The organism is Microvirga sp. RSM25 (assembly GCF_044784385.1).
Lineage (GTDB): Bacteria > Pseudomonadota > Alphaproteobacteria > Rhizobiales > Beijerinckiaceae > Microvirga > Microvirga tunisiensis.
Map to the genome: position 1 here is coordinate 514372 of NZ_CP173040.1, position 55155 is coordinate 569526.

Genomic DNA, 55155 nt, shown 5'->3' on the forward strand with positions numbered 1-55155 from the left:
CCTGGTGATCGAGCACCTGTGCCGCACGGCAACCACGGCAAAGGAATTCTGCGCCGTCTACGTCGCGCCGACGCGGGCGCTGCTGTCGGAGGTCTACGCCACGATCAAGGGCAGGACGGAGGACGTCCAGGGCCTGCGCGTCTCCACCGTGCCAGGGCCTGACAGCGAGCAGTCGCCGCGGCAGATCTTCGTCCTGACGCAGGAGCGCCTCCAAGTGCTTCTCACCGTGTCCGATCTGGCGTTCAACATGATTGTCGTCGACGAGGCGCAGAACCTGTCCGACGGGTCCCGCGGCATGATCCTGCAGGAATGCCTCGAGCAGGCGCTCGATCGCAATCCCCAAACACGCCTCGTCCTGCTCGCCCCTGGGGCGGAAGGTTTCGACGACGTCGAGAAGGCCGTCGGCCTCAAGCGTCTGGAGCCGTCGGTCTCCCTGTTGCCGTCCGTCGTCCAGAACCGCATCCTGGTCAACAAAGTGCCGGGCAAGAACGCGCTCAACCTCAGCCTCCTGACCGCCCGCGGCACCCAGCCGGTCGGGGTCCTGGCGAGCCAGCGCGGCTTCGACCTGCCCGCCACCCGGCTGGCGGCCGTGGCACTCGAGCTGGGCCAGAGCGGCGGGTCCCTGGTCTATGCGACCGGGCCGAGCGACGCGGAGAAGGTCGCAGGCCAGATCGCGCATGACATCCCGCACGAGCAGAACGAGGCCCTTGAGGAGCTTGCCAAGTTCATCGAGAAACACATCCATCGCCGTTATGGCCTGGCCGACTTCGTCCGCAAGGGCGTTGCGTTCCATTACGGGAAGATGCCGACGCTGCTGCGAGAGGCGCTCGAAGCCTCCTTCAAGACAGGAGCCCTGCGCTACCTCGCCTGCACGACCACGCTGTTTCAGGGAGTGAACCTGCCGGCGAGGAACGTGTTCATCGACACGCCAACCCGCGGCACGAACTCGAAGCTCGACGCGGCCTCCCTCTGGAACTTCGCCGGGCGCGCCGGGCGCATGAAGGCCGACATTGTCGGCAACGTGTTCCTGGTGGACTACGACGACTGGACGGAAAAACTGATGGATCGTTTCGTCGGCTTCAAGATCGAGCCTGCCTTCGGGAAGACGATCGCTGAGCACGTGCCCGCCGTGCTGGCCGCCGTCGGAGGGGCCATGCCGCGCGTCGCCCTGCGCGACGAGGTTCCGGGCCGCGTCCGGGCGGCGGCCGGGCTCCTGATCTCGCGGGCGGCCAAGGGAGACGTCCGGCTTTTCGTGGATCGCTCACTTACGGGCCTACCCGATGAGGTACGCGAGAGCCTCGTGGCCGCGTCGGAGAGCGCCAAGGACGCCATCGGACTGCCCGCGACGCTGCTCGCAACCAACTGGACCGTCGATCCGTTCGGCCTGAGACGCCTCTACGACCGCATGGTCAAGAAGATTGGGGACGGGGAAATCGACGGGCTGATCCCTATCAATCCGCACGACGGAAAGGCCGACGACAATTACGCCTCGATCTTCATGCGGATGCAACGCGAGGTGAACGGGGACACGAGCCGCTTTGCCGCCGCCGTGGCCGGCACCGCCGTGAGGTGGATGAGGGGCATGCCTTATCCTATGCTCCTATCGAGGGCGATCCGCAGAAAAGAAAGAGAGATCGAGGAAAAGAAGGCCGACTATGAACGGGCGAAGGCGGAGAACCCCGCCACGCGCAAGCGTCCGCCGAAGCCGCTGGACGTGAACGGGGTGATCCGGAACACCTTCGAGCTGATCGAGGATGTCATCCGATTCCAATACGTCCAGCTCGGCAAGGCCTACGTGGAGGTCCTGGACCTGGCCCTGCGCCACACCGGCCATGAGGAACGGGTCAAGGACATCTTCAACTTCCCGCTCGCCTTGGAGCTGGGCGTCGCCACGCGGTCGGGCTGGTCCTTCATGGAGCTCGGGCTCTCAAGGATCGCGGCCTCGGCGCTGCAGCCGCACTTTCCTGACAGCAATCTCTCCGTCCCACGCGCGCGCAAATGGCTCAGGAACCTCGATCTGGAGTCACTCCGGCTGAGCGGCGTCATCGTCGACGAGCTGCGCCGGCTGAAGCTGGTGCGGGAAACGGCCTGACGGCTATGAGGTGAAAGAGCGGGCGCTGTCCGCCCGCTCATCGCGCCTACGCGCCGAAACGATCCGCCTCGACGTTCTTCAGGAACCGCAGGAACGCGCCGATCGCATCGAAGATGAAACAGGCCAGCGTACGGCCTGGTACGCGAGCGTCCATGGAATGGTAAGGCACGGGATCCTGGCGCGGACCGTCGGCGGCAGCTTGGGCTATACGTGGATCTGCCGCGCGTCACTCAAGGCTTTCGAAGGGAGATGGGCCACCACGGGGATGGTCGCAGCCCGGTATGGAGTCGCGGCGTCGCACATGCGCATGGTGTTGGAGGCACTGGGCATAAGAGCCGTCCGGCTCGCCGACACGGAGATGATCCCGGCCGTCTACGCTAGCGACGACGTCAACGCCGTCACGGCACCGGAGATGGAGCGGGCGTTCAAGAGCGTCTGGCACCGAACCAAGGAGGGCCGGGGCGCAGGGAATAGGGCACGAAAAAATGCACGAAGGCTGCGCGACGAGCCATTCGCCGTAGCTTGCCGAGCGGGCTTGCATTTGCCCCGCCCTGATTTGACCGGAAGAGTCACTAGATTTTGAGAATGGACATGATATGTATGTCACAGGGCTGTCTCGCCTGACCTGTCGCCGGGTCAAAGCTGGCTTTAATCATGACTGAAACATCGACCTTCCTTTAGATCGATGCGTAATCGGCGAACATCGATGATGGAGGTTACGATGGTTCACGTCGTTCAACTTAATGATACTTCTCTGCGCGATCTGAAGCGCAAACTGCAGAATCAGCTGGAATCCGGTTCTGCGCATCTTAGCGAAGCGATTGCCAAGGCTCTCGGGTTCAACACCCACGCCGCGCTTAAGGCCGGGCTCAGCAACGGCCATGCCGGTCGCTATGTCCGGTTCGACGAGGAATCCTTTCGCGAAAGATTGGCAGCGCTCAGCGGCGAGCAAGCGCCAACATCACTCTCGGTGCCGTCCCTAGGGCACCATGCGCGTTACATCCAAGGTTTCTTCAACAACCCCGACTTGGAGATCGTCGAGATGCGCCCCGAACGCGCTCGTTTCCGGCTGGCGGAGATCCCGACCGGGATTGAGATCCGGTTGGAGCGGATGGAGCGCGGATTCCGCTTCATCCGATCGCATGCGATCAAGACGCCGACCCAGATAGGGCCTTACTACCCCGGTCGGGACTTCGACGATGATCCGGCCTACGCGATGAACCGCTCGATCGAAAGCATCGCCTCTTACTACCGCCAAGCAGTGGAGGCCGGCCATAAGCCTGATCGATCCTGGCTGGTTTGAAAGAAGGCGGCCGCAGACGCGGCCGCCTTCTTCTACGCGTGCTGCCGAGCGAGGCTCATTGAATTCGTCTCTGCTGAAGCGAATTGTGACAGCGGGCCAGCCGCGCACGAGGGAGGGGTACGGGGGTAAATCGGTCCGTCGCCACGTGGGGGTACCTTTCACATGGACGACGCCAAAATTATAGTCGGGGCTAGGCATTAGGGCGCTTTTGCGCAAGCATCACGAGCGCCTGTCAGTTATACGCATATAGATTCCGAACGAGTGTGAAGGTATGCCGCCCAAAATTCCGAGAGTTGCCGAGTACCAGTTTGCGCAAATGTGCGCGGAGTTTGGAGCAACAAGCAACAAGTCACAGGAAGACGAGACAGGCTGGGACTACATTGTTGAGTTTCCACCTACAGAAGCAGTGGGGCTGCCTGCCGACATGCGACCGGCATCGCGCAGTTGCCTAGTGCAGATTAAGTCGACAACTACGGGACAATTTAGCTGTCGATTGAAGTTGTCTAACGCCTTACGTTTTGCAAAGGCGTCCCTGCCCTGCTTTGTCGTCCTTTTCCGTTTCGATAAAGCTGGCAAGGAGCCCCCGCGAGTATACGCCGCTCATTTCTGGGAGGAACTGATTGCCCGGACATTCAAGACAGCACGGCAGCTTGAAGCGGAAGGAAAGGCAGATTTTCACCGGCATTACATCACGGTTCCATTCGAGCGGGACAGCAGTGTTGACAGCAAGCTCATGTCTCAAATGCTGCGTGAGATCGAATCGCTTGGCGACAGATACTTGGAGCAGAAGCGAGGAATCGCAAACAGAGTCGGATTTGATGATGGGTTCGGTTACGGGAGTGTCGCCTTCGCCGAAGGGGTGTCCCTAGAACAAGTCATTGATGCGCAGTTAGGTTTGGTAGAAAGCCTTCAATTTTCACGTCTCGTGCTCAAGTCCGTTCGCTTTGGTGTGGAGACGCCGACGCCCCTGCTTGAGCTTATTGAAGGCGGCACATTCGAAACTGAAGCATCATCCACTCGGCCATGCACTGTTGTATTGGCATCGAGTAAGGGAGGAGCGGAAGTCGCTATTGGTGGCGAGATTGTCAGCCCTGGAATACCGGACCTACCCGAGGAGTATCAAAAACTTCGTGTGCGCACTCCACTGTTTGACCTCGTATTCAAGCCCTTCACGAGTGAGACTAGTTTCAGGATGCACGTTGACTACTCTAAGGCGCTTCCCCTTCCAACTTTGATAAAGTTCTTCAAGCTCCGGCATATGGCTTGTACGGGTTCGATTGACTGCCAAATGTGGATGGTTCTTGAGCGTTCCTATAACAAACTTTCAGAGGAAGAAAAGAAACGCATTAAGGTTGAAGCCGAGCCCTTCGGCGGTGATGTGCGATTTGGAGGCTTCGATGCCAACAACGAACGCCACTTTGGTGTTGCACAGTACCTCATCCAACACCTCAATCGGTTTGATGACTTCAAGGATCGCTACCTTAATTCTCACTCCCAAGTGGTCGACGTCTATAAACGGATGAACCACGTCTTTGAGCCCATCGTTCAAGGCTTGCACGGCAAGAACTTGGATGCTGATCAAATCATCCAGGTCTTGAAAGCAAGCCGCTACCCAGAGTGAAATCTTCCCGGGATAACGGGTCGGAATTTGGGCTCGTCGTCCCCTTCATCCTCACTTCGGTAGAGCGCAACCCAACTTGTGGCGAATGAGCCTCATGGCCGACTAACTTCGCTTCAAGTTGTGGTTAGTCTAGAGCTAAAAAGGCTTCCCATCCTCTCCTTTACGCCGGGGAGAATTCGGTGAGCAGGAGGCCGGCGTTGCTCATGACATCCACAACAAACTGCGGTTCGTTGTGGAGTAGGACAACTTCCGCAAAGGCAATGCCCTGACACCGCCCCCCTTCGTGAATTTCGCTGCTGGCTGTGTTGCTCATAGGGTGCTCCACTTATGGTCGGTTGCGGGGCTTATGGGGCTGCCGGGGCTCGTTCTCACGGTGCTGCTGCTCCTGGCGCTGATCTTCGGCGCGATCGCGCGCTTGCGCATGATCCTGCCTCTGGTCGGGCTTAGAGGTTTCCGGCTCGGCGGCTTGCGCGTCCGGCTTCGTCGGCTGCTCCTGCTGCACTTGGCGCACAACCTCTGTCCGCCACACACCGCGCTCAACGGACTTCTCCTCCCGGTGGGTGACTTCGCCGGTCCTTTCATCCTTCACAGGAACCGGCTTCGTGACATGCTCAATGCCAAGATACTGCGCTTTGATAGTATCGCCCGGTTGGGCGTCGGCGGCTTTCAGATCCTTGGCAACCTGAACGCTCCAGATCCGATGAACGCAGCCGTCCTCGGTTCGAAGATCGACATATGGTGAAACATCGTTCTTCGGATCGTCCTTGTAACGGCCCTCCCCGACCGACACCAGGACTCCAACCATAGGCGGACGCGCGGCGCTGTCCATCTCGGGCTTGGCGATCGGGCCGCCTTCTACCTTCGACGCAGGGACCTCCGACTTGCCTGCGGTTTTGATCTTCGGTTCGTCTACTGCGCTCAAGAGCGGATTTGGCGCCGAGGAGGCCTGCGCCTTCTCGAGCTTCGGTGCCGCCTCGCGAACCTCCGCGGTTTCCTTCACGGCGTCCTGCTTGCCAAGGCGCTGCCGCTCGGCAGCGATCCGCTCTTGCAGTTCGGGGTTTGTGATCTTGAAGCCGTGTTCGGCGGCAAGGCTCACAACCATGCTCTTGTACTCGTCATTGCCCTTGATCGTCAGACCATCCCACTTCTCGGATGACAGTTGCAGAGCGGAGCGAACCGTCTCCCGGTCCTTCCAATCGTGGATCTTCACCTGCTTGCCGTTATCAACAAAAGCCAGCTTTTCGCCGCTCAGTGTCTCGCGAAAATAGTGAACCTCCGATCCCTTGGCCTTCGAGCGGAAGCCCTCAATGCTGTTCGGCCTGGGCTCAACATACCGGTCGCCCTCGATGTCAGGACGGCGGCTCTCGGCCTGCTTGCGCTTCTCGGCAACGGCGCTTTCAAGATCCTGAATGGCCTCTTTCGCCGTCTCTGCTAGGGCTGGACGCGCCTCCTCGGGGGCGGCTTCGATCAAGGCGGCAATCTTCGTCTTCATGGAGTCAACCGTGCTCTCCATCCGCTCAAGCGTCGGCATGGTGGGCTTTCCTTTCTGCTCGGTTTGGATTTCGGGTTGCCGCTCGGCAAGCGCGATGGCCGTGCGGGTGCGTTCTTGAAGCTCCAGCACCCTCCGCTCCGGCGCGGGGGTCAACGGCTGCTGTCGTGCGGCCAGATCGCGGCTGACCGTGACATAAGCCTCGGGGTTGGTGCGTGATGGTATGATTTCGGACAGACGCGACCGGGGCACGTCCACGTAGGAGATGCTGCCTTTGAAAGAGGCCGCCAATGTCTCGGCGGTGGCGCGGTCGCGGGCGAACAGGGGCGCGCTCGACTCATGCGCTCCCAGAGCGTCCGGTGCGACCGGCCTCTCGGCGCGGTAAAGCCGGATGCTATCGGGCGCCTGGGTCGGCTCGGGACCAGATGGCCGGGCAATCGCCACAGCCTGCCACCCGCGCGCAACCTCGTTGGCGCGCTTGCGGCCTTCCTCGCGGGTCGGAATGTGAATGGCGCGGGTCTGTGCTGCCTCGACACGACGACGGGCGCTTTCGGGGGCGGTGCCACGCTCGACGCGGCGAATGTCCTTGAGCTTGTAGCCGGGAACATGGGCCTGCTCGAACCGGCTCACAGCCTCCATAGGGATATTCCGCTGCCGGGCTTCCTGAGCCAGTGTCTCGCGCCAACGCTGGAGGTCGTGAACGCCAGGGTGCATGTAGCGTCCGCGGTTGTCCTGCATCCTTACGGCGGCGTGAACGTGGATGTGCTTCCGGTTCGTATGGAGGGCGAACGCGTATTCCCGGCCCGCAAATTCGCTCTCCAAGGTTGCACGAACGGCGCTCACAAATGCCTCTTTGTCAGTGCCGGGTTTGGCTGAAAAAGATGATGTGCGCAACCTCGCGCTGGCTGGTCGAACGCAGCTCACGCCGCCAGGACTTCGCTTCTGACCGGGCGGCCTCCTCTCCAGTCAGAACCTTGCCCTTGCTGGTGATGACGGTCTGCTTGCCCTTTCCTGACAGACGCAGGAGGCGAACGGATGCGCCCTCGACCCCATGCAGGAACCCATGGCTCTGGAAGGTGGCTCCCTCAAAGGAATCCGACAGGCGGCTCTCAAGGGCGCCAAGGGATTTCTTGTTGTCATAGATCCGCCCTGCCCTGCCCTGCTCGTCCCGCTGCGAGCTGGCGGCCGACATCACCACATGAAGCCGGGAGGAAGCGCCCTCCTCCTCGATGCGGAAGGCATAGCGATGACCGGCAAGCGCCTCCGCAAGAGCCGCCTGGGCGTCCTTTTGTGAAACCTCGCCGTCGATCGTCAGGGTGAAGCTGAGAACGTCTTTCGACGGCTCGCGGGTGGGGGCGTCTTCCTGCCAACGGGCCACAAGCGCCTGAATGGCTTCCCTGCCCTGCACATAAGAGCCGTCCTGACGCTCAAGCGCCTCTTCGCCGTCGTGGCTCTGGTAGGTCAGGAGCGCCGAGACTCGGGCGCGGCCATTCGCAAAGCTGGCGAGTTTCACGACGGCGGCTTGTGAACCCATAGCAAGGGCGGCGCGCTTCACTTCGACCGAACGAACCTCAGCTGCGTAAGCCTCCTGCACGGCTCCAACCGATTGCAGGGCGAGAACCGGACGCGCGGCGACGATCCCTGCTCCTGCGGGCGCAACCGGACGGCGGCGCCGGCGCTCCTCCTCTTCGGGCGTGACGACGATCCGCGAACCGGACGCGGGGAGGTAGCTTGCTAATCGGGGTGCGGTGGATGCTGCCGGCACGCCACGGCTCGGGCTCTGCGGCTTGGTCGAGGACCTGGCCGAAGCCTCATCATAGAGACCGGCCGCAACCTCGTTGGCCTCACGGAATGCCTCACGGCGGGCGAGCAAGCGAAAGCTGCGAGCGGCAAAGTCGAGACCGTCAAAGACACCTGCGGCGATCATGCCTGCTCGTCCTTGATGGCTTTAACGGCCAACTTCCGCGACCGCGCGCACATGGAAACAAACAGATCGTCGTAACCGTCGATGGTCTCTGCGATGTCTTCCAGAACCTTGCGCAAGGTCGCATCAGCCGGAACAAGGCCCTGGTTCATGGCTCGCGCAATCTGATTGAGGTTCACACCTACGGCGCGGGTCTGCGCGGAAAGCTCCTCGATGGCGGCCTTCGCCTCGCTGTCAAAGGTCGGGCCAAGCCCGCCTGCGGCGCGTGCCAGTCGGCGGAAACCCTCGCTCATCGTCACGCCATGCGCTTCGCAGACGGCGGAGAAATGAGCCTTCTCGGACGGTTGCAGCCGTACCGCTACAAGGTCTTTCCGGGTCTCTTTCGCCGCCAAAATCTCTGGTCCTTTGTGAAGTCTGGAGGCTCCGGTTGCCGCCTAGTGGCAACTGCCGGAGCCTCGAAACCCGCCCGGTTAGGGCACATGCCAGATTGTGTATAACAATATGTGCTATCCTGCCATTCGAAGTAAAAGATCGAATTCATTTTATGCAGAACACGCGCGACCCACACAGCACATGCTCCACGCCTCACACATGCTGCACGCACCGCACACGGAACACGCGCGCTATGTGGAGAACGCACGGCCCGCGCCCCAAGTGCGATCTGCGGAGTACGTGGGGCGCGCAAAAAGTGGGGAGAACACTAACGCATAGAACACATATGTTGCGCTATTCACGCTCTATACTCATAGTCCGTGCAATGCGTTTTGCACGTGGCGGGCGCACAACACATGAGGCGCACGGCCCATGTGGAACGCACAAAACGCGTGTCACTCCTATTGGACGTGAACCACGCACGACACGCGCCACACGTGTTGAACGTAGGGACTGAACCAACCGGCTTTTTGGCTGCCGGGGATGGAGGGTGAGGGGAATGTCGCAGGTGCCGATTATCGCGTTCGGAACCACTAAAGGCGGATCAGGCAAATCGACGGTCTGCATCCTCGTGGCCGGGGAAATCGCTGACCGGGGCGAGAACGTATTGATCCTCGATACAGACCCGCAGCAATCGACTGTCAAATGGTTCGAACGTTGCAAGGCGGCGGGACAGCCCCCCGAGCGGATTCAAGTGGTCCCTTGCCTGGGCGAAAAGACGTTGGGCGATCAGCTTAAGGCGTTGCCTGAGAACGGCGTGGTTCTGATCGACACACAAGGGGCGCTCACCCCTGCCCTGGCGATCATTGCCTCCAAGGCTGACCTCATCGTGGTGCCAAGCCGCGCCACCAAAATGGATGTGGTCGAAGCCGCTGCTTTTGTGAAATACACCGAGCATTTCCGCCAGGATGGGGTTCGCCTTTTCATCAACAGCGTGGACGCTATCGCGATGAAAACGGCGGTCTTCAAAGAGGCCATCAACTATATGGCGGAAGAGCAGATCCCGTACTTCACGACGATGCTCTACCAACGCCCGATCTATAGCGACGTGAGCGACGACAAGGGCACGCTGGCAACGATTAAGAGGGCTGATCCTGAGTCCGTGCGCAAAGCTCGCGCCAATGTCGCTGCTCTCCTGACCGAAATTCTAGAGGAATTGTCCGATGCCGGATCTGCCCCTGCCGAAGTTCACGAGACAGAGGCGGCCTGAACTGTCGCTTGATGAAGTCCTCGCGAAAGGCCGCGAAGCGGCCGCCGCTGAGGGCCTAATTATAACCGGCGACACTCCTCCTCCCCCGGTGGAGCAACCGGCTCCTGAGCCGGAACCGCCTGCTCCCGCTCCTGCTGCTCCCGCGACCTCCAGGCCGAGCCGCCAACCGGCGAAGTCGAAGGCTAAAGCCGGAGACAAGCCGGAGCGGCAACGGTGGGGAACGGAAATCAATCCGGCGCTCCTCCTGGGGCTGCGCAAGCTCGCCCTTGAGCGTGGCGCGTCGCCCTATGACGTTCTTGAAGACGCGGTGTCCGCTTACCTGCGGGACCAGTCCAAGCGGTAGGGCGGCTATCCGTGAATGAGATTTTCCTGACCCGGCGCGATCCTGGGCGCAACATAGCTCGGCTCTCAGTGATGCGGCTTGAACCCGACTTGTTCGGATCAATCGTGCTGGTACGGGAATGGGGCCGGATCGGCGGCGCAAGCCGCGCTTTGCGGCGGCCTTACGCTACTGCGGAAGCCGCCGGCAAAGCCTGCGCCGTTGTACGGCGCGGCAAGATCCGGCGTGGCTATCAGGAGGCCGGATCTTGCTCATGACGGGCACATTAAGCCAAATCAGTGTGCGGGAAGTCATTGCCCTTATACAGCAAGGGAATGCTGTAGTTCTTCGCGCAGGCATAGGCGAACGTGTCGCCCATATTCAATTGGGCGCGATGGGGCTTGCCATACTGAACACGCGCACGGATCGCGCGCTTTCCGATCTCTGGCGTGATGCTGACGTTGCGAACCTTCAAGACGGTCATGAAGTCCGTAACAAGCTCCTCGGCCTCGTCAATGGTGATCTTTTTCGCTTTGCTGACAGCAAGAACGCTCTCCATCATGGCAACGGGCGATGTCGTGAGCGGGGTTGTGGCAGCATCCAGCCTGGCGAGCAGCATGTCTTTGTCCTCTTCGTTCGCCAGAATGCCGCACACGGCGGACGCATCCATAAACATTACTCTTCTCCCCACTCCTCGTCAGAGGCGCGCTTGTGCTCTTCCCAGGTCATCGTGCTGCTGGTGCCAATTCGCGCCGCCTTTTCGAGAACAGGGGCAAGCAACTCCCGAACACTCTTCTTGCTGTTTTCCTTTTCCATTGCTTGGCTCAGTGCGTCCCTGATCACATCCATTTTCTTAACCCGGCGCAGCCGCGCCAAGTGCTCGATCTGACTAAGCATTTCCTCATCTTTGATGTTCAACGCCATTTTGGTACCCTTTCTAGGGTATATAGGTACCACATGTAAGGTACCTTTTCAACCGAAAGGTAATGTTTTTGGTTCCCTTAAGCCGCGCGGCTAGTGATACTGGGGCCTCGTTCATGCGCCGGAGCCACTGCCCGAGCTGGCCGCGCTACTCTCCGATTCCGCCCTGTACCTCTGCGAGGTCTGCACCTGGCGCAATCAATCCGTCTACCTTCATGGCCTCGATCAACCAATGGAAGAAACGGCGATAGTCGCCGGCGCCTGCCATGATGATCCGTGAAAACGGCTCCTCGCGGGTGCGGCCGATGTCGGCGCGGATCGTCGGGCCGATAACAAGGCCGTGCCGGTCGGCCGGTAGGCCGTCCAGTCCGCGCGCAATGATCGCGTCCACCCTCGAGCGGCTGATCTTCTCCTCATAGGGATAGGGCCACGAAAAGAGACCTGCACTTGTGAAACCGTACTTGCCTGACAGGACAAAGACGTTGCTCCAGGCGATAGCTCCTCGATGGAGCCGGAGCGTCTACTACAAGGGGCCGTTGTAGAGCCGGTGGAGCGGAACGCTGCTCGTCGTCTCGATCTTCGTCGCAGAGCAAGCCATGAGAACAAGCACATGGGCGAGAGGGTCAACGGTCTTCGGGGCGTTAGCGGCGGCATATGTGAAAAGCTGCATGGCAAGGGCTCGCGGTTAGATCGTGATGGAGCCTGCCTTTGCGGCGGCTGCGTAGAGTTCCGAGAGGGGGCGCTGAGGCCGGAACCGGAAGCGGAAATTGAGGTCTTGGTAGACCGGGAGAAGCGGGTTGCTGGTGATCTCCGACAGGCGGAAATAACCCACGACCGGGAAGCCCTGCCCGTTGTCGAACAGACCCATGGCGGTGTCGCCGTCTTCGGGGTGGATCTCGGCCACAAGCCAAACGTGATCGGCGTAAGGGGTGAAGAGTTTCACGACCGGAACGGGGTCGGTGTGTTCGCGATTGGCAAGCTCGCCGTTCTTGAGCAACTGGCTCCACTCGTCCTCATAGAAGAGACTGGCAATCTGAAGATTAGGGGCTGTGATCGTTTCCATTCTGGCTCTCTCCTTCCTTCTCGGGCGCAAGCGCCTGCGCCCCTGCCACGTGGCGAACAGCGGGGAGAGAGAGGGCAATCCTGAGTGCCGGAGGGGGATCACCCACGCGGAAGGCGTTCACGCCTGGAGCGCCGCCGTAGAGCGGCCATGCAGGGTTGGCAGGCTGTCGGCCTGACAAACCGAAGGATGGGGAGACCGGCGCGACGGGTTGCGAGGGGAGAGAGGAGCCGCGCGCCTCTCTCCCCCACGATCTGCAATCGACTAAGAAGACAATCGCCGCCGTGATCGGCGGCGGCTTTGTGAAGCCGAGGGTTTGCCCTCTGCCGTTCGGGGGCACAGGTCCGGAGGCGGGAGAGAACGCCTCCCGACACTGGCTCGCGCGGCTCGGCTGTCTGTCTAACAGGCCGCGTAGATGAATGGCGCTGGCGGAGTCTTACCTGGTCTTTGTGAAAGATGCCCGATCGGGCCTTGAGTCTCACAAGAGATCCAGCTGCACATTGCGGGGCTGCGTGGTCGAGGCGACGGCGCGGCCCTCGCACCGGAGCCTCGCGGCCTCGCGTTTGAGCTCCTCGTCGCTCAAGTGCTGCCAACGGTCGGCGGCCTCCTGCGCTCGAGCGCGGTTTATGTATCGTCCAAGGTTCTGCGCTAGATCCGGGTTTGTTGCGGCTTGACGGATCAAGGTGGCGCCTACGGCGTCGCCGTCGTAATTTTCAAAGCAAGAGTCGAAGGCGCGGCAAGGCCGCGCGCCGCTGGCGATCAGGTCCGCTGCGTAGCGGACCCTCCCATTAAAGGATCGTGGCTTGAAGCTCATGGGCCGCCCTCCCCTCACGCCGCTTGCGGCGTGAGGTCGGCAAGGGCAAGGCTGCGCATGTGGTCCGCGGCCTTCTGTGCTGCGCTAGCGGCGGTGAAGAATGCGCGCTCGTCCTTTTTGAGAATGGCAATCCAGTTCTCGATATATCCGGCGTGGCGGATATCGCCGTCAAAGCCAAATTCCGCGCAAAGGAAAGCGGAGGTCAGTTCCGCAACAAGCTCCTCGGCGGCGTAAGCTTCGGAGCCAAAACGGTTCCGCAGGTCGCGCGCAAGGCGGGAGTCGTGACCGGTCCAGTGGGCGAGTTCATGGAACAAGGTCGCATAGTAGTGATCGGCGCTCTTGAACGTGACGAAATCGGGCATCATCACAAAGTCGGTGCTCGGGCGGTAATAGGCTTGCCCTTCGCCGTAGCGAACGTCGGCGCGGGTCGCCTTCACAAAATCCTCTGCAACGTCGATCCGCTGCGCGGGGTTCTGCGCCGTGGTCTGGCTGCCCGTGATGGTCTCGGGCAAGTTCTCGATCTGGTCGAGATTGAAGACGGTAAACTCCCGCAGGAACGGAATGCGGCGGGTCTCGGTCTCGCCGGTGTCGCTGGTCTCCTCCTTCTCGAAAGCGTTTACATAAACGATCTTGTGGCCCTTCTCGCCCTTGCGCACGTTGCCGCCGAGTTCCTGGGCCTGCTTGTAGGTCATGAAGCGGGGGCTTGTGAAATTGCCTGCAGCTTGCGCGATCCACAACAGCACGACATTGCAGCCCGAATAGGCGCGACCCGTCGCGGCATTGTGGGGCATCGGCGACCCTGTAGTGCCGCTCCACGGCTTCACCCACGGAAGCGCGCCCTTCTCCATCTCGCCAAGAATACGGTCGGTGACATCACGATAAAGGTTCCGGTTCATGCTCTCTCTCCTTTGTGGGCGCAGCGCTAGCGCCTGCGCCCCTGCCTTCGTGGCGAACAGCGGGGGAGAGGGGGCAACGCCGAAAACCGGAGGGGGATCACCCACCCGGAGGGCGCGAAAGCGCCTGGAGGGCCGCCGTTGAGCGGTCGTGCAGGGATGGTAGGCCCGGCCTGACAGACCGAACGATGGGGAGACCGGTTTTCGGGGTTGCTGGGGAGAGGGGGCCGCGCGTCCCTCTTCCCTCCACTAAAGTGAGTATCGCCGGCAGCGACGGCGGCTTTCCGATGAAAGGGGAGGCTTGCACTCCCGCGAAAGATGTCCAGGCGCGAGAAGCGGTAACCGCGCCCGGAGAGGAGCGAAGCAAGCCCAAAGCCTCCACGCCTTCATATTGCGCCGTAGGTGCGCTGAGGCTCCTGTGGGCAGGTTGTGACCTTAGAAAGCTCCGTAGCCGCTGCGAGGATTATAGGGCTCGGTCTGCACTGTTCGCTGGCTTGGAGCTAATTCAAGAGCAGGGGCGATCCAACTCTTCTTGCCTTCCAGAACCCACGTCGCGCCGTAGCTGTCGTATGGTACGGGACTGTTGGCGATACGCTCTGCGGTCGCCAGCTGCTCCAAGAAAACTTCCGTGCTTGAGACAAGCAGGTTGTCGGCAGTCTCGAACTGCCACTTTGCCAATTCGTTGAACGACCATAGGAGGACGGTCAACACGCTGCCGATCATGAGCCACGTCAGGAGCGGGTAGGTGACGCCTGCACAGAACAGGCAAGCGGCGGCGGAGACTGTTAGGAGGATCGCGGTTCCTGGGAAGGAATACCGCTCGATGTCCTTCATGCAGTCGACGAACAGGGAGGGCTTTAACCGGATCGGCACATAGCCTTGCGGCATGGAGCAATGCCTGTCACTGGTGTGGTCGAGCAATCCGACAAGAACGCCATTTTTGAGGCCAGAACGTCGCGCATAAACAAGTGACACTTCATGATCCGGCTCAACGCGGATCGACGGTTGCACTCGAATAGTGCGCCGTGTTCCGTCTCTCGATTGAATCAGGATCTCGCGGGTGTGGTTGCCGCGTCCAATTGTCAGGACGGTTCGGACCTTTCCGCGCCAAGTGAAGAACGTAAATTCCTGATCTGTAATTTGGGTCGAAACCTGCACTGTGCCTCTCACTCCATTTAGCTAAGTTTATGGAGTCGGATTTAGCACTGTTAAGGTCTCGTTAACCGTTTTCCACCGGGAATGGTTAACGGCGCTCCGAGGTGCGGAGTCGACGCATTCCCCGATGGTTCATAGAGGGAAGAAAAGTACCTTCTACGTTTCCTTATCGCCGCTGAAGTATGGTTAAGCAGTCGTCTAGATCTGCGCAGGAACGTGAACACCTAATGGCCCCCAAAGAAACGGGGAGCGTTACGCTCCCCGTTTGTCCTTATGGCGCTGGTCCGCGCCTGGATCGTTACCGATAGGCCAAGACGCCGTAGGCGGCTCGGTGAGCGAAGCGAGTAGAGCCAGATAGGCCGAAGGCCGTAGCGCCCTCTCCTACCCTCCTACTTTGTGGAATTACTTATTTGAGCTTTGTCGATTGAACACTTCAAACAAGCCATCCATTTCCCAAGCAAAAATCGTCCGAAACTTGGAGCAACCTTTTCGTTAATCACCAACGAAAATGAGATCATGACGCGGTTCAGCTTGGCGATCGAGCAGGCGTTGGAGAAGATGACCGCTGACACCCCCGCGGCTAGTCATCCGCCAAGTGGCCAGCCGGGATGGCCGCCCGAGCGAGCAGGTACGAGGTCGGGCGACCCACGGCCTCACCGCACCCGTCTTTCGCAACAACATCGACCTGCGGACTGTAGAGTTAGCCGATCAAGGCCTCACGGCTCCAGATCATCGAGCCTGACGTCTGGAAGTCCACCAAAGCGATGACGTACGGATCATCTCGCGGCTGCCATTCAGCGTCACACCCCGGCGGAGGTCCATCGATCCTATACGCTCCTGCTGGCCGCGCTCTTTGAACGTCCGGTTCTCTCCTGGGCACGCCACGCCCTCCCCGCTCCGGCCGAGCGACATGTAGCGACGAGCCGCCTGGTGCACCTGATCGACGAGCTCGCCACCACGAAGAACTTGGACCTCGATGCCAGGAGGATCGCATGGTCCTGCAAGAACTCAGCCTTGTCGCCAGCGTTGTGCGGCACCGGGATGGCACCTCGTGCGACGCGCTTCGGAGACACGCCCCCCGCCTTGTGGCGGGGAGGCGAAGCCAACGATCTTGCGGCCCTTGAGAACCTTCATCACTTGAGCGAGCTGGTCGACGGCAGCGACTCGGACCTTCGCCGCGACGCGATGACAGTGGTCCGGTTCTGGAAGCTTGCCGACCCGCTCCCAATGGCGGTCATTGACCCGCCTTATTGAGGGTTGGCGTGGTCTGGCTCGTTACCTTGGACGCCTGGTTGGTATGTGGATCATGGTCCTGATCGCCGTGTCGTGAGGGAAAAGGACCCCGCCGGGGCGGCAGGGCCAAGTTGGGCGACGTCAGTGCGTCGTTGCCGGAATCCGATCGTCGATACCCCAGGGGGCGGCCTCATACCCGGCCAAGTGCTTGTTGAGGGCCTTCGCCATGCGGCACGTGAAGGCGTAGGCGAGGCTCTTCTCGTAGCTGTCGGTCTCGCAGGACTGATAGTCGAAGCAGTCCAGCGCTTTGGCAGCGATGCCGGCCGAGATGCAAGGGCGATACCTGAACGTGTAGGTCGCGACGAGCTCGGCGTAATCAAATGCCTCGGCGCCGCCGGTCAGGCGATAGCGGTGGACAACGGAGTGGACGTTCTCGGCCAGGAGCATCTTGCCGAAGGCGGTCGCCGTCTCGTGGCAGACCCGCTCGAGGGTGCCGTGGTCGGTGCGGGCGGCGAAGAGCTCGAGGTCGATGGCGGCGGAGACGATGGTATCGATATGGATGGTCGAGACAACGAAGGCGGACATGAGCGCTCTCTCAGGTACGATGCTGAAGGGGGGTGGTGCCCCCGCCCGTGAGGCGGGGGCCGAAGCGTCATTCGCCAGAGCGGCGGGACCAGATGAGGCTGAACTCATCACCTTCTCCCTCAACCAGGGAGGCGAAGATCGGAGCAGGAAAGCTCGGATCGTCCATCCTGACCGAGAGGTACTCGCGGCCGTCGCGGGAGGTTTTAAGCCAAGCGGCGCCAAATTCGGTCGGCCCAACGAAGATCCGGTAGTCGGGAGCCTGATCGTTCGCCTTGGGACTCTTGGTGATGTGGGTTCGGACAGCGAGGGTGAGAGTCTTGAGGGTGCCGGTGTAGGAGCCTTTGTCGGTTTTCCGGAAGGTGCCGATAGTCGCCATGGGAGTGATCCTTTTTTGTTGGTCGGGCCGCAACGCGCGGCCTCGATGGCGGTCGATGGATCGTCAGGCGATCACGCCGCAGCCGCAGGCCCGCAACGCACGTGGAGGACGGCGCGGGGAGGGCCTTTTTGCCTCGCGAGGAAGGCCGAAAGGCCGGGGAAAAAGGCTCTCAGGACCGACAGGTCCGGACCCGCTGTTGCGGTCAAGGGATCGAGGCGCAGCCGTCCTGCGATCAGACCAGCCCCTTGAGAGGCCACCTGCGATGCCCGATGTCTCAATGGAAAAAGGCCCCGTCTCCATCAGGCGGCTCTAGTCGGCTCGCACCAAAAGAAGGGATGACGGTGGAAACGGCCGCGCCATTGCCGGAGACGCCTCATGCCAGGCCTCGAATCGCGACGCCGGAATACGACACGCTCAACTCTTCACGCGCTCCGCTTCGCCTTGGCCCATGCTGGTGCGGGTGGCGCTCGCCAACACGATGGCTCGCATTGTGTGGGCGCTGCTGGCGCGAGGTGAGGTGAATCGGGCTCCGGCCGCGGTAGCGCAAGCACTCGCGGCTGTTGCGCGTGGGACGAGCGAAGGAGAGAGATGGCGCAACGGTCACTGAGACGGGATCAGACAAACCAGTTCAGGAACAGGCGCTTCGAGCGTGTAGATTTGATTTGTACCTGATCCGCGAACTCCTATCCGGGCCCGCGGCCTGTGAGCCGCATTACAGGCCGCATACATGGCAACCCTGACCACGCGCTGGATCAAACCGAAGGTTCTTCTTGCGTCACCAGGGGCGTCTACACATGGTTGATAATGCCGGCGCTCAATCAGGAACACATCTTGCGCTGCCCCCAACCAGTGCCCGGCCGTGATCCCTGACCAGGAGGATTTCACGTGCTCCAACGGGCGGAGACCTCAGTTGTAACCCCAATCCTACACCGAGGCGGTGTTGCGGTTGGTAAGACGCTTTCAGCCGTATCGCCTCGCGTATGGCATTTCAGAAGTGCGATTCAGATGAACGGGCTTGTGGCTGCCGGTCTGAGCTGAGTTCGATACAGGATCGTTCAGTGTCCAGATCCGGTTTGCTGTTTCTCGGTTGGACAGCCGAAAGAAGAAACGCCTGGATGCGATCCTTCACTCTGGAGGAAATAGGTATTGATCAAGGCCGCAATCCCACGGCGCATCGCCTGATCCTCTTCGCGGTCCTCTGTATCGAGGATCTCGAGCTGGACCTCGAAGCCAGGGTCGCAAATCAGTAGAGGCGCATCCGGTTCATTGCTTTCGTCCAGGCCGCTCACGAACCATCCGTCGTGCACATTGGGATCTGCGAGATTTAGACCCGCGTTCAGGCTCTCGACGATGTAGCTGGCGAGACGATCGTTGATCCTCGTGCCATCGCCTTCACCAAAGATGATCCGGGGCTCGCGTCGGGGATCCCGAATGACGTGCTGTCGGCCATTCTCGGGGCGGGCAATGAAAAGGGTCCATTGTGATGATGGGCTCATGGGCTATTCTTGTCCGACGATGAGTAAGGATAGCTTACACTGACACCAAGACAAACACCGCGTTCGGCTCAGGCTCTGATCGTTTCAGACGAGATGTCGAGCTCTCCTTCGGCCGGGAGTTCCTCGACGTCCCGGGAGCTGAGAGTAAAGCGCAGATAGAGGCAGACCGCGTGCCCGATGATCTCGGGCGGGAACTGGTGGCAAGCATGGCCGATGGGTCGCATCCCCTATCCTGCCGCGCATCAGCCTAGCCCGTCAGCCGTTCCCGTGACAATGCTGTCCGGAGCCAGGGAGACGGAGTTCCCTTCCCCGCTGATGAGAACACTACGAATCTGCTGACTATCACGAGCGATACCGTGCGGGTGCGCACGTCACAGGCCTGACGTCTGAGCTATCCAGATCACACGATGCCGGAACACATCGCGTGCGCCTCGGCAGAAGGTCTGGTGCTCATCCTCAAGCCGGGGCGCTTCTGTCGTGAGGCGGCATTGACCATCAGCGTCAGGGATCTACCTCAAGGGTGTGCCTCGTTCCCTTGGCACAGGAACGCCCTGGTTGAGGTTTCAGACAGCCCTCAGCCGGGGCGTTTTCATGCCGACCGGATACCGATTGTTTACCGCTACCTTCTAGACAGCCGAGGCTGAGTGATCTCTGACCGCCCGCTGTTTAGCGCGGAGCGCGATCCCGCTCCGCATGCGCCCTGGCCAAGAGGCCTACCCTCTCGGCTGGGGCGCCTTCGCCAAACCCGGTTGTATGGACTCAGGCAGCTCGGGCCATGGCAGGAGAGTTCACCAGGCGCGAGGTTTCGGCATCGACCAGGCTCTTCAGTGTTTCAAGGACCCGCATCGGAGCTGTAGGCGGGATAAACAGCGCATCGATGGAGGGGCATTCCGCCTCCGCGATCCCGTTCGACAGCAGGATCACCGGCCGGTCTGGATGGTGCCGATGATACTCATCAGCCAGGAGCCATCCATCGATCAGTCCGGGGAGCTTCACTCGCGGCACAAGCCAGTCGATACAAGCCTGCTGCTGGCAGAGCGACAGGAGCCCTGCGTTGCCTCTTGGAACGGCGAGAACCCGGCAGCCCGCAGTTTGGAGAACACGCTCCAGCAGCTCACGCGTGATAGGGTCATTGTCGACGACAAGAACAGTCGATAAGGCAAGCATCTTTGGGGCATCGCACAGAGTTTGGGAGGCATGCCAATGTTCTGCCAACATGGTTAATGCTTCCTTAAACCGTGCAGGAGAACGGGTGAGTGCGCCAAGCTGCCACGCCGCAGACATGTCGCTTGGCTCCCAGCCGCCTCTCAATAACAGCTGTCGACGAGCCCCGGGAGTGGCGTGACCAAGCCCGTCACGTACAAACGTTATCGCTTTCCACCCGAGATCATCGCCAACGCGGTATGGCTCTATTACGGATTCCCATTGAGCCTGCAACTGGTCGAGGAGATGCTGCGGCGCATCACTTCGGACGACCATGTGCGGCCCTTGCCTCAGTCTTCTAGTGTTGTGACTCTAACGCTTGTTTCGCACGAAAGACCTTTTCGAGGATAGTGGCGGCAGAAGCCGTCCAGACGAAGGGCTTCGGATCAGCATTGTGGTACTCCAGGTATTCCATGATCGTGGCCTCCAAGTCAGGAACGCTGGTGAAAGCGTTGCGGCGGATGCTCTCTTGGGTGATCAGGGCGAAGAACCGCTCGACCTGGTTGAGCCACGAGGCCGATGTCGGCGTGAAGTGCAGGTGGAAGCGAGGGTGCTTCGCCAACCAAGCTTTCACCTTTGGGTGCTTGTGCGTCGCGTAATTATCGACAATCAGGTGCAGGTCGAGGCGCTTGTCGGTGTTGCGATGGATGACGCGCAGGAAGCGGAGAAACTCCTGATGGCGATGCCGCTTCATGCAGGTGCCCAGGACCGTTCCGGTCGCCACATCGAGAGCGGCAAACAAGGTCGTGGTGCCATGCCGTTTATAGTCATGGGTCATCGTGCCGGCGCGCCCCTTCTTGAGCGGCAAGCCCGGCTGGGTGCGGTCAAGCGCCTGGATCTGAGACTTCTCATCAACCGAGAGAACCAGGGCCCTGTCCGGCGGATCGAGATACAAGCCGACCACGTCCTGAACCTTCTCGACGAAACGTTTGTCAGTGGAGAGCTTGAACGTCTTGACCAAGTGCGGCTTGAGGCCGTGGGCGTGCCAGATCCGCTGCACGCTGGTGTGGGACAGGCCCACGGCAGCCGCCATCGAGCGCACGCTCCAGTGGGTCGCTCGCGGTGGTTTCTCATGCAGGGTCATGTCGACAACCCGATGGATCACAGCGGTCGAAAGAGGCTTGCGCCCCGGTGGGCGAGAGGCGTCCTTGAGAAGCCCCTCCACGCCAGCCTGCGCATAGCGACGGCGCCAGCGCCGGACGGTCAGAGTGCTCGTGCCAACGCGGGCGGCCACCTCGGTGGCGCGCAAGCCCTCGCCCGTCAGCAGAACAATCCGAGCCCGCCAGACAACCTTCTGGGGCGTATTGCGATCCCGGACCAGGTTCTCCAGGCGATCCCGATCAGCCGTCGGAACCTCAATGCGTTCGATCTTACCCATCCTGGCAGGATCGCATGTTGCACTGGATTTCGGAATCACCCGTCAGTGACAGAACACTAGAGAAACGGGCTTTACAAGCACCTTATGGTCCGAGAAGGAGATCTCTGAAACGGAAGCCCCGGAGAGCACCAGGCGCTCCCCGGGGGCACGGTGTGGAGACGAGATGAGACCGGCAGGCTGCACCGACTGCTAGAGGCTGAGCCGATGCTCGTTCGCGTGTGCCAGTCCGGTCTGCTGCCAGCCTCAGTCCTCGTCTACTCCACCCGTTTCGATGAGGATCTCGCGCTTGCCCGCGTGGTTGGCGGGGCCGACGATGCCCTCCTTCTCCATCCGCTCCACGAGCGAGGCGGCCCGGTTGTAGCCGATCTGCAGCCGCCGCTGGATGTACGACGTCGAAGCCTTCTTGTGCCGCAGCACGATCGAGACGGCTTGGTCGAACAGCTCACCCGATCCCAGACCCATCTCGCCCTCGTCGAAGACCGGTGTCTCTTCGGGCTCCTCTTGCTCCTCGTCCTCAGCCGTGACCGCTTCAACATAGACAGGCTTGGCCTGACGTTTCAGGTGCGCCACCACCTTCTCGACCTCCACGTCTGAGACAAAGGGTCCGTGCACGCGAGCGATGCGTCCGCCCCCGGCCATGTACAGCATGTCGCCCTGGCCCAGGAGCTGCTCGGCGCCCATCTCGCCTAAGATCGTGCGGCTGTCGATCTTCGAGGTGACCTGGAACGAGATCCGGGTCGGGAAGTTCGCCTTGATCGTCCCGGTGATCACGTCTACCGACGGGCGCTGGGTCGCCAGGATCACGTGGATGCCGGCGGCGCGGGCCATCTGGGCCAGGCGCTGGATCGCGCCCTCGATCTCCTTGCCGGCCACCATCATCAGGTCGGCCATCTCGTCGACGATCACCACGATGTAGGGCAGCGATGTGAGGTCCATGACCTCTTCGGTGTACGTGAGCTCCCCTGAGTTCTTATCGAAGCCCGTCTGAACCGTTCTCGTAATGACTTCACCCTTTGCCCTGGCCTCTGACACACGGGCATTGAAGCCATCAATGTTGCGCACGCCGAGCCGGGCCATCTTCTTGTAGCGCTCCTCCATCTCGCGCACCGCCCAGCGCAGGGCAATGATTGCCTTCTTCGGGTCGGTGACGACTGGGGTGAGCAGATGGGGGATGCCGTCATAGACGGAGAGCTCGAGCATCTTGGGATCAACCATGATCAGCCGGCACTGCTCCGGCGTGAACCGATACAGCAAGGACAGGATCATGGTGTTGATCGCCACCGACTTGCCCGACCCGGTGGTGCCGGCGACCAAGAGGTGCGGCATGCGGGCGAGATCAGTGATGACGGCTTCACCGCCGATGGTTTTGCCCAGGCAGAGGGGCAGCTTGTGTTTCGAGACGTCGAAATCGTCTGAGGCAAGCAGTTCGCGCAGGTACACCGTTTCGCGGGTCTCGTTCGGCAGCTCGATGCCGATGGCATTGCGCCCCGGGATCACTGCCACGCGGGCCGAGACGGCGCTCATCGAGCGCGCGATGTCCTCCGACAGAGCAATGACGCGAGATGACTTGATGCCGGGTGCGGGCTCGAATTCGTACAGCGTGACCACCGGGCCGGGATGGACGTGGATGACCTCGCCTTTGACGCCGAAGTCGCGGATCACCTTCTCCAATCGTCCCGCCGTCTCTTCCAGGATGTCCTCGGTCAGCTCCGGTCCTTGGCGTTCCGGCGGCTCGGCCAGCAACGCAATGTCCGGTTTCTGATACGACCAGTTCTCTGTTGCAGCAGGGCGGGCGACCGGATCCCCCCAGGTCGACGGAGCGACTTTGGGAAGATCCACGATCGGGCCAGTCTCCTGAAGCGGTTGAATCAGGGCAATCTCTGCCTGGCCCGGCCCTGTCACAGCGTCGGGCACGGGCCCGTTCTCAATCCGCTCCTGAACCGGGACGGGCGCCGGGTCAGAGACAGAGACAGGGACAGGGTCGACCAACGGTTCAGGCTGGGGCTGAAGGGCAACCTTCTCTATCTGCGGTTTCTTGCTCACCGTCGGCAGGAGATCCTCGTAGAGAGCGAGATATCCGAGATCGACCTCCTCCCCGAAAGGATCCGACACGCTGGTCCCCGGAACCGCAGGGGTCGCTTCCCCTTCCGCAACGGGGGCGATCCCGGTCTCGATGGCCGCTTCCTGGGGTCGCTCGGAGGGCAGCGCCGCTGCAATGCCGGTGGCATCCTCCGCTTCGGAAGCCCCATCCAGATCGGCTTGGCCTTCGTCGGTGACCTGGGCGACCACGTTGGGGTCCTCCAGCATCTGCCTATCGGCAGGGACGGCCGACAGGGCATCCAAATCCCCCGCGGGACGGACGCCGGTCATCTCATATGACATGCCTTGCCACGAGAACGAGACCGCCGCGGACGTCAAGCTGAAGGGGGTGGCGGCCAGCTCCAGCTGGGACCCCAGGTGTTGTTTCTGGTGAGGCGCCTCATCCGCGGCAGGGGCCTGCTGTGGCAATGGAAGCCGTGTCGCCGTCTCGATCGTCCGGCGCGCGGAACCAGCTGCCTCTCCGCGGCCTGCTGCGTCAGCCAGGGCAGCTTCCCTGTCAGCGAGAGATGCCAGTCGTTCTGATACCGGATCCTCGGACGCCAACGCCGACCGCAATTCCGCGATCTGGCTTCTGATCGCCGGCTCGGGAGCCCTGACGGTCTCCTCGCTGATAACGGAGCGGATATGTTCACCAGTCGGGTTGACAGCGGGAGCTGGGTGCTCCGGCTCCGTGGACGGGAGTTCCGTATGGCCGTTGCGGGCCCGAATGACCTTGTCCGGCGTGCGCGTGGCCTTCACGCCCTCGGCAAGAACGAAAGCCTGTCGCCACGGTGGCTCGTCACCTTCCGGAATCGGACCGGCTTCAGCATCCCTTCGAGCTTGCCGCAGTCGCACGATGTTGGTCATCCCCGGGGCATCTTCCTCTCCGGGCAGAGGTGGCGGGCAGAAGGGAGGCTTACGGGTCGAATGCATGATCTCGAACGCTACTGAGAGGTGACCAGCCGTGATGATTCCGGCATTGGCATGACTCTGCGGGCAAACCCTAAACAGAGGGTTAGGCTTTGCGGTGACCCGACCTGCCGGTTGTCCTTCCGAGGGCATTGGCCCGGGACCCCAATCGGGTGGAAACTTGGAGATGGAGGCCTCCGGCAGTTCTCGATCCGGCGGTGTGAGTCCGAGCGCTTTTAGGCCTTTCACATGGTTGATGTTTGATGTCACGCGCGGGACGGTGCTGCTCTTTGAGATCCACATTAGGCTCTCCCAGTATGGGATCTTCGAAGTTTGGTGGCTGAGAAATCAATGGCCTGAGGAGTATTCTACAGCGCCAAAACGGCACCGGACGTGGCTGGACTGGACGTCTTCAATAGACCTCTTGCAAGACAGGTGATGCAGGAAAGTCTCAACCCGACGCTGCGTTAATTAATTTCCGTCTTCAAATATGCGTCGCCAATGCAAGCATGACAGACAAACAGGTTCTTTATGTCATCGTGCTTGGTCGACATCATGTTTCAATCCGGCTGAGGCGGTGTTCAATCCCGCCGACGATGGAGGATACAAGGTGCTCCGGAAAATCCGATGGAAGCGACTGCACGACGCGTTCCACGGCACCCGGCACGCTCGATCGAAGCTCTTCCAGGATCGGTTGCACGACGGGCGCGCCGACGCCGGCTTTCTCCGCCGTCTGCAGGAAATGGCGGGGCATGATGTCATCGATCCGGTAGTGGCGCTTATCGCCCGCGGACATTGCGAGCTTCATCTGCTTGCGCTGAATCTGTCCGGTATCGAGGCTCGGCTGCGCCGACAGGACATCATAGAGAGGCGTCATCCGGAAGCGTCCGCCGGGACTGAGGAAAATGCTGAAGTTCTTGGCGTGGCCGTCCGTGGCACCGAGCAGCCAGAAGACGATTGCCGCGCGCAGGAAGGTCGATTGATCCGCCTCGGGATCATCACTTCCTTTCAGCAGATCGAGAATCTCCCGGATTCCGGGGCCACCCTCCGCCTGGTATTTCAAGGTCGGCGGGATTGAGAGCGCCTGACAGCAATCTTCCTGCGGCAGTCGCAGAAGGCGGGCATCGCGTGTCCAGCGGCGGTCGAACCGCTCGACGACCAGTGCGGGTTTCCCCGCGAAGTCGCCTATTTCGACGTTTGCGCTCGGGATACCGAGCTCGGCAGTCAATCTCAGACAGAGAAACTCGTTCTCTATACTGTCCGACAGGTCAATACCATTGGGTATTCTTCCGATTTGCGGTTTCAGGATGTGGGTGGTCGCCGTCGTGCCATGGGGCTTGCACCATCTCCCCTGCCAGAACAGGAGCGCCGTCTTTTCCTGCGCCCCGGCGATTGAAATCCGAAAATCGTGATCGGCCTCCAGTCCGAGCGGGGCGGACGCGAGATTGTTCAACAGCTGTGCGATCTCGTCGGCGTCAACAGGGCTGCCGTCGATCGTTCCGGTGGGATCTGGCTCCTGCCCGTCAGGAAGGAACTGCAAGGCTCCGACGCAATCCCGCCCTACGACGGTCAGAAGACTGTAGGCGTCGGCGCCCTCAGCACCGACGCGCTCGGCGACGCGTCTGCGGATCGCATCGCTGTCAGGCAGGAGATTGTCGAAGACGGCGACGACGGGGGCGCCGACATAGCGGTCCTCGCGCAGGGGGAGCGACAGGGACACCGGAAAGGTATGCTCCCATCCGAGCCAGGAAGGATCGTACTGAAAGTCGATTGCGCCACTCGTTTCCCGGTTCAAGCGTCCGACAAACCGGCTGTTAAGAAAAACGTTCAGCGGGTTGTGCTTGCGGCGACGAGCCATCAGAAGATGTCCTCGATCTCGTCTGCCGAGGATGTTGTCCGGGGGCGGAGTACAAGCTCCAGGTGCAGTGCCGCCAGCACATCGCACAGGGTGCCGATCTGTGTGCCGGGCTCTCCGGCCTCAACTGTCGAGATCGTTGCCTGGCGCAGTTTGGTCTTCGCGCCAAGCTCGGTTTGATTAAGCCCGAGTTTGCGGCGATAGCGCTTCAAAGCTTCGCCAAGTTGCCTCGGAGTACGGACAATTTGCTCCATATATGCTTTCCTCTCTCACGGTAATATACGGAGAAACGTATAATAATTCAATATACGGATTGGCGTATTTCTGGAAGATATACGGTAAAGAGTATAAAACAGTTATATACGCTAATGCGTGTATAAACCAGGCTCTTAGACCATAGATGCCAAGCCGCGCGCCGGTCAGGCCGGGAACGGCCGCCATGCTGACGAGACTATTTTCCCGTCCAGCGCCCCTCTCGCACGAAGCGGTCGGCGGCGAGAATCTGACGCGTCGAGGCTAGGATCATCCCCATGGCGAAATCCGCCACGCTTGACGCATTGGCGCCTGGGCTGTGGGTCACGGTCAACCCGTGTTCCAATGCTGCCTGGAGATCAATGCCCTCGAAGCCGGTCCCGAAATAGGAGACGAGGCCGAGTTCGGGAAGCGCTTCGATCAAAGCGCGATCCGTGGGCAGCCCACCCTTTGTCACCAATGCGCGTGCGGCTGAAGCGCCTTCTGTCAGAGCGTCGGGAGCCGACCGCGGCATGGGTCCGATTACCGTGTAGCGCTCCGCGAGCAGTTGCTTGAAGCGATCCGAGAAATCACAGGCGAGCAGGACAGTCGGCTTGGACAAGGAGACAACTCTCAGGAGGAATGCGATGTCGAGCGGTGGCCGCTCACCTGACGCGCGAATTGCGGAACGTTCATACCATAATTACCGGTGGAGCCTGTCAATCGGCCCGGGCCCTTTCGGGCGCTATAGCCCCAGCGAAACTAAGCGGCAGCCCAAACCTACCGTCCCAACTGCCACGACACCGATCCGCCTGCCGCACGCCTGGCCTGCCGCCTCGCAATCCCGGTCAACCGGACACGTTTCTATGGCTGATCCTGCGCACGCCGCCGCCCCGTTCGCCGCCGGTTCTGAGGCTGGACGTATCGCAATAGCCGACGCCTGATCCATGACAAGCCGCTCTGACCAACGGAAGCCGATCTCATTGAAGTAGGGGAGCATAAGGAAATGAGGGCAACAATGTTGTCCTTAGTCTTGGCCGCCATTGCACTGCCGTTGATAAGGATTAGTCGCAGCCTTCCGGAGGGCGCCCCGCACATGCTCGACAGCCCCCCATATAGGAGCGATGCGTGCTGCCATTTTGCGGTGTGAAGGATATGAGTGGCATATCTTCAGGCCGGTCACCGGAAGCTCTGACGATCAGCGGCAGAGCATTCTACTAGCCGACCTGTCGTCGAGCTAATCCATCCACTCGAAGGTCGGGCAGGCGGTCTCGACTTTGCCTACACCTGGCATAGGCGTTGCCATCAGGTCCTTTGCCGCGGATGCGAGCCCGTGCATTCCATACATGATCGCCGTGTAGAGCGCCTTGGGCTCCCCATTCACCGCTTCATCAAGCTGACGCATCATCATTGTGTAGCGACGATTGAAAGCCTCATTGAGAGCAGTCGCCACCGACCCGGATGGGTAGTCAGTCGATTTCGCGTTCTCTCGGATTGGATAGACTGCGGTGTAGTCAATCGCCATCGCAGGACCGCTCGGCGGGACGCGGGGATCGTCAGTCGGTATGAAACGTCGCTCGTAGAAGATTTCGCTGAAGCGGTAGTAGTGCCCCATCGACAGTGAGTGCCCTGCGACCTCAGCGAACTCTTCTTGCGAGAACGGCCATGCCCCTTCTCCTTGTTCGATGACCGTTTCCAGCGCCGTTCTCGCTGACGTCAGATCCGAAACAATGATGATTTCCCCTCCCCCACCCCAGAAGTAGTCTGCTTCCAACTGGCGGCGGGGATCGCCGGTAAAGAGCGAATCCGGAAGGGCGGCGTCCAGTTCGTCAAGGAGCGTCAGGATCCCCTCATAGAATTCGCCGATCGTCGGAGCCGGAACGTCAATCTTGTTCTTCCAAGCGAGTGTCTCGAACTTTGCCTGCTGGGGTTGCTCGATCTTCATGAACGTGGAAATCGACTCCTTGGAAAATCGGGCCAGACTGATAGGGAAAGTTCGGTCTGCGAACGGCCGCCCCTCGAACGTCATCGTCAACGGATAGGTCGGGCAATTGTCCCGCGCGATCTTCGGGCGCCCTCCGAGCGCATTCATGACGTTGGCAACGAGCGCGAAGTGAAGCATTTCCTCCATCGCAACTCCGCGGATGAGATCTGCCGCTTCTCGGTTTTGCGGCCGCTTTATACTCAGGAGGGCTACCAAATAGGGCGGCAATGTCGACCACTCGAGTTCGAGAGCCAGCTGAAGCCACGACAGCAGCTCAAGCTTTTTTGCTTCAAGCTTCGGGGCGGTCATCAAAAGCCCCCCAGAGAATTCAAGTGGTCGCCTAGCTTCAGCGCCAATGCGGTGAGCGTGAGCGTTGGATTGATCGCGCCCAAATTGGGGAACACCGCATTCGAGACAACATAGAGATTGTCCGTCCCGTGAACCCGCAGGTCGCCATTCACGACCCCAGTCGTTTCGTCGGCACTCATCCTGCAGACAGAGGCAGCATGGTCTGCCCGCCACGAAATCGTCGGCTTCTCCGTCAGCGGCGCTCCCATCGCCTCAAAAATGGCAGCGACCTTCTCCTGGACCGCGATCATGCGATCATCAAAGCCCTTGTCCTTAGTGTATTCGACGTGCGTCATGGGGAGACCAATGCGGTTCACATCGGGCACACCTTTCACAAGGTTCTCAGGTCGGCCGAACACCTCGATCATGCCGTGGATCTGGATCCGGTTCGGTCCGAGGAGCGCTTTATCAATTTCGTCGCGTGACAGACCGCGTTGCATCTGCTGCGCCACGGAGAACGAGACCGTCTCTGGCGGAGCGACGAGGACAAATTTTCCCGCCTTCTGTTCCGCCTTGCTGTCGAAGTGTCGGGAAACAAGTGTGGGGAAATTCATCTCGGCTTGAAGCCGGTCAGGATTGGACGGGAGCGTCGAGGTAAAGATGAAATAGGGGTGAGTGATCAGGTGTCGACCAACAAGGTCATGGTCGTTCCCGATGCCCTTGCTCCAGTCGCTTGAGCTCGATCGGAGCAAGAGCTTCGCAGATTCGATTGCGCCAGCAGCAATGACGACACGCTCGGCCTGCACGATATGCATCTGGCCGCTTTCTCGATCCCAATAGACAGCCCCTTTCGCTCGTCTTTTCCCGTCCATCAGGATCTCATGGACGACCGCGCCTAGCTTCAAGGAGAGGCCAGGAAAATCGTTCCACTCTCTAAGGTCGTCCAGGTAGTTGCATGCGGCATAGCGGGCACCAAAGGGGCAATACTTGCATGTCCCCGTGGTCTGGCAGGGTGCGTGGCGGGAGGGAACGCCCGACACGCCGCGGCGAGCGATCGGCATGTGTCCGTATGAGACGCCTATGCGGTCCATCGCATCTGCCACTGGCCGATCTTCCAGTGTGAGCGGGAAATGCCGGAAGGGATATGGCGCGCTTCGCGGCAGCGAACTATCCGACGAATCTCCGGAGACTGCGAGGTGGTCTTCCGCCCTGCAGTAGTAAGGTTCGAGCACGTCGTAGCCGAATGGCCAATCGACCGCCTCACCGCTGTTGGATTTCAGATGAAAGTCTTCGGGCTTGAGGCGGAAAGACCATCCGCCCCAGTGGAGCGTCGAGCCGCCATAGGCAAACACCCTAGCGCCCATAAGCGGCATGTCGGTGCCGCCAGCGCTCCAGTTCTCGCCGGGAAAGTCTCGTTGCGGATAGGGAAGGTCCCTGAATTGGTCATAGGGGAGCCTGCCGGTGATCAGATAATGCTCCCAGAGGCCAAAGTCCTTCGTCTTGACCCGGATCCCCGCCTCGAGGATTAGAATGGAGGCTCGGGGATCATGCTCGAGAAGGGTCTGCACCAGCGCTGTCGCCGCCACTCCCGAACCGATAATCAGCGTGCCGACCTTCATGAGCTTCTCCGCTCGCGATAGGGCGTTGGCTCGTTTTCGATATTCGCCCCTCCGAAGTAGCCGCAATAGTTGACGGCGCCGAAGGCTTTGAACCCGCCGAGCGCGAGTCTGAGGGCTATGAACTCATTCGCCACGAATCGCTGCAGCACTTCGAGCATCGTCGCCGGAACACCGGACGGTGCTATTCTCGGTTTGTTGGCGAGGATCCGGTTGAATGCAGCGGCTCGCCCGATCTCCAGAACAAGTTCGTCGATGTATCGCGCCCCGTCGCGATAGTACCCCTCATACAACGGATCGACCTCGATCCTGTTCTCTATGAACGTCAGAAAGCGCAGGTGATAGTTTGCAGGGTCATCTCCGAGCGACCAGTGATAGCCGATCTCGATGAAAAGCGGCCAAAGCGTATCGATGACCGCTTGCGGCAGCGGCTCCTTGGTACGGCTAAGTGCATGGATTGCCTTTGATTGATACAATTCCCCCTCCGATGGATGCTCGCACGCAAGAACGCCGATCGGGTCGGGTCATTGTCTTGGTGGCGGTACGGACTGAAGCACCTGCTTTCGCGCGACGTCGGTCGAAGGTGCGTTACAGGCAGGCCGATTGTAGATCCCGCTTCGGCGGCAGACCTCCGGAGTGGAACCTTGCAGATCCCCGGCTTCACACGCGATGCACATCCGGAATATGGCCGCCTCGAGCTGGAGTGAATAGTCCAGCGACGACACCGCTGGGTCGGAAGGCTGAAAGAGCTGCCCTCCTCTGATGTTCTGGAACCAGGTATCCACGTGAGATTTGACGAGCACGGAATCGTAGAGCCTGGACATATCGAAGCGGCCGTCCAAGATCCCGATCGAAGCACGCGGAGTTCTCGCGCCGGCGTGACAGGACAGACAGGACGATCGAATGTTGTCGGCGGGGCCATTGGCTCGCCCCATGAAGCCCATGGTTGGCCGGCTGCGCCAGCCATAGGTTATCCCGCGAAGTTCCGTGTTGATCCAACCTTGTTGGATCGATGCGTCATAGACACCGGGATCGTTGCCCCACTGCAGGGTGACGGGGACCAGATTGTCGAAAAGCTTGTCTCCTTTGGGCGGACCCTTCCAGACGAAGGTACCAAACACCCAGCCGGTCTCCCTCGACCTGCCGTCCTTGACGGCGATATCGACCTGCAGAAGCCGCACGGAAGATAGTTTTCGATCGCTCGCCGGATGCCCGGCACTCCCCGACCCAGGTGGATCGATATAGGCGTCGTACTCCGGCGCATCCTTCAGGTAAGTCACCTGATCGGTGGCGGCGTCGGTGAACAGGAACTTGATCGACGCCGTATCGGCGGGGAACCTGACAGAGACCGGCAAAGACGGATTGCACGGCTGCGCAAAGACATCTCCTAGTGTTGTGACTCTAACGCTTGTTTCGCACGGGCGACTTTTTCCAGGATAGCCGAGGCCGGGGCTGTCCAGACAAAGGGTCTAGGGTCGGCATTGTGGTGCTCCAGGTAGTCTATGATCGCGCTCTCCAGCGCGGGCACGCTCGTGAAGGCGCCCCGCCGGATGCGCTCCTGCGTGATCAGCGCAAAGAAGCGCTCGACCAAGTTGAGCCACGAAGCCGAGGTCGGCGTGAAGTGCAGGTGGAAGCGCGGATGCTTCTCGAGCCAAGCCTTCACCTTCGGGTGCTTGTGGGTCGCATAATTGTCCACGATCAGGTGCAGGTCGAGGCGCTTGTCCGTGTTCCGATCGATGACACGCAGGAAGCGCAGAAACTCCTGATGGCGATGGCGCTTCATGCAGGTGCCCAGGACCGTGCCGGTCGCCACATCCAGAGCCGCAAACAAGGTTGTGGTCCCGTGGCGTTTATAGTCGTGGGTCATGGTCCCGAGCCGCCCCTTCTTCAGCGGCAGACCGGGCTGGGTGCGGTCGAGCGCCTGAATCTGGCTCTTCTCGTCGACCGCGAGAACCAGGGCCTTGTCCGGCGGATCGAGGTAGAGGCCAACCACGTCCTGGACTTTCTCGACGAAGCGCTTGTCGGTGGACAACTTGAACGTCTTGATCAGGTGCGGCTTGAGACCGTGCGCGTGCCAGATCCGCTGCACGCTGGTGTGGGACAGGCCTGTCACAGCGGCCATGGAGCGCACGCTCCAGTGGGTCGCTCGCGGCGGCTTCTCGTGCAGGGTCATGTCGAGCACGCGCTGGATCACCGCTGCCGTGAGGGGCTTGCGCCCCGGCGGGCGAGACGCGTCCTTGAGAAGCCCCTCCACGCCCGCCTGCGCATAGCGGCGGCGCCAGCGCCGCACGGTCAGAGTGCTCGTGCCGACGCGAGCAGCCACCTCGGTGGCGCGCAGGCCCTCACCCGTCAGCAGAACAATCCGAGCACGCCAGACGACCTTCTGGGGTGTGTTGCGGTCGCGGACCAGGGTCTCCAGGCGATCCCGATCAGCGGCCGGAACCTCAATGCGTTCGATCTTGCCCATCCGAGCAACATCGCACGTCAGACCCGATTTCGGAATCTCCCGTCAGTGACAGAACACTAGCCCACCCTATTCATGAGACATGTTGATGTCTTCCGTTCTGGACTGCGATCGCAGGGGCTCGTTGCGTCTGTTTCATCGCGATGAGGTCTGGAACATGGGGAACGCGTTGGCAGGAAATGGATGGGCTGATGGGGCGATCGTGGCCCCGCCGTTCATGGCGACGCCGTCCGCGGCCGAGGGGCGAGAGCCCAAACAAGACGGCCGAAGAGGTCGGCTTCGGGGCAGCAGGACGCGTAGGCCAAGCGGATGCGGCTCGCCGTTTCCTGCACCCGCACGGCGATCTTGAGCAGGCGAAGCCGTAGGGTCGCGAACTCGGCTTTGGCGAGATCGCGCGCAGCCGGGATGGCCTCCCGCACCGCCAGCATCAGCCAGTAGGCGGCCGTGTGCAGCACGAGCCGAACCTGGTTGGCCACCGCCCGGCGGCACGAGGTCCGGTCGGAAGCAAGTTGCGCTTTGTGGAACTTGATCCAGTTCTCCGCCTGGCCGCGGGCACAATACAGGCTCTCGTAGACCACCCGTGGGCTGGTTCCCCTGAGGTTGGTGACGACAAAGCGGATGTCGAGGCCCAGGCGGGTGGCCTCGATGCGGGCGACCACCCGGCGCTCGCACGTCCAGCTCCTGGCTTGGTGCTTCGTCTCGGCAAAGCCACGAACAACCTCGCAGTCTTCCACCGCCCTTTGAGTGCGCACCGCATCCGCCACGTCCTGAACTTTGGCGGTGAGCGGCTTCGTGCCAGCCAGCCCGAACAGATAGCTGAGGCCGTTCTGCTCGCAGAAGTCCATGACTTCGGGACGGGCATAGTGACTGTCACCCCGGATGGTGATGCGTGTCGTCGGCCAACGGGTGCGGATGCGCCGCACCAGCCGGCGCAGATGAGCCCGCACCTCCAGGCCCGAAGGTGTTTTGCCGGGCCGCAGCACGATGGCAACAGGACGGCCGGTGGCGCTGTCGTAGACATGGATCGGCAGAAAGCAGCGCTCGTCATAGTGGGCGTTGAACAGCGAGAGCTGCTGGTGCCCATGCACCACGTCGCAGGTGTCGTCGACGTCCAGCACGACCCCATCCGGCACGGTGGCATAGCTTTCCATCCACTGATCCACCAGAGCATAGGTCAACCGGATGGCATCGCGGATCGTCGGAGCGTTCTCCAGGCGCGAGAGGGTCGGCTGCGAGGCGAGGTCGGCTCCGCTCTCCGGCAAGTGCCCGCAGGCGAGCTTGAACGCCGGATCGGAGCGCAGCGGGCCGAAGTCGTTGCAGTCCTCATAGCCGCACGCGATGGCGAAGATGCGGGCGCGGATCATGTCTGGGATCACGTGCGTCACGCGGCCTGGATCTCGGCGATCGGGGATGAAGCGCGCCAGCCGCTCGGCGATTCCAAGCCGGCGCTCGGCCTGGGCCAGGAGCATGACGCCGCCGTCCGACGACAAGCGCCCGCCGTCGAAAGCAGCGGTGATCTTCTTGCGGGACACGGCTGGAAACGGGAACGTCGCAGTTGTATCGTCCTGCATGGCGGGTGTGGCAGCCTTGAAGGGGTGGCAGGGGTTAGTCTCAGCAACCAAATCCTACGCTGCTTCAAGTGCTTAAGCTACACCCGCCAGCCTTCTCCAGCCACCTCGTGCATAAGAGCGGCTAGAACGGTCGCGCCCGCTCGATTGTAGAAGCCGAGTGCCCAGACCTGATAACCATCGGGGTTCGTTTCGGATAGGTCACCCGGATCGGGGCCGCGTTCCTTGGTCAGTCCCATGAGGGGTTCGCGTCCGGCGTTGGTATAGTCGAGCCATTGCGAGATCCACCACTCTTCCTGGCCGGTTCCGACCAATCCGCGGTCTTTGATCTGGAAGGCTGTTTTGGCGGTCCCCAGTACGGCATTCATGTATTCGGCGGGCTGAGTTCGAAAATTGAACGCTTCCCACGGCTGTCGATCGACGGGGTTGGGGTACTGGGCCGGGTAATCCTGTCGCCACTTGGCGGAAGGAACACCGTTTGCTTCCATGGTGCTGGCGTGAAAATCCGGACAGGCTGCTGCTTGAGCCTGTTGCCAAGCGAGCATCGCCAGCGCGAACGAAAGCACTGCACGTTTCATGACGCGCTCCCCTCGCTCGTGATCTGCCATCTCCGACGCCCCTGGCCGTGGCAGATCACGAGCACCACACAACTAGCCTTATTACGAGTATTACGGCATAGTGAAGAGAATTACGCCCCATTTCTACTCGGTCGTCTTAAGGATAACAGTAATCAGCATAAAGCAAATAGCAATTGTCTTCAAGCTCAACGTTGAGGAAGCGCCTTAGAGCGCTTCCCTGAGCCAGTCTGGGATATTCATATTGTCCTTGAGGCGCAGTCTAAATTGGCCGTCATCAAATTCAGTGATCGGATCAAGACGCATTGGATCCACGTCGCCGCGGCCGATTTTCCTCTTACCTGCCATCAGCTCCATTGCGTAGTCCTCATCCATGTCGAGGTGGATGACGTACCGATGCGAAACGCCTGACAAGAGTTCGTGCTGTGGAAGAAACCGCTCGGCCAAGTCGGGCAGATGCTCCAGCGCATAGCTCAGCGTGGATATTGCAGTGCCAAGGGGCATCCCATCGAGCGGATGGCCCTGGTCGCGAATATCCAGAACCATGTCCTGTCCGCCAACCCGCAACATTTCGACACCGGGCGTTCCGGGATCGAGAACCGTTGCGCGGCCGGCACGTGGTCTGCCGTCGATCAACACTGCAGTGATGTCGCGTTCGGTAGCCTCGACAAGCTGCGCGTAAGGATCCTTAGAAATACCATCGAGCACCAGTAGGTCGGCGACTTTCCCGATTTCAATGGTCCCAAGGACATTGCCCCATCCCATCATCGTTGCCGGGGTGCTTGTCACCATGCGGGCCAGTTCCCTATCTGGAAATAGATGCCCATGATTGTCGCTGAACAGCCTTGCTATCTTCAGCTCTCCGAGCAGATTCTTTGTCCCGCTTGGCCCCCAATCTGAACCGAGCGCAATCGGAACGCCCGATTGGGCCGCAACGACGACATCCGTGGTTGCGCCGTAAAGAAGCAGGTTGCTCAGTGGCGACCACACAATACCAGCACTATGGCTCATGCGTGCCATCTGTTCAGGGTTGAGCGCAGTCGCATGAATGCCGATGAGGTTTGCTCCTATTAGATATTCGCCATTCGGCTTTTTAAGAGACTCGAAAAAGCCGCGGGAATAGTCGTCGGTGCCTTCTGACAGGTGGAGCAGGAACGGCTTTGTCAGGTCGCCAACGATCGGCCCGTATATCTCTTCTGCTTGGCTATAAGTTTTGAAGTCGCCGATTCTATCTTGCGCAGCTGGCCACGAGTTGTCGTCGGGAAGCTCAACATTCCTGACCAAGCCCGCGTAGGCAGCCTTTTCATTGGTGCCCATCGTCGTGATGGACAGACCTTGCGTTGTGGTCACCCCTCCGAGCAAGGCTCGGCACTCCACAAAGCGCACGACTGCTCGCGCGTTATTCGATAACGGATCATGGGTGAGCAATGCAGCAGGATTCTTGACGAATCGCCGATAGGTCTCAGCCCCTTGCCACTGCTGGCGGCGAGCGTAGTGCGCTGGCACGGTCCAGAGTGGGATGGCGTTATAGGCGGGGTGATTGTGAAGCTCAAATAGACCGGGATAGATCGTACCTCGAAGGTTGATCTGTCTCTCGCCCAAGAACGGCGCTGGCAGCGCTTGATCGCTCGCAGCACAATGGGCAATTCGTTTGCCCTCGATCGCTAGGACACCATCGTCAATGACGGTGAAGTCGTGATCCATAGTGACAATGCGTCCGCGAAGGACGAGACGGATCGGGGGCGAACTCTCCTTGAGACTGTCCGTCTTCCATGAAAGTTCACGCGTCTCCTCGCGAAACCATGCCATGATGTCCTCCGCACTATTCCCAGATCGAGAACGATACCATCGTAGAGGGCCTCATTGCACTATTGATCCGGCCCTCATTGTCTTGAAGGAGTCTCAGATAGCTCCAGTTTGATCGGCATGAAGCACGTGGACATGCGCAAGCTGCCTGCGGCGGCCCAAGAGGAGCGTCGGCGGCAAGTGATTGGGCTGCGGCAGCGCGGGCTGACCTACGGAGCGATCGCGAAGCAGGTTGGGCTCTCGCCGACCGGAGTGTTCGACATCTGCAAGCGGTTCGCGGCGGAGGGCGCGAAGGGATTGGTGAGTAAGCCGCGCGGGCGCAAGCCGGATGAGCAGCGGCTACTGAATGCGGCCCAGGAGGCAGCGGTGCGATGGCTGATCTGCCGGCATACGCCGGACGAGTTGGACTTGCCGTTTGCCTTGTGGAGCCGGGCGGCGGTGCGCGAGCTGATCCGGCAGCGCTGCGGGGTCGTGCTGGCCATACGGACTGTGGGCAAATACCTGGCGCGCTGGGGCTTTACGGCCCAGAAGCCGTTGCGGCGCGCTTATGAACAGAACCCAGCCGCAGTGCGGTGCTGGCTGCGACGGGAGTACCCGGCTATCGTGGCGGCGGCCCGCCGGGCGCACGGCACCATCTTCTGGGGCGACGAAACCGGTCTGCGCTCGGATGACGTGCGCGGTCGCGGCTACGCGCCGCGGGGCCGGACGCCGGTGGTCCGGGTCTGCCATCGGCGGGCCGGGCTGAGCCTGATCTCTGCCGTGAGCAACCGCGGCGCATTGCGCTGGATGGTTCTTGATGGGGCAGTGAACGCCGCGGCCTTGATCCGCTTCCTCCAGCGCCTGATCCGGGACATCCGGCGCAAGGTGTTCTTGATTCTGGATCGGCTGCAGGTGCACCGGGCCGGCCAGATCCGCGACTGGCTGGCCGCGCACAGGACCAAGATCGAGGTCTTCTACCTGCCTGCCTACAGTCCGGAACTGAACCCGGACGAGGGCCTGAACGCCGACCTGAAGCAGGCCGTCACCCGCAAGGCGCCCGTGCGCAGCAAACAGCAGCTCAAGCGGGCGACCGTCAGCCACATGCGCAGGCTGTCCAAATTGCCTGCGCGCGTCAGAAGCTACTTCCACCATAAACCAGTCCGCTATGCCGCATGATCCAAGATCAAGACAATGAGGGCCGGATCAATAACTCCGTGAGGCACAATCCATAGCGTGTGTACCGGCTTGGGCAACGACTAGATCGCGCGGCTTGCAAGGTTGATACAACAGAGCTGTCGTCATCAGCTTAGAGGAGCCCCTATTTGCACATGAGTTCAATCGGCTGAGAGGTTGCCGGAAGCTTGAGTTCCTGCTTCGAGGCAGTCGTTAATTTGAGGTCAGTCCATGCTCCCTCGATCAAGAGCGGACCTGCGGGCGCGGTTGTACCAGGAGAACCGGGGATGTTAATGCTAACAGCGGCTTGCGGTGCTGCAGCGGACATAGCCCAGGTTATGAGGCCAACCACCAGCGCGGCGAGGCCGATTAAGCCCATCCAAGCCTGCAAGTTCAGCGGTCTGGTCACCGGCTCTGTAGACCACGGAGGCTCACCAATTTGCTCACGCCCCTCGGCTCGCTTGTAGATCCTGCTAATCGAATAAAAGCCAGCCCACATACTGATTACTTGCGCGACAACGGCCACACCAAATGCAAAGATCGGAAGTGAAGCCCAAGGAAGTCCACTTGTGCGCGCGAACTGGACGAAGGTTCCCGTCGCCACCAGCATTGCAATGCTGATGGTCAAAATCATCTTTCCTGTCTCGACTGCGAGCTTGACTGCTTCTCGTTTATCCTCAGGGGTACGAAGAGCTTCGAGCCGTTTCTTGGCTTCTGCTAAGTACGCATCCCGCTCCGGATCAGTAGCTCCGAGTCCGGTTCGGGCGCCATTGAGCGCTGTGATCGCGAGTGAAGCGTCAAAAGCGGCCATTATCTAACTCCACAAGAAGACGGCACTCAGTTCACTCCATAGCCCCTCGATCGCTCTCAGAACCTCGTGAGACGAAACCGGCTCGCCGCTCTTGCTGCCCCTAAGCTCATCGAGGATCCTGTCGAGACTCTTTAGGACGTCTTCTGAAAAGTCAGGAATAGCCCTCGTTGCATTAGGTAGTGGCAAATCGCCTTCTGGCATAAGGGGGAAATGGCCCATATAGGGGCGCAGTATCATCTGATCGTATAGCGTGAGTAGAATAAGGGCTGCATCCGGCCGCAAATTCACGCCCCTGCCGACTTGGCGGATCAGGGTGCCCTTTATGTTGGCCAGCAAACCTTGTCCTCCAGCATCATAAGACGTGAGCAAGGCCATGTAGCGATTAGCAAGGGCTTCATCCATTCCAGTGGGACTGGCACCTGCTGAGCTAGCTCCAACTCCTCCTGCCATTTGACGACTCCCGAGTTCTGACTGGTGTGCCGAAACCGTATTCGGTGAATTGCACGTGCTGCAAAACAGGTTCCGTGATCACCTATTTCTTGAATGTTCTTCAATCGCAAGAAAGCAGATTTACTTATTAAAAGTTGTCCAAATGATCCTTAAGAGTGATGATCCACCTTGTTGCACGGATCGGCAGGGTTAGTACCTGGAGTCGGTACGATAGGAGATCGGGCTCCTTTTCGTGCTCTCGGATGTCCGCGGTGTACTTCTAGGCTAACGCCTGTCGCCGTTACCATATTCCGAGGCCGCGACACCTGGTGACAAACTGGGCGGAGTACGATGCGGGTCTGCGTCAGAGGGGCGGTCTGACAATCTGGTTGATCGACCGAGCCACTGCGGCGTGGCAGGCTGAGCCTCGCCGACGTGAGGCGGTCAGCCCGTTATTCGGCCCTGGCGATCGAGATGGCACTAACGCTGCGGGCGGTGTTGCGGCTGGCGCTGCGCCAAACTGATGGGCTGATCGGCTCAATCCTCCACCTCTGCGGTCCGAATCTGGTTGTTCCGGATCGCTCGACCCTAAACCCTCGAGCCGAGACTCTGGACGTCCCTCGGCCAAGTCACCACGTTGGGCCTGTACATCTTCGGGTCGATTGTTGCGGAGCATGTTTGCTTGAGATTCCCGATTTTGGAGGAGCATAGACATCTTGGCTTGAGACTCTGAGGATTTGGGATCTGAAGTTACCTGCCCATGGAAGGTGGCTTCGGAAATTCCCCTGCCCTGCTCGATCCCGGCGAACGCGATGCACTGCTTAGCAGTGATGCGCGATCAAACGCCCCGATGGATTGTTGCCCCACCAAGCTCACTCCGCTCCAATTTCAGACGACGTTTGTGAGCCGCTAGTGTTCTGTCACTGACGAGCGATTCCGAAATTCGATCCGACGTGCGATCCTGCTCTGATGGGCAAGATCGAACGCATTGAGGTTCCCGCCGCTGATCGGGATCGCTTGGAGAGCTTGGTCGGTGACCGCAACACGCCCCAGAAGGTCGTCTGGCGGGCTCGGATCGTTTTGCTGACGGGCGAGGGCCTGCGTGCCACCGAGGTGGCTGCCCGCGTTGGCACGAGCCTTCTAACGATGCGGCGCTGGCGCCGCCGCTATGCGCAGGCGGGCGTCGACGGGCTTCTCAAGGACGCCACCCGCCCGCCAGGGCGCAAGCCCCTGACCGCAGCGGTGATCCAGCGGGTTGTCGCCATGACCCTGCATGAGAAGCCGCCGCGAGCGACCCAGTGGAGCGTGCGCTCGATGGCCGCTGTCACAGGCCTGTCCCACACCAGCGTGCAGCGGATCTGGCACGCGCACGGTCTCAAGCCGCACCTGATCAAGACGTTCAAGTTGTCCACCGACAAGCGCTTCGTCGAGAAAGTCCAGGACGTGGTTGGCCTCTACCTCGATCCGCCGGACAAGGCCCTGGTTCTCGCGGTCGACGAGAAGAGCCAGATTCAGGCGCTCGACCGCACCCAGCCCGGTCTGCCGCTGAAGAAGGGGCGGCTCGGGACCATGACCCACGACTATAAACGCCACGGGACCACAACCTTGTTTGCGGCTCTGGATGTGGCGACCGGCACGGTCCTGGGCACCTGCATGAAGCGCCATCGCCATCAGGAGTTTCTGCGCTTCCTGCGTGTCATCGATCGGAACACGGACAAGCGCCTCGACCTGCACCTGATCGTGGACAATTATGCGACCCACAAGCACCCGAAGGTGAAGGCTTGGCTCGAGAAGCATCCGCGCTTCCACCTGCACTTCACGCCGACCTCGGCCTCATGGCTCAACCAAGTTGAGCGGTTCTTTGCCCTGATCACGCAGGAGCGCATTCGGCGGGGCGCCTTCACGAGCGTGCCCGATCTGGAGAGTGCGATCATGGACTACCTGGAGCACCACAATGCGGATCCCAAACCCTTTGTCTGGACGGCCCCGGCCTCGGCTATCCTGGAAAAGGTCGCCCGTGCGAAACAAGCGTTAGAGTCACAACACTAGGTTATTGAATCAAATTTCTTGGGTGCCCGGGGCCTTCCCTCACACTCTGAGCAACCGATTCAAAGCCACGTGCACTCGTTATAAAAACCCGTAGTAATGGGGAGAGAGCCGGGTGGGATAGGGGCACCCAGCCGGCACGGACACTTGCTAATCCCTTGGAAACGGTTACGGTCCGCGCAGTCTCAACGAGCTCAAGGCTTCGCATGACGCGCAAGGATCTGGTGGCTGCCTATGGACGGGTAGGGCTTGCAATCGCAGCATTCGCCCTCGTCGCTGGTATCATTGCGGCACCCATTCTCCCGAAGTTGGGGCCCTCTCCTGTGGTCGCATCAAAGCCCCAGGATGAGCCAACTTTCCGCCCCCAGATCACACCAGCGAGCATAAAGATAAACTAGCTGACGCATGCGTCGTTAGACATCGGCAGCTATGAACGCGTCCGGCTCATTGCGCCACCTCGGGGACTTCAACCCCCACCAGCCGAATGACCATCAGGTTGTCACCCTCAGTCCACTTTGGGGAGGCCTTCAGGGCTGCGGCCTGCTCCTCCTCCTCGTCACTGGCCACGAGGATCACATGCCACTTGCCCGTATCCTTCGGAGCATTTTCCTCCAGGACTTCAAGCCGTCTGATGATGCTACGTTGGAGTAGCCCCCGAATTGACCGGACACGATCTCCCACTTCGCTAAGAGATAGGAGTAGTGTTAGGCCTATGACTGGTTCTTCCCCCAAGATCGAGGTCCTTGACGGACCGCAACGCCGCCGCCACTGGACCGCCTCTGAGAAGCTTTCCATCGTCCAGGAGACCTACGAACCTGATGCCACGGTGAGCTTGGTCGCCCGCCGGCATGGGGTGGCCCCCAACCAGCTCTTCCGCTGGCGCAAGCTTGCTGCCCAAGGAGCGCTGACCGCCACCAGCGCTCAGGAAGAGGTGGTGGCCGCCTCCGAGTACCGCGCCCTGCAGAACCAGATCCGCGAGCTGCAGCGCCTGCTCGGTAAGAAGACGCTTGAGGCCGAGATCCTCAAGGAGGCGCTGGAGGTCGCCACCGGGCCAAAAAGCAGCTGTTGCGCTCGCTGTCGTGGCCCAAGGGCACTTCGCGATGAGCGCCGTCTGCTCTACCCTTCAGGTCGCCCGTTCTAACATCGCCGAGCAGTTGGCAGGGCGGCCCACACAGCGCCGGGGCCGTGCTCCTCGGCCGGACGAGGACCTGGTGGCGGCAATCAAGGCCATCATCGGCAGCCTGCCGACCTATGGCTACCGCCGCGTGCACGCTCTTCTGGTCCGCCAGGCCCGCGAGCAGGGCCAACCGCTTCCCAACCACAAGCGCGTCTACCGGGTCATGAAGGCTCACGGTCTCCTGCTGCAGCGCCATGCCGGCGGGGCCGAGGCGCGCCGGCACGACGGGCGCGTGGCCGTGGAGGGCTCCAACCTGCGCTGGTGCTCGGACGGGTTCGAGATCGGCTGTGACAATGGTGAGAAGGTGCGGGTGGCGTTTGCCCTCGACTGCTGTGACCGGGAGGTGCTGGGGCATGTGGCCACAACCGAGGGGATCAAGGGCGAGGACGTGCAGGACCTGATGATCACCGCGGTCGAGTACCGCTTCGGGCCGGTGAACCAACTGCCAGAGACCATCGAATGGCTCTCCGACAACGGCTCGAGTTACATCGCCCATGAGACGAAGAGCCTGGCACGAGAGATGGGCCTCGAGCCGAGGACCACACCCGTGCGGAGCCCACAGAGCAATGGCATGGCGGAAGCCTTCGTGCATACGATCAAGCGCGATTACGTCCGGGTCAGCCCGATCCCGGATGCCCGGACGGTGATGGAGAGCCTGCCGTTGTGGTTCGAGCACTACAACAGCCTTCACCCGCACAAGGCGCTCGGTTATCGTTCCCCGCGTGAGTTCATTGCCTCACGCAAACCGGGATGATCCTGTCCGATCTTTCGGGGGCAACAAGAACGGTTCTCCTTGAGGTCTTGGAATGGTTTGGCCCCATCCGGCCCGAAATAGGCTATGGCGCGATATTTCTTCGATTGCAGCCTGGAAAAGACTTCCGCTTCCGCATGCAGGCGCTCGCGGGTCCGGTGATAGCTGTCCTTCATCGACTTCTCGTCTGGATCCTCTCCTTCGGCCGACAGGCGGGTGCCGCCCTCGCCACCGAAGCCTCCAGGGTTGCGTGCCCATGCGATGATGTCCCGTACCTGATGAAAGTCGGCTAGGACGTCCTCAGCCAGTTCGATTTTCCTTTTCCCTACAGTTTCAGGAAGCCACTTGTGGTAGCCCTTCACGGCGATGTCGGCGTCAACAACCGCAGCTCCGGCAGTTCCAACAGGTGCTTTCCCTGCGATCCAAGTGAAGACGGCGTCGGTCCAAGCCCAGACGGTCATCAGGGTTCTCCACCTTATGCAACTTGGAACGCTCGCCGGGCTCGTTCTCGGATCTCGTCCAGCTCGTCTTGCAGGGAATTGAGTTGTCCCTCCACCTCCTCGAAGGAACTGCACTCCGGCGTGACGAACAGACGTCCATCCTCACCCCGGGTGTAGCGTAGGAGGGCAACTCTGACGGATGCCGGATTGTCTGGGGTGCCGGGCTGGATTTCCAACTCAAAGGCTCCGAACACGTGCATGGACTCGTCTCCTCGTGGTTTCAGTTCTCTACCAGTTCCGAACCGCTCCCGGACCGGTGGGGAAGGCGCCACCTCCTCCCATCAATGTCAGTCTCCAAGCGTAATCTCATCCCCGCCCGCGTCAGCGGATGGCGGGGTATGGTGAAGCGGTTCAATTGTGCCGGGATTGCTCCCCAGAAAGAAAGTCGACAAGCTCATCCGCTATCTGGGTATTGATCCTGTCCTTCTCGGCCTCGTCCATGTTCTCCATGGCCTCTGATATGAAACGAGTAACGGCCTCGAACTCGTCCACAACTATCTCATAGGGTGGTTCCAGACCCCGGAGAGTGAACTCGGACTCGATGTCCGCTCTTTGAGGGTTGCGGACTTCATGGGGGTAGGTGACCCAAGCGCATGAGGGCGACCCATTCTCCACGGAGCTCGTCTGTGGGGACATTCTCAAGGCTCCTCCCCCGGCTGGCATAATCCTGAACCAACGGCATCCGGCCTTCGGCAAGCCAGGAGTGAAATCCGGCCTTAACCTCATTGTCGTTTAAATGAATGCCCCTTGCTGTGCAGGTCAGTTGATCTTCTTGGCTGCTGTCGTGGAGGATGGTGGTGTCCCCACCTTGTGGGAGGCCTCCAACATTATCTTCACACCGCCAAATAGCTTCTGGATCACCGTCTCCGCGTACGGCAGCCCTGCATCGAATGCGCCTCGGTTCGTCTCCAAGAGACCACCGAGCATTTCTCCAAGGATTGTCTCGAGACGGTTCCTGACTCCGTCCAGTGTCAATCCATGATGACGCGCCGCCACTGCTTCCAAGTTTCCGGCGACGTTCAGAAGGAGGTGCTCAAGCACGAGGATCCGAGCTGTGACATTCTCCGGGGTTAATGGTCCCTGGTTGAAGGGGGTGCCTGTTTGCTCGCTCATCTTGTGTTCCCGTTACTGCATCTGGTCTGCGCGGCTGGCCTGCTGGCGAGCTTCTCGGCTCTCCTTGACCTTGTTGAAGACGACCTTGAACACAGCGTCGGCATACTCCGCGCTGACGCTCGTAATTGCTTCAGACCCCAGCCGTGCCACTCCCTGGACGGTGGTGTCGCGAAGGAGGTTAAGATGCTTCTCGATAGCAGCGTCAGTCAGTCCCTGGGCATCCGCAATCATGCCGAGCAAGACGACTGCGTTGTTGATGGCCAGTGTCTCCAGGACAGTGAGGCGGGCAAGGGCCTGCTCTCTGGTGAACGGAAGTTGTTCGGCAGGTGCTTGAGCCTGGGATGGAGGGGGTGTCTGGTCAGACATGAACTCTTTCCTCTGGTTGGCCTGTCTCGTGAATAGCGAAGCCTCATCCCTGCCCATGTCAGCAGAGGCAGAGTGTGGTGTAGCGAATTGATGGTGCGGGCGGAGGGACGCGAACCCCCACAGCTTGCGCCGCTGGAACCTAAATCCAGTGCGCCTACCAATTCCGCCACACCCACACGTGGTGGGCCTAGAGGGACTTGAACCCCCAACCAGACCGTTATGAGCGGCCGGCTCTCACCATTGAGCTACAGGTCCAGGGCATCCTCATACTGGGTCTTTGCCAAGATGAGAATGGGCGAATGACGGGAATCGAACCCGTACGGTCAAGCCCGAGGGATTTTAAGTCCCTTGCGTCTACCAATTTCGCCACGTCCGCGGGTAGCCCGAGGAAGGCGCAGGGCGTGGTGGGGGGTCAATTCCTGCGGGACGTTTCGCCTGAGCGGAGGTTGAGGATGTCGCTGTTGATCCGGCCCCGGTCGATTGCGTCCATCTCCTCGATGGCGCCTGCGGGTGCCTGGATCATGGTCTCCATCTCATCCTGACGAGGTCATAAGGAGGCTTCAGGCCTCGCAGGCAATACTCAGCCTCAATGTCCACTCGTCGGGGATCGTGTCCCTTCTCCGGTGCTTTCGCCCAAGCGCGGACCAAGCCAATCCATGCCCCTGTCAGCGCCTCCTCCGGCGAGTGTTCGAGACGTCGGCCGCGGCTCACATAGTCCGGCACAGCCCGCATCGGGGGCTCGGCCATCCAGGATTGGACAGCGGTCTTGACGTCATCACTCACAAGACGTCTCCAGGCTGGACTTGGATCCACACAGAACCGCATCCCTGCCTGCGCAAGCAATGGCAGGGTGTGGTGGCATGTAAAGAGTTAAAGGGTCGGGTTACCCCGCGGTGATGCCTCATCCTTGTGAGCAGCCCTACGAGCAGTCAGTGCCCATAAGCCTTCATGAATTCTGCCGTGAGCGTTCGTTCCAGCTCCCATGTCAGGGGGATCGGGTTGGCTCGGTTCCACGCCCGTTGGCCCTGCTGCACGAAGCGCTTCCTTTTACGCTTGATCTCGTTTGGAAGGTGGACCGCCAAAGGGGCAAAGCTTCGACGCAGTTGAACCTCCGTCCTCTTCCTGGACGGGAGGGCAGCCTCCGCTGTTTCAGCCGCAGCGATATTGTCTGGCGTCGGATCCGGATGGCGCACGTATGCATCTTCTTCCAATCGGCTGAAGGCGTCCTGCTGAGCCGTGTAGTACTCTCTTAGGCCAGGGGCGTGGTCCAGGAGATAAGCCTCAAGGGCTTCATCTCTGCCCTCTTGCTCACGGCTGACCCACAAAGCCAGATTGGCTGCCTTCTTTGGCATGTACCGAGGCTCCTTATGCCCTGCTGTCACTGCTGGCGTTCTGGATCTCGGCTCCCCCGAGCCAGGTCCGAACTTCCTCCAGGTTGCGGAAGGTGTGCTCCATCTCGGTCAAGGGAGCAGGCCGTTCACCTGCGTCCAAGCGAGGACCTGCCCCCCAGCCCTCCACACCGGGACAGCCAGAGAATGCCTCACGTGTTGCACGGTGGCTGTACCCAGGAAGGCACACAGGCTCGATGAGATGATCGGGAAGGTCGACGACGGGCGAGACTGGGCAGCCCACCTCCCGCGAACCGGCAGTGATGCCGGAAAGTCTCAGACCTCTGTGAAATCCAGCGGCGTCGTTAGCTTGACCTCGCATGACCAAGTTCTTCACGCCGTTCGTTCGAACCAGACAAAAGGAAACCGGTCAGGGTGAGTTGGGCAGGTTCTGTTCCGGGCAGAGGTTGGATCGCTCGAATGTCCCTGCAGCCCGTCAAGAGCAGGTCATAGGCGCCAGGCGCAAGTTGAATTAGGCTGTAGGTCATGAGGAGCTCTTAGCAGACTTGAGCGGGTGCTCAATCCTGTCATAGGCCGTAGCGATGACTGCCTCACGATCCGGTGCCATGATCAGGGTCGCGCACTGCTGCGGCCGGGCTACGACGGCCATTATTCCAGGCCACTTTGGCTGGAGCGAATCTGATAGCAGTTGTGCTCCACGAGGTCGATTTCCGGAAGGAGATGAGGATCAGTCATGGTCGTGATGGCAGGTTTGGCTCTCAAGCGGCATACACCAGGCGGTGGTCTTGTGCTTGGATGGGCCGGTTTGTGGTGGGCCCGGAGGGACTTGAACCCCCAACCAGACCGTTATGAGCGGCCGGCTCTAACCATTGAGCTACAGGCCCATCGACAGCGATCCTGCCGCATCTTCAATGTTTTGGCTGTACCAGCAAAGGCACAGTGGATAGGAAACACTTAGGAACTTTCCCTTTCGGGCCTTATACCCATCACCGAGTAACCCGCCATCATGCCGGAAGCAGAGATCCCTGAACCTTCCCCTCGCGATCGAACCACCCTGTTGAGGCTTCATGCGCGGCAGTGCCGCTTCGTCGTCTCGGACGACGGCCCGGCGGCCCTCTTCTGCGGCGCCCCAACTCGTCCCGAATCCAGCTGGTGCCCCTGGCATAGGCGGCTCGTCTATATGAGGGCGCCCACCCAGGGAGCCAAGGCAGGGCGAGGCTTCGTTCTCCCAGATTACGGCTCGGCCAAAGACAGACGGAAGGACGCCAAATAGCCTGCGCAGCGTACTGGTGCCCTGCCCTGCTGATACGGCAGTCGAGCCAGACACCGGTGCCTCTTCGGATAGGTAATCCGCAGTTCCCGGATTGCCTTGGCCCCACTATGGCTGGGCTCGCAAAGCTCTCTCACGATTCGATGGCTGTCCCCCTTCGGAGGAACCGGAATGCCCCACGAAGCGTATTGTGTTGCTGATCGAGGCAACCGCTGGTCCGTCATCCACCGCAGTCGGGATCTCGGCGCCTTTCGTTGTCGGACGAATGCCCTGAAGTTCGCTGTGACGTCTGCTCACTCGAACGAGGAGATGAAGCGTCCGAACATCGACGTGCTTGATCGCAGCGGAGATTTCTACACCGCATGGGATTCCGGCAAAGACGTCATGAGCCTCGACACTTGAGCGCCCGCCCTGCACGTCCATCACCATCCCGTCACAGTGGATCTGCACGATCTCCTTCACTCATGGAGAGGAGACTTTTGATGGCCACGCCTCGGTTGACAGAGAAAGAGATCGCCACACGGGCTCGTAGACGAGCGGGGACCTAGAGAGGCCAGGAGGTGGATCATGACCCAGAGCTACTCTCTCATCTGTGGGTGCGTGCGGTGGCGTTTGCGGAAGCCGGCCACTCCTGCCGGGCGGCGGCGCGCCACTTTGAGGTCAGCGATAGCTGTGCCATCAAGCTGCTGCAGCGCCAGCGGCGGTTCGGCTCACTTGCACCGGCCCGGAAAGGCCGCCCGCCGGGACGCGGCAAGCTAGTGCCCTATGAGGCCTTCCTGATCCAGACCGTCGAGGCCTAGCCGGCCATCACCATGCCCGAACTCGCAGCCCGCTTGCTGGACGGGTACGGGATCGTTGCCGCTCCCGCGATGCTCTCGCGCTTTCTATGCCGGCGCGGGTTCTCGTATAAAAATCGCGGATGGCGGCGGAGTGCGCACGCGCCGATGTGCGTGAGGAGCATCAGGTCTGGAGAGGCCACCGTCAGCCGCGCATGCGCCAGGAGCCGCACCGATTGGTGTTTCTTAATGAGACATACGTCAACACCAAGATGACGCGCCTGCGCGAGCGCAGCCGCAAGGGAGAGCGGTTACGCATGTGCGCGCCCTGGGCCATCTATGGCCCGATCACCCGAAGGCGTTTGACGTCTACATCAAGACGCAACTCGGTCCAACGCTGAGCAAAGGTGACGGGCCAGAGGAGGCCGTCGACGCACCGCCCGCTAAGCCGCCGGAGCAGCGGTGCGAGGTATCACCCATCCGGATTTCAGCCAGATACTTCCATTGAGGTTCCAGAGAGGAGAGGCCGACAGGGCCTTGTGCAGGCTCTCGAACAATGATGTATCTGTCCCCTGCGACAATACAGTAACAGCCGGGCTGTACCAGCCTTTGACACAGCGCTGCCAATATGGCCATGGTTTCTTCCATGCCGATACGCAAATCCATAAATGTCTCGCTGACCCTCGAACTCGAACGCTTCATCACCGGGCGCGTCGCCTCGGGGCGTTACCAGAACAACAGCGAAGTCATCCGCGCTGCATTGAGGCTCCTGCAGGTCCAGGAATGCAAGGACGCACTCGGGATCGACGGTGCCGAACCACAGTCCCAACCATCCGAGGCTCCGTCATCCATGAACGCGAATGCCGACCCGTTTACTTCGTAAGCTGCTCCAGTCCGACCGCGAGCGCTTCCTGGAGAGCCTGCTCGAGAGCGCGACCGACTATGCCATCATCACTCTCGATCTCGAGGGGCGGATCACCAGTTGGAACAGCGGGGCGGAGCAGGTGCTGGGCTGGTCCGAGGCTGAAGCGCTAGGACAGAACACAAGCCTGTTTTTCACGCCTGAGGATCAGGACGCGGAAGCCCCGGCTCAGGAGTTGGCCATCGCGCGCGACTACGGCCGGGCGACCGACGAGCGCTGGCACGTCAGGAAGGGCGGCGAGCGCTTCTGGGCCAATGGCTCCCTGATGCCGCTCGTCAACGACGAGAACAATGTCATCGAAGGCTACCTCAAGATCCTGCGCGACCGCACCGAGCAGAGGCTGGCTGAGGAAAAAACCCGCCAGAGCGAAGCCTTCCTGCGCGGCGTTCTGGACAGTTCAGGCGACTGCATCAAAGTCCTCGACCTTGAGGGTCGGATCGAGTTCATGAACGAGGGCGGTCTCCGGGGGATGGAGGTGGAAGACGTCTCTGCCATCCAGGGCCGGCTGTGGACAAGCCTCTGGGAGGATGACGGTACCGTGGCTGAGAAGGCGATGGCGGCGGCCAGGGCCGGAGATACCGGGCGCTTTAGCGGCTTGGCCAAAACGCTCAAGGGCACGCCGCGCTGGTGGGACGTCCAAGTGACGCCCATTGCCGGCCCTGACGGTCAGCCGGGCAAGCTCTTGGCCATTTCACGCGATATCACGGATCGCCGACAGGCTGAAGCCGCCCTGCGCGAGACAGTGGAGCGCTACAGCCTTGTCACCCGCGCCACCAACGATGCCATCTGGGACTGGGATCTCGTGCGCAACCATGTCCGGTGGAATGAGGCCCTCTACACGGCCTATGGCTACAACCCGCATGAAATCGAGCCGAGCGGCGAGTGGCGGATGGCCCAGATCCACCCGGAGGATCGCCAAAGGGTCGAGGACCACATTCGCTCGGCCATCGCTGGGGCTGGGGACGAATGGAGCCACGAGTACCGCTTCCGGTGTGCCTCTGGTCATTACGCGACGGTCTTCGACCGCGGCTATATGGTGCGTGACGCGGCGGGTCGGCCCCTGCGCATGATCGGCGCGATGCTCGACATCACCAGCCGCAAGCGGGCGGAGCAGGAGCTTGAGGTCGTTCATCGCGAGCTCGGCCATCGCTTGAAAAACGTGTTGACCATGGTCCAGGCGATTGCCTCTCATACCCTGCGCAGCGCGCCATCCATGGATGTAGCTCGCGAGGCCCTGGCGGCGCGGCTGGTCGCGCTGGGCAAGGCCCAGGACCTCCTCATCACGAAGAGCTCGGAGGAGGCCGAGATCGGAACTCTGGTTCATAGCGTGCTCGAGGCTCACCGCGCCTCCGAGCCGGAGCGCTTGCGCATCCAGGGCTCGCGTGTGCACCTCAGCCCTCAAGCAGCCTTGTCCTTGGCTCTGATCCTGCACGAGCTCGCCACCAACGCGGTCAAGTACGGTGCGCTGTCCAACGAACAGGGCCATGTCAATTTGGTCTGGACTGTGACTGAGGACACCTCGGCCTGCCTGGCCTTGCGCTGGTCGGAACACGGCGGTCCGATTGTGACCGAGCCCAAGCACAAAGGCTTCGGGTCGCGGCTGATCACACGCGGTTTGGCGGGCGGTGTCGGCGGCGAAGTCACACTCCGCTACGAGCCGACAGGCGTGGTGTGCACCATCACGGCTCCGCTCGACAGCCTAGCCACCTCTTCCCCCGTTCAGGGGACCGTCGCATAGGCCAGGAACCTTCTCGCAGCCACGGGCTTTCTGCCGATCATGTCCAAGACTGATTATGCTCCACGCTACGTCCTTGTCGTCGAGGACGAGCCGATCATCCGCATGAACGCGGTCGATATGCTGGAAGATGCTGGCTTCGAGGTTCTGGAGGCGGCCAATGCCGACGCGGCGCTCAGGCTTCTGGAAGCCCGAGCTCACGAGATTGCGGCGCTGTTCACCGACATTCACATGCCTGGATCGATGGACGGCATGGCCTTGGTCAAATGGGTCGCCGAGCGTTGGCCTAACATCCGGCCTTTCGTCACGTCGGGCCACACGACACTTCGGGGCGCCGATATTTCCGACCACGGCCACTTCCTGGCGAAGCCCTACAGATCGGCGCAGCTTCATGGCCGTTGTCGGCGAAGCGTTTGGTTAAACGCGCCCCAAGGCACCCGGATCGTGGATCACACCTAAGCGTCGTTGGCCGAAAAAGACCGCCGGTCGACATCATTGAATTTGGCGATGAGGGTCAGGAATTGCTCAGGCGGCCGCTCCTTCAGATAGCTCTTGTAGAGCTTGCGCAAGGCGACGCCCAACGTCCGGATGCTCTCGCGCTGCGAAAACGTCAGCGTCGCAGGGATCGCGCGGCCTGGGTTGTTCATCTCTGGCATTTGCATCTCGCGCCTTAATCCCGCACGAGTTCATAGTACGCGAACACGCGCACCCGCAAACCGGTTCCCCTGCCGGGACCTGTGGTATCCCCGACATTTGATTGTAGTCGGGCTTTGACTGGCGGACCGTTTCGACGTGCCGCCCGCCGTGGTGCCGGAACACCGAGTCGAAGCGCCCGCCATCCGGGTTGCGACCCGAGACTTCCGCTGATCCGCCCCGCCATGCCATAGTGCCCGTTATGCAAGAGCCCGACCCTAGACACCGAACGAAACTGCTCAAGACTGCGACGCGACAGTGCCGCTTCATCGTCTCCGATGATCCGCGGCGCGCCGTCTGCTGCGGAGCCCCGACGCCGGAGGGATCGAGCTGGTGCGCCTGGCACCGGAGGCTCGTCTACGTCCCGGCGCATGCAAAAGTGCAGCGCGCTGCGCAAATTGCGCCGGGACGCCAATAGAACAGCCGCTATAGGCTCAGCTCAAGCCAGATTTGCCGTCCGCGCGAACGATCTGGATACAGGCCTGCTGGATAAGCGAATGTTTCCGTTCCGTCGCAGCGACTCGGCAGGATGAAGTCAAGCCACGATCTGAGAAGCGATCCCAGAGAGGATGCCCATGATCAATAAGAACAATGGGAACCACCGTGAACATGAGTGATGTTCTGGCTCGGAATCCACCGCAGTCTCCGTAGACGTTCTGGGTATCGCTGGCCGTTGTGGGTGCCTGTTCTGTCTTGACATCGAGCTGCCTCAAGCAGGGCACCTCGCGCCGCTGAGTCTGGTCATAGAGCCCTCCCCCGTCGGTTCCTTGGACAGGTCCGCGCCAACGCAGTGCGGTTCTCAATGCTTTAGACCGCCAGGATTCCGCCCGAACTGCTCCATCGTCATGAGAGCGTCTTCGTTGGCCGCCTGCACACGGAATGCCGAGAGAAAGAGCACGGTCACAATGGCGGTAACGGTAAACAAGAGAGCTTTGGTGTTCATGCCGGCCTCTTCAGTAACGACGTCTGGGAAATTTCTCGCGCGCGGCCCGGCTGGCATGTGCGATGGAGGGAAAGATCGCCAAATCGAGGGACTTAAATGTCAAACTGGCGGCGAAGAAGCGGAAGCCGCCTTCAGTGGCAACGACAATGCCGGCTGTAACGTCTCCGACTTCGATAACATGCGTGGTATGTGACATGGTGCAGATCTCCTGCCGCCAGCATGCGACTGGCAGTCATACGAGTTGTTATGGAAGGAGTCTTGGGAAGATCTTTTAGAGGCGACACCAGTCGCGGCTGCTGCGAACCCGACGCGCCAAGCGCCGTAGGGTGAGATTCAGCACCGGAATTATCATGACCGCGATCCTTCATGCGGATCACGAGGCGCATTGGACGCATCGTGACGCTTTAGCGTTTGTTCTCGCGGAGCAAGCTGTGCACTTCAAATCACCGCGGCTGCTCGAGCGACTATCTGTTCAAACAGCGTGGTTATGTTGCTTTCATCCTCTCAAGCTGTCAACGAGAATGTTCTTTTAAAAGATCGACAAACGAAGAACTTTTTTTGCCTCCGGAGACCGTTAGGCTCATAAGAAAGGCTCTCCACGTAGAAGTTTCATGTCCAAATCGTCGGATCCCATAGACAAAATGTTCCTCAGCCGGAAAGCAAAGGGCCGATTCCTGATCAGCGCCAGTTATACTTAAGGGGCTTGTTCACCATGAGGCAGGCCAGTCTCCAATGATATATGCGATCAAACAGTAGACGCATTCCCGAGAAGACCAGTTTTCTTCAAATCACGAGTTCCTAGATGAATATATGCTCCTTCAGCAATCATCTTTAGAACATCGGTTTATTGCTTTTTCGTCCGGTTTGCCGAACGATCCAGGTGCGCCTCGCAGTGTCTTGAAGACATCGTGCACCAAGTTGCGAATTCCCGACCAGGAGCGAATCCATGCCGAAAGATCGTCAACTAAAAATGGGCTTCATACTGCACGGAGTCGGCATGGGATGGGGCGACTGGAGGCATCCGGACGCTCAGCCGGACGCGAGCACTAACTTCGCGTACTACAAAAAGCAGGCCACAAATGCTGAGAAGGCCAAGTTCGACTTTCTGTTCGTTGCCGACAGCGTGTTCATCACGGCGAGATCAAGTCCACACTACTTGAGTCGCTTCGGGTGTGGAAACGTAAATCCAGTTTAGCTCGATCATGGATCGGCGGCTTGCACGTTACGGTGCGCTGCCCTTTTAAAATGAACATCAGATCAAACCCAGGGGTGGAGTTCACTCCTCCGTCCGATGCCGAGGCACGCCTCCGCTCTGCGTCGCTTGGCCACAGACGTAGCCATCTATGGATCTTCGTAGCTAACACATTGCGATCGCTGGAGAAAAGGCAGTCACATCCCGGCTCTATGAAGCAGAGTTTCATCCCCACATTGTGGTGAGCCGTTCGGAACGGGTTGACTCTTGCGAGGTAAACATCCCTTGGTAGTGAATATTTTTCCATCAGGCCCCTCCATGTCCTTTCCGTCACTCCGGTCGATCGATTTCCTCGTCAGCGGGGAGCCGGGCGCTCTCATCACCGTCACCGAGACAGTTGACGGCAGACTCGATTTCCACGTCCGGGTCACCGACGTGATCGCGAACGACATCGACCGCCCGGATACGGCGGATCTTCGAGGCCTGTTCTTCCACGTCTCGACCGAAAGCGTCCTCGCTGGTCTGTCGGTCAGCGGCGCAAATGTCACCAACTACGCCGTGAGCGCGAACGGGGTGATGGAGGTCCAAGGTGACGTCACCATGAGCGGCGAGGTCGGCAAGGCTGTCGGCCCCTTCGACATCGGCATCGAGTTCGGCACCTCCGGAATCGGCAAGGACGACATCAAGGAGACCACGTTCACCTTGGCTTCCTCCGCGCCGCTGAGCCTCGAGCTCGTGCTGCAGCAGTATTTCGGATTGCGTCTGACCAGCGTCAGCGACAACGGCCAAGGACGGGCCCTGAGCCTCAAGCTCGCCGGCCAGCTGACCGGAACGCCGAAGATCATCAATCAGGTCCCGACCGACCCTGCTCCGACGGATCCCACACCGGACAATCCGACACCAACGCCCGTCGACCCGACACCGATCGTCACGATCCCCGGCGGCAGCTTTGACGACCTGATCGAAGCGGGTGACGGCAACGACACCATTCATGGCGGCCTCGGCAACGATGAGATGCAGGGCGAAGGCGGGGACGACGTCATCGCCGGCG

General features: G+C 60.6%; 60 protein-coding genes, 4 tRNA genes and 3 pseudogenes (2 of these 67 cut by a window edge). 21 read left to right on the forward strand and 46 right to left on the reverse strand.

Translation table 11 applies throughout. From position 1 onward, the window contains the following. Positions 1-2092 carry the 3' portion of a DEAD/DEAH box helicase gene (locus ACD578_RS28470; protein WP_404294189.1) on the forward strand. It extends 509 nt beyond the left edge of the window, so only the last 2092 of its 2601 coding nucleotides appear in the window; its start codon lies off the left edge, out of view; it ends in the stop codon at positions 2090-2092. Between the two features lie 46 nt (positions 2093-2138). Here the strand turns inward: ACD578_RS28470 and ACD578_RS28475 are convergent, their stop codons facing one another. Next, the gene (locus ACD578_RS28475; protein WP_404294191.1) at positions 2139-2261 is read right to left on the reverse strand and encodes a hypothetical protein; all 123 of its coding nucleotides are present in this window, start codon (positions 2259-2261) and stop codon (positions 2139-2141) included. A 552-nt stretch (positions 2262-2813) separates the two neighbouring features. Here ACD578_RS28475 and ACD578_RS28480 point away from each other — a divergent pair. Together ACD578_RS28480 and ACD578_RS28485 are read left to right on the forward strand one after the other, a co-directional pair. After that, complete coding sequence (locus tag ACD578_RS28480; RefSeq protein WP_404294194.1) at positions 2814-3395, forward strand: hypothetical protein; 582 nt, start codon at positions 2814-2816, stop codon at positions 3393-3395. 271 nt (positions 3396-3666) lie between these two features. Beyond that, entirely contained in the window at positions 3667-5016 is a 1350-nt protein-coding gene (locus ACD578_RS28485; RefSeq protein ID WP_404294196.1) for a YfbU family protein, read from the forward strand. 160 nt (positions 5017-5176) lie between these two features. Here the strand turns inward: ACD578_RS28485 and ACD578_RS28490 are convergent, their stop codons facing one another. The 4 genes from ACD578_RS28490 to mobC are packed head-to-tail and all read right to left on the reverse strand — an operon-like array spanning position 5177 to position 8821. After that, positions 5177-5329, reverse strand: coding sequence for a hypothetical protein (locus ACD578_RS28490; RefSeq protein WP_404294197.1), 153 nt, complete (start codon positions 5327-5329; stop codon positions 5177-5179). Between the two features lie 12 nt (positions 5330-5341). Further along, entirely contained in the window at positions 5342-7348 is a 2007-nt protein-coding gene (locus tag ACD578_RS28495) for an LPD7 domain-containing protein (RefSeq protein ID WP_404294199.1), read from the reverse strand. 13 nt (positions 7349-7361) lie between these two features. Then, complete coding sequence (locus ACD578_RS28500) at positions 7362-8432, reverse strand: hypothetical protein (protein ID WP_404294202.1); 1071 nt, start codon at positions 8430-8432, stop codon at positions 7362-7364. Then, positions 8429-8821, reverse strand: coding sequence for a plasmid mobilization relaxosome protein MobC (gene mobC / locus ACD578_RS28505; protein ID WP_404294203.1), 393 nt, complete (start codon positions 8819-8821; stop codon positions 8429-8431). Before mobC ends, ACD578_RS28500 begins: the two co-directional genes overlap by 4 nt. A gap of 539 nt (positions 8822-9360) precedes the next feature. On the opposite strand from mobC, the gene ACD578_RS28510 reads away from it, so the two are divergent. Genes ACD578_RS28510 through ACD578_RS28520 form a run of 3 tightly spaced genes read left to right on the forward strand, consistent with a single transcriptional unit; the run spans position 9361 to position 10668 of the window. Then, a complete protein-coding gene (locus ACD578_RS28510) occupies positions 9361-10071 on the forward strand; it encodes a ParA family protein (protein WP_404294205.1) in 711 nt (236 codons plus the stop codon). Then, positions 10025-10414 (forward strand): hypothetical protein, encoded by a 390-nt coding sequence (locus ACD578_RS28515; RefSeq protein WP_404294207.1) that lies wholly within the window; start codon positions 10025-10027, stop codon positions 10412-10414. The genes ACD578_RS28510 and ACD578_RS28515 overlap by 47 nt, the downstream gene beginning before the upstream one ends. 11 nt (positions 10415-10425) lie before the next feature. Beyond that, positions 10426-10668, forward strand: coding sequence for a WGR domain-containing protein (locus tag ACD578_RS28520; RefSeq protein WP_404294209.1), 243 nt, complete (start codon positions 10426-10428; stop codon positions 10666-10668). A gap of 8 nt (positions 10669-10676) precedes the next feature. Here the strand turns inward: ACD578_RS28520 and ACD578_RS28525 are convergent, their stop codons facing one another. From ACD578_RS28525 to ACD578_RS28560, 8 genes are all read right to left on the reverse strand, one after another. Next, positions 10677-11066: a type II toxin-antitoxin system VapC family toxin gene (locus ACD578_RS28525; protein WP_404294211.1), complete on the reverse strand. Its 390-nt coding sequence runs from the start codon at positions 11064-11066 to the stop codon at positions 10677-10679. After that, a complete protein-coding gene (locus tag ACD578_RS28530; RefSeq protein WP_404294214.1) occupies positions 11066-11314 on the reverse strand; it encodes a type II toxin-antitoxin system VapB family antitoxin in 249 nt (82 codons plus the stop codon). Before ACD578_RS28530 ends, ACD578_RS28525 begins: the two co-directional genes overlap by 1 nt. A gap of 145 nt (positions 11315-11459) precedes the next feature. Continuing rightward, on the reverse strand, positions 11460-11702 hold the full coding sequence (locus ACD578_RS28535; protein WP_404294216.1) for a hypothetical protein: 243 nt from the start codon (positions 11700-11702) through the stop codon (positions 11460-11462). Positions 11703-11834: 132 nt separating this feature from the next. Continuing rightward, positions 11835-11981 (reverse strand): hypothetical protein, encoded by a 147-nt coding sequence (locus tag ACD578_RS28540; RefSeq protein ID WP_404294218.1) that lies wholly within the window; start codon positions 11979-11981, stop codon positions 11835-11837. Between the two features lie 15 nt (positions 11982-11996). Then, positions 11997-12374 carry a DUF2958 domain-containing protein gene (locus ACD578_RS28545; RefSeq protein ID WP_404294221.1) on the reverse strand — a complete coding sequence of 126 codons (378 nt, stop codon included), beginning with the start codon at positions 12372-12374 and terminating at the stop codon, positions 11997-11999. A gap of 475 nt (positions 12375-12849) precedes the next feature. Then, positions 12850-13185, reverse strand: a complete 336-nt coding sequence (locus tag ACD578_RS28550) for a hypothetical protein (protein WP_404294223.1) — start codon at positions 13183-13185, stop codon at positions 12850-12852. Between the two features lie 14 nt (positions 13186-13199). Beyond that, positions 13200-14081, reverse strand: a complete 882-nt coding sequence (locus tag ACD578_RS28555; protein WP_404294225.1) for an ArdC family protein — start codon at positions 14079-14081, stop codon at positions 13200-13202. 432 nt (positions 14082-14513) lie between these two features. Beyond that, positions 14514-15236 (reverse strand): hypothetical protein, encoded by a 723-nt coding sequence (locus ACD578_RS28560; RefSeq protein ID WP_404294227.1) that lies wholly within the window; start codon positions 15234-15236, stop codon positions 14514-14516. A gap of 927 nt (positions 15237-16163) precedes the next feature. Here ACD578_RS28560 and ACD578_RS28565 point away from each other — a divergent pair. Next, a complete protein-coding gene (locus ACD578_RS28565; protein WP_404294230.1) occupies positions 16164-16487 on the forward strand; it encodes a hypothetical protein in 324 nt (107 codons plus the stop codon). Positions 16488-16607: 120 nt separating this feature from the next. Here ACD578_RS28565 and ACD578_RS28570 read toward each other — a convergent pair whose 3' ends face one another. The 5 genes from ACD578_RS28570 to ACD578_RS28590 form a co-directional block, all read right to left on the reverse strand. Then, entirely contained in the window at positions 16608-17051 is a 444-nt protein-coding gene (locus ACD578_RS28570) for a hypothetical protein (RefSeq protein WP_404294232.1), read from the reverse strand. Between the two features lie 67 nt (positions 17052-17118). Then, the gene (locus ACD578_RS28575; RefSeq protein WP_404294234.1) at positions 17119-17427 is read right to left on the reverse strand and encodes a DUF736 domain-containing protein; all 309 of its coding nucleotides are present in this window, start codon (positions 17425-17427) and stop codon (positions 17119-17121) included. 1055 nt (positions 17428-18482) lie between these two features. After that, positions 18483-18716, reverse strand: coding sequence for a hypothetical protein (locus ACD578_RS28580; RefSeq protein ID WP_404294236.1), 234 nt, complete (start codon positions 18714-18716; stop codon positions 18483-18485). 275 nt (positions 18717-18991) lie between these two features. Further along, complete coding sequence (locus tag ACD578_RS28585) at positions 18992-19147, reverse strand: hypothetical protein (RefSeq protein ID WP_404294238.1); 156 nt, start codon at positions 19145-19147, stop codon at positions 18992-18994. Positions 19148-19682: 535 nt separating this feature from the next. Beyond that, positions 19683-20207: a response regulator gene (locus ACD578_RS28590; protein WP_404294240.1), complete on the reverse strand. Its 525-nt coding sequence runs from the start codon at positions 20205-20207 to the stop codon at positions 19683-19685. Positions 20208-20264: 57 nt separating this feature from the next. On the opposite strand from ACD578_RS28590, the pseudogene ACD578_RS28595 reads away from it, so the two are divergent. Next, positions 20265-20378: pseudogene (locus ACD578_RS28595) on the forward strand (IS6 family transposase); the annotation flags it as partial. Positions 20379-20424: 46 nt separating this feature from the next. On the opposite strand, the gene ACD578_RS28600 reads toward ACD578_RS28595, so the two are convergent. The 13 genes from ACD578_RS28600 to ACD578_RS28660 form a co-directional block, all read right to left on the reverse strand. Beyond that, positions 20425-21504, reverse strand: a complete 1080-nt coding sequence (locus ACD578_RS28600; RefSeq protein ID WP_404294242.1) for an IS630 family transposase — start codon at positions 21502-21504, stop codon at positions 20425-20427. Between the two features lie 243 nt (positions 21505-21747). Beyond that, entirely contained in the window at positions 21748-24450 is a 2703-nt protein-coding gene (locus tag ACD578_RS28605; RefSeq protein ID WP_404294243.1) for a DNA translocase FtsK, read from the reverse strand. A gap of 595 nt (positions 24451-25045) precedes the next feature. Further along, positions 25046-26350, reverse strand: coding sequence for a type II toxin-antitoxin system HipA family toxin (locus ACD578_RS28610; protein ID WP_404294246.1), 1305 nt, complete (start codon positions 26348-26350; stop codon positions 25046-25048). Beyond that, positions 26350-26601, reverse strand: a complete 252-nt coding sequence (locus ACD578_RS28615; RefSeq protein ID WP_404294249.1) for a helix-turn-helix domain-containing protein — start codon at positions 26599-26601, stop codon at positions 26350-26352. The genes ACD578_RS28610 and ACD578_RS28615 overlap by 1 nt, the downstream gene beginning before the upstream one ends. Positions 26602-26798: 197 nt before the next feature. Continuing rightward, a complete protein-coding gene (locus ACD578_RS28620) occupies positions 26799-27200 on the reverse strand; it encodes a hypothetical protein (protein ID WP_404294251.1) in 402 nt (133 codons plus the stop codon). 615 nt (positions 27201-27815) lie between these two features. Next, positions 27816-28871 (reverse strand): ferritin-like protein, encoded by a 1056-nt coding sequence (locus ACD578_RS28625; RefSeq protein ID WP_404294253.1) that lies wholly within the window; start codon positions 28869-28871, stop codon positions 27816-27818. Continuing rightward, complete coding sequence (locus ACD578_RS28630) at positions 28871-30469, reverse strand: GMC oxidoreductase (RefSeq protein WP_404294255.1); 1599 nt, start codon at positions 30467-30469, stop codon at positions 28871-28873. The genes ACD578_RS28625 and ACD578_RS28630 overlap by 1 nt, the downstream gene beginning before the upstream one ends. Then, positions 30466-30942 (reverse strand): hypothetical protein, encoded by a 477-nt coding sequence (locus ACD578_RS28635; protein ID WP_404294256.1) that lies wholly within the window; start codon positions 30940-30942, stop codon positions 30466-30468. The genes ACD578_RS28630 and ACD578_RS28635 overlap by 4 nt, the downstream gene beginning before the upstream one ends. A gap of 48 nt (positions 30943-30990) precedes the next feature. Beyond that, positions 30991-31821, reverse strand: a complete 831-nt coding sequence (locus ACD578_RS28640) for a hypothetical protein (protein WP_404294258.1) — start codon at positions 31819-31821, stop codon at positions 30991-30993. A gap of 32 nt (positions 31822-31853) precedes the next feature. Next, the gene (locus tag ACD578_RS28645; protein WP_404294261.1) at positions 31854-32933 is read right to left on the reverse strand and encodes an IS630 family transposase; all 1080 of its coding nucleotides are present in this window, start codon (positions 32931-32933) and stop codon (positions 31854-31856) included. A gap of 212 nt (positions 32934-33145) precedes the next feature. Further along, positions 33146-34501 carry an IS1380 family transposase gene (locus ACD578_RS28650; protein WP_404294262.1) on the reverse strand — a complete coding sequence of 452 codons (1356 nt, stop codon included), beginning with the start codon at positions 34499-34501 and terminating at the stop codon, positions 33146-33148. A gap of 77 nt (positions 34502-34578) precedes the next feature. Then, complete coding sequence (locus tag ACD578_RS28655; RefSeq protein ID WP_404294264.1) at positions 34579-35076, reverse strand: hypothetical protein; 498 nt, start codon at positions 35074-35076, stop codon at positions 34579-34581. A 204-nt stretch (positions 35077-35280) separates the two neighbouring features. Beyond that, a complete protein-coding gene (locus ACD578_RS28660) occupies positions 35281-36882 on the reverse strand; it encodes an amidohydrolase family protein (RefSeq protein WP_404294266.1) in 1602 nt (533 codons plus the stop codon). Positions 36883-36999: 117 nt separating this feature from the next. Here ACD578_RS28660 and ACD578_RS28665 point away from each other — a divergent pair, with 117 nt between their 5' ends. Further along, entirely contained in the window at positions 37000-38034 is a 1035-nt protein-coding gene (locus tag ACD578_RS28665) for an IS630 family transposase (RefSeq protein ID WP_404295511.1), read from the forward strand. Positions 38035-38176: 142 nt separating this feature from the next. On the opposite strand, the gene ACD578_RS28670 is transcribed toward ACD578_RS28665, so the two are convergent. Both ACD578_RS28670 and ACD578_RS28675 read right to left on the reverse strand, forming a co-directional pair. Beyond that, the gene (locus ACD578_RS28670; protein WP_404294268.1) at positions 38177-38842 is read right to left on the reverse strand and encodes a hypothetical protein; all 666 of its coding nucleotides are present in this window, start codon (positions 38840-38842) and stop codon (positions 38177-38179) included. Positions 38843-38845: 3 nt separating this feature from the next. Continuing rightward, a complete protein-coding gene (locus tag ACD578_RS28675) occupies positions 38846-39244 on the reverse strand; it encodes a hypothetical protein (RefSeq protein WP_404294269.1) in 399 nt (132 codons plus the stop codon). Positions 39245-39745: 501 nt separating this feature from the next. Between ACD578_RS28675 and ACD578_RS28680 the strand changes: the two genes are divergently transcribed. The 3 genes from ACD578_RS28680 (at position 39746) to ACD578_RS28690 (ending at position 43248) form a co-directional block, all read left to right on the forward strand. Beyond that, positions 39746-39982, forward strand: coding sequence for a transposase (locus tag ACD578_RS28680; RefSeq protein WP_404294270.1), 237 nt, complete (start codon positions 39746-39748; stop codon positions 39980-39982). A gap of 258 nt (positions 39983-40240) precedes the next feature. Further along, positions 40241-41320: an IS630 family transposase gene (locus ACD578_RS28685; protein WP_404294272.1), complete on the forward strand. Its 1080-nt coding sequence runs from the start codon at positions 40241-40243 to the stop codon at positions 41318-41320. Between the two features lie 709 nt (positions 41321-42029). Then, positions 42030-43248 (forward strand): IS3 family transposase gene (locus ACD578_RS28690; RefSeq protein ID WP_404294274.1). Its coding sequence is split into 2 segments (ribosomal slippage): positions 42030-42373 and positions 42372-43248, totalling 1221 coding nucleotides; the frame shifts between segments, so codons are not numbered across the junction. Here the strand turns inward: ACD578_RS28690 and ACD578_RS28695 are convergent. The 10 genes from ACD578_RS28695 to ACD578_RS28740 form a co-directional block, all read right to left on the reverse strand. After that, complete coding sequence (locus ACD578_RS28695) at positions 43203-43706, reverse strand: hypothetical protein (RefSeq protein ID WP_404294276.1); 504 nt, start codon at positions 43704-43706, stop codon at positions 43203-43205. The two genes, ACD578_RS28690 and ACD578_RS28695, sit on opposite strands and share 46 nt — an antisense overlap. A 14-nt stretch (positions 43707-43720) precedes the next feature. Further along, the gene (locus ACD578_RS28700; protein ID WP_404294277.1) at positions 43721-43945 is read right to left on the reverse strand and encodes a hypothetical protein; all 225 of its coding nucleotides are present in this window, start codon (positions 43943-43945) and stop codon (positions 43721-43723) included. A 151-nt stretch (positions 43946-44096) separates the two neighbouring features. Next, positions 44097-44381 carry a hypothetical protein gene (locus ACD578_RS28705; RefSeq protein WP_404294279.1) on the reverse strand — a complete coding sequence of 95 codons (285 nt, stop codon included), beginning with the start codon at positions 44379-44381 and terminating at the stop codon, positions 44097-44099. Between the two features lie 123 nt (positions 44382-44504). Next, positions 44505-44858: a hypothetical protein gene (locus ACD578_RS28710; RefSeq protein ID WP_404294281.1), complete on the reverse strand. Its 354-nt coding sequence runs from the start codon at positions 44856-44858 to the stop codon at positions 44505-44507. Positions 44859-44870: 12 nt separating this feature from the next. After that, the gene (locus tag ACD578_RS28715) at positions 44871-45224 is read right to left on the reverse strand and encodes a hypothetical protein (protein WP_404294282.1); all 354 of its coding nucleotides are present in this window, start codon (positions 45222-45224) and stop codon (positions 44871-44873) included. Between the two features lie 91 nt (positions 45225-45315). Next, positions 45316-45400 (reverse strand) — tRNA-Leu (locus ACD578_RS28720). A gap of 3 nt (positions 45401-45403) precedes the next feature. Then, positions 45404-45479 (reverse strand) — tRNA-Ile (locus ACD578_RS28725). Positions 45480-45518: 39 nt separating this feature from the next. Next, a tRNA-Leu gene (locus tag ACD578_RS28730) sits at positions 45519-45600 on the reverse strand. A 553-nt stretch (positions 45601-46153) separates the two neighbouring features. Then, positions 46154-46576: a hypothetical protein gene (locus tag ACD578_RS28735; protein WP_404294284.1), complete on the reverse strand. Its 423-nt coding sequence runs from the start codon at positions 46574-46576 to the stop codon at positions 46154-46156. An 805-nt stretch (positions 46577-47381) separates the two neighbouring features. Then, positions 47382-47457, reverse strand: a tRNA-Ile gene (locus ACD578_RS28740). A gap of 122 nt (positions 47458-47579) precedes the next feature. Here ACD578_RS28740 and ACD578_RS28745 point away from each other — a divergent pair. The 6 genes from ACD578_RS28745 to ACD578_RS28770 all read left to right on the forward strand — a co-directional run bounded on the left by ACD578_RS28745 (position 47580) and on the right by ACD578_RS28770 (position 51735). Next, the gene (locus ACD578_RS28745) at positions 47580-47846 is read left to right on the forward strand and encodes a GcrA family cell cycle regulator (RefSeq protein ID WP_404294285.1); all 267 of its coding nucleotides are present in this window, start codon (positions 47580-47582) and stop codon (positions 47844-47846) included. Positions 47847-48014: 168 nt separating this feature from the next. Continuing rightward, positions 48015-48245 carry a hypothetical protein gene (locus ACD578_RS28750; protein WP_404294286.1) on the forward strand — a complete coding sequence of 77 codons (231 nt, stop codon included), beginning with the start codon at positions 48015-48017 and terminating at the stop codon, positions 48243-48245. Between the two features lie 158 nt (positions 48246-48403). After that, positions 48404-48643 carry a hypothetical protein gene (locus ACD578_RS28755; RefSeq protein WP_404294288.1) on the forward strand — a complete coding sequence of 80 codons (240 nt, stop codon included), beginning with the start codon at positions 48404-48406 and terminating at the stop codon, positions 48641-48643. 622 nt (positions 48644-49265) lie between these two features. Beyond that, positions 49266-49502 (forward strand): type II toxin-antitoxin system ParD family antitoxin, encoded by a 237-nt coding sequence (locus ACD578_RS28760; RefSeq protein WP_404294291.1) that lies wholly within the window; start codon positions 49266-49268, stop codon positions 49500-49502. Next, entirely contained in the window at positions 49480-51279 is a 1800-nt protein-coding gene (locus ACD578_RS28765; RefSeq protein WP_404294293.1) for a PAS domain S-box protein, read from the forward strand. The genes ACD578_RS28760 and ACD578_RS28765 overlap by 23 nt, the downstream gene beginning before the upstream one ends. 39 nt (positions 51280-51318) lie before the next feature. Next, positions 51319-51735 carry a response regulator gene (locus ACD578_RS28770; protein WP_404294294.1) on the forward strand — a complete coding sequence of 139 codons (417 nt, stop codon included), beginning with the start codon at positions 51319-51321 and terminating at the stop codon, positions 51733-51735. Here ACD578_RS28770 and ACD578_RS28775 read toward each other — a convergent pair. Beyond that, positions 51732-51932: a hypothetical protein gene (locus ACD578_RS28775; protein WP_404294296.1), complete on the reverse strand. Its 201-nt coding sequence runs from the start codon at positions 51930-51932 to the stop codon at positions 51732-51734. The genes ACD578_RS28770 and ACD578_RS28775 overlap by 4 nt on opposite strands. A 140-nt stretch (positions 51933-52072) precedes the next feature. On the opposite strand from ACD578_RS28775, the pseudogene ACD578_RS28780 reads away from it, so the two are divergent. Next, a pseudogene (locus ACD578_RS28780) lies at positions 52073-52387 on the forward strand (GcrA family cell cycle regulator); the annotation flags it as partial. A gap of 381 nt (positions 52388-52768) precedes the next feature. Here ACD578_RS28780 and ACD578_RS28785 read toward each other — a convergent pair. Both ACD578_RS28785 and ACD578_RS28790 read right to left on the reverse strand, forming a co-directional pair. Beyond that, positions 52769-52912, reverse strand: a complete 144-nt coding sequence (locus ACD578_RS28785) for a hypothetical protein (RefSeq protein ID WP_404294299.1) — start codon at positions 52910-52912, stop codon at positions 52769-52771. Positions 52913-52922: 10 nt separating this feature from the next. Next, entirely contained in the window at positions 52923-53108 is a 186-nt protein-coding gene (locus tag ACD578_RS28790) for a hypothetical protein (protein WP_152713287.1), read from the reverse strand. A gap of 750 nt (positions 53109-53858) precedes the next feature. Here ACD578_RS28790 and ACD578_RS28795 point away from each other — a divergent pair. Both ACD578_RS28795 and ACD578_RS28800 read left to right on the forward strand, forming a co-directional pair. Beyond that, positions 53859-54080: pseudogene (locus tag ACD578_RS28795) on the forward strand (LLM class flavin-dependent oxidoreductase); the annotation flags it as partial. Positions 54081-54422: 342 nt separating this feature from the next. Continuing rightward, positions 54423-55155: the 5' end (the start) of a cellulose binding domain-containing protein gene (locus tag ACD578_RS28800; RefSeq protein WP_404294301.1), read on the forward strand. It continues 1763 nt past the right edge of the window; only the first 733 of its 2496 coding nucleotides appear in the window; it begins with the start codon at positions 54423-54425; its stop codon lies off the right edge, out of view.

Coding starts and splice junctions, on each gene's coding strand:
- ACD578_RS28480 (WP_404294194.1), top strand. CDS start 2,814: ATGGTTCACGTCGTTCAACTTAATGATACTTCTCTGCGCGATCTGAAG.
- ACD578_RS28485 (WP_404294196.1), top strand. CDS start 3,667: ATGCCGCCCAAAATTCCGAGAGTTGCCGAGTACCAGTTTGCGCAAATG.
- ACD578_RS28490 (WP_404294197.1), bottom strand. CDS start 5,329: ATGAGCAACACAGCCAGCAGCGAAATTCACGAAGGGGGGCGGTGTCAG.
- ACD578_RS28500 (WP_404294202.1), bottom strand. CDS start 8,432: ATGATCGCCGCAGGTGTCTTTGACGGTCTCGACTTTGCCGCTCGCAGC.
- ACD578_RS28510 (WP_404294205.1), top strand. CDS start 9,361: ATGTCGCAGGTGCCGATTATCGCGTTCGGAACCACTAAAGGCGGATCA.
- ACD578_RS28515 (WP_404294207.1), top strand. CDS start 10,025: ATGCCGGATCTGCCCCTGCCGAAGTTCACGAGACAGAGGCGGCCTGAA.
- ACD578_RS28525 (WP_404294211.1), bottom strand. CDS start 11,066: ATGTTTATGGATGCGTCCGCCGTGTGCGGCATTCTGGCGAACGAAGAG.
- ACD578_RS28530 (WP_404294214.1), bottom strand. CDS start 11,314: ATGGCGTTGAACATCAAAGATGAGGAAATGCTTAGTCAGATCGAGCAC.
- ACD578_RS28540 (WP_404294218.1), bottom strand. CDS start 11,981: ATGCAGCTTTTCACATATGCCGCCGCTAACGCCCCGAAGACCGTTGAC.
- ACD578_RS28545 (WP_404294221.1), bottom strand. CDS start 12,374: ATGGAAACGATCACAGCCCCTAATCTTCAGATTGCCAGTCTCTTCTAT.
- ACD578_RS28550 (WP_404294223.1), bottom strand. CDS start 13,185: ATGAGCTTCAAGCCACGATCCTTTAATGGGAGGGTCCGCTACGCAGCG.
- ACD578_RS28555 (WP_404294225.1), bottom strand. CDS start 14,081: ATGAACCGGAACCTTTATCGTGATGTCACCGACCGTATTCTTGGCGAG.
- ACD578_RS28570 (WP_404294232.1), bottom strand. CDS start 17,051: ATGTCCGCCTTCGTTGTCTCGACCATCCATATCGATACCATCGTCTCC.
- ACD578_RS28575 (WP_404294234.1), bottom strand. CDS start 17,427: ATGGCGACTATCGGCACCTTCCGGAAAACCGACAAAGGCTCCTACACC.
- ACD578_RS28585 (WP_404294238.1), bottom strand. CDS start 19,147: ATGCGACCCATCGGCCATGCTTGCCACCAGTTCCCGCCCGAGATCATC.
- ACD578_RS28590 (WP_404294240.1), bottom strand. CDS start 20,207: ATGTCTGCGGCGTGGCAGCTTGGCGCACTCACCCGTTCTCCTGCACGG.
- ACD578_RS28600 (WP_404294242.1), bottom strand. CDS start 21,504: ATGGGTAAGATCGAACGCATTGAGGTTCCGACGGCTGATCGGGATCGC.
- ACD578_RS28605 (WP_404294243.1), bottom strand. CDS start 24,450: ATGACCAACATCGTGCGACTGCGGCAAGCTCGAAGGGATGCTGAAGCC.
- ACD578_RS28610 (WP_404294246.1), bottom strand. CDS start 26,350: ATGGCTCGTCGCCGCAAGCACAACCCGCTGAACGTTTTTCTTAACAGC.
- ACD578_RS28615 (WP_404294249.1), bottom strand. CDS start 26,601: ATGGAGCAAATTGTCCGTACTCCGAGGCAACTTGGCGAAGCTTTGAAG.
- ACD578_RS28625 (WP_404294253.1), bottom strand. CDS start 28,871: ATGACCGCCCCGAAGCTTGAAGCAAAAAAGCTTGAGCTGCTGTCGTGG.
- ACD578_RS28630 (WP_404294255.1), bottom strand. CDS start 30,469: ATGAAGGTCGGCACGCTGATTATCGGTTCGGGAGTGGCGGCGACAGCG.
- ACD578_RS28645 (WP_404294261.1), bottom strand. CDS start 32,933: ATGGGCAAGATCGAACGCATTGAGGTTCCGGCCGCTGATCGGGATCGC.
- ACD578_RS28650 (WP_404294262.1), bottom strand. CDS start 34,501: ATGCAGGACGATACAACTGCGACGTTCCCGTTTCCAGCCGTGTCCCGC.
- ACD578_RS28655 (WP_404294264.1), bottom strand. CDS start 35,076: ATGAAACGTGCAGTGCTTTCGTTCGCGCTGGCGATGCTCGCTTGGCAA.
- ACD578_RS28660 (WP_404294266.1), bottom strand. CDS start 36,882: ATGGCATGGTTTCGCGAGGAGACGCGTGAACTTTCATGGAAGACGGAC.
- ACD578_RS28665 (WP_404295511.1), top strand. CDS start 37,000: ATGAAGCACGTGGACATGCGCAAGCTGCCTGCGGCGGCCCAAGAGGAG.
- ACD578_RS28670 (WP_404294268.1), bottom strand. CDS start 38,842: ATGGCCGCTTTTGACGCTTCACTCGCGATCACAGCGCTCAATGGCGCC.
- ACD578_RS28675 (WP_404294269.1), bottom strand. CDS start 39,244: ATGGATGAAGCCCTTGCTAATCGCTACATGGCCTTGCTCACGTCTTAT.
- ACD578_RS28680 (WP_404294270.1), top strand. CDS start 39,746: ATGGCACTAACGCTGCGGGCGGTGTTGCGGCTGGCGCTGCGCCAAACT.
- ACD578_RS28685 (WP_404294272.1), top strand. CDS start 40,241: ATGGGCAAGATCGAACGCATTGAGGTTCCCGCCGCTGATCGGGATCGC.
- ACD578_RS28695 (WP_404294276.1), bottom strand. CDS start 43,706: ATGACCGTCTGGGCTTGGACCGACGCCGTCTTCACTTGGATCGCAGGG.
- ACD578_RS28700 (WP_404294277.1), bottom strand. CDS start 43,945: ATGCACGTGTTCGGAGCCTTTGAGTTGGAAATCCAGCCCGGCACCCCA.
- ACD578_RS28705 (WP_404294279.1), bottom strand. CDS start 44,381: ATGTCCCCACAGACGAGCTCCGTGGAGAATGGGTCGCCCTCATGCGCT.
- ACD578_RS28710 (WP_404294281.1), bottom strand. CDS start 44,858: ATGAGCGAGCAAACAGGCACCCCCTTCAACCAGGGACCATTAACCCCG.
- ACD578_RS28715 (WP_404294282.1), bottom strand. CDS start 45,224: ATGTCTGACCAGACACCCCCTCCATCCCAGGCTCAAGCACCTGCCGAA.
- ACD578_RS28735 (WP_404294284.1), bottom strand. CDS start 46,576: ATGCCAAAGAAGGCAGCCAATCTGGCTTTGTGGGTCAGCCGTGAGCAA.
- ACD578_RS28745 (WP_404294285.1), top strand. CDS start 47,580: ATGCCGGAAGCAGAGATCCCTGAACCTTCCCCTCGCGATCGAACCACC.
- ACD578_RS28750 (WP_404294286.1), top strand. CDS start 48,015: ATGCCCCACGAAGCGTATTGTGTTGCTGATCGAGGCAACCGCTGGTCC.
- ACD578_RS28760 (WP_404294291.1), top strand. CDS start 49,266: ATGCCGATACGCAAATCCATAAATGTCTCGCTGACCCTCGAACTCGAA.
- ACD578_RS28765 (WP_404294293.1), top strand. CDS start 49,480: ATGCCGACCCGTTTACTTCGTAAGCTGCTCCAGTCCGACCGCGAGCGC.
- ACD578_RS28770 (WP_404294294.1), top strand. CDS start 51,319: ATGTCCAAGACTGATTATGCTCCACGCTACGTCCTTGTCGTCGAGGAC.
- ACD578_RS28775 (WP_404294296.1), bottom strand. CDS start 51,932: ATGCCAGAGATGAACAACCCAGGCCGCGCGATCCCTGCGACGCTGACG.
- ACD578_RS28785 (WP_404294299.1), bottom strand. CDS start 52,912: ATGAACACCAAAGCTCTCTTGTTTACCGTTACCGCCATTGTGACCGTG.
- ACD578_RS28790 (WP_152713287.1), bottom strand. CDS start 53,108: ATGTCACATACCACGCATGTTATCGAAGTCGGAGACGTTACAGCCGGC.